The following is a 55,728-nucleotide window of genomic DNA, read 5'->3' on the forward strand; positions in this document are numbered from 1 at the left end:
CGCCAGCAACGGCAGTGATCGTGCAATTCTGCGAAGCGCCAGCATTCGGAGCAAAAGTGGCTACAGTCGGGGCCGCAGTACCCGAGTTGACCGCGTCCTCAAAATTCACCTTGAGCGCCGAAATTTCGGCTGCACCCGCCGTCATCTTCGCCCGCGCCTGATACTTCGAGTACGCCGGTATGGCAAACGTCGCCAGAATCCCGATGATCGCCACCACGATCAGCAGCTCGATAAGCGTAAAACCTTTCTGAGTATTCATAGACAAGCTCCATGCATGAGTCGAAATCTCATGATCTGAACTAGCCGCAGCACAGCCCATGCCAAGCCCTACGCCCCGTGTTGGCGGGGCGTGCGATGGACACAAAGCCGTTTCCTACCCCCAGGATCCGCACTATCTGACACTTTTTGTCACCTGAGCAGTGCTGGTTTGGTTCCTCAGCTTGACTAGGCTATAAGTCATGAACTGTCTGCGTCCGGTATCCCAATGAATGACATCGCCCTTAGTGGTCTGGCCAAGCAATTGGTCCTGGCCGAACTGCTCACTGACAAAAGCGCGCAACAGGCGTATCAGCAAGCCCAACACAATCGAATCCCCCTGGTCAGTTACCTGGTTCAGAACAAACTGGTGAAAAGCCGCCAGGTCGCCGAGATCGCGTCAGAACATTTCGGCATGGCACTGCTTGATCTCAACTGCCTGGACAAGGAAACCCAACCCAAGGGTCTGGTCAGCGAGAAACTGATCCGCCAACACCACGCCCTGCCCCTCTGGCGACGCGGCAACAAGTTGTTCGTGGGCGTTTCCGACCCGACCAATCAGCAAGCCATCAATGACATCCAGTTCAGCACCGGGCTGAATACCGAAGCCATCCTCGTGGAGGACGACAAGCTCAGCGACGCCATCGAAAAATTCTTCGATAGCCATAGCACCGGCCTGGAAGACATGGCCGATGTCGACCTTGATGGTGTGGACATCGAGTCGATCGATGACAACAAGCAGGATTCCATTGGCGGACAAGACGCCGACGACGCACCCGTGGTGCGCTTCGTCCACAAGATGTTGCTCGACGCGATCAAGAGCGGCTCTTCCGACCTGCATTTCGAGCCCTACGAAAAAACCTACCGCGTGCGGATGCGCACCGACGGCATGCTGCGTGAAGTCGCCAAGCCGCCGATTCAACTGGCCAACCGCATCGCCTCGCGACTGAAAGTCATGGCCAGTCTCGACATATCCGAGCGACGCAAACCACAGGACGGGCGGATCAAGATGCGCCTGTCCAAGAGCAAGTCCATCGACTTCCGGGTCAACACCCTGCCGACCCTGTGGGGCGAGAAAGTGGTGATCCGGATCCTCGACCCGTCCAGCGCACAAATGGGCATCGATGCCCTCGGTTACGAGCAGGACCAGAAAGACCTGTACATGGCCGCCCTCAAGCAGCCACAGGGGATGATTCTGGTGACAGGCCCCACCGGCTCGGGCAAGACCGTGTCGCTCTACACCGGTCTGAATATCCTCAACACCGTGGACATCAACATCTCCACCGCCGAAGACCCGGTAGAGATCAACATGGAAGGCATCAACCAGGTCAACGTCAATCCCAAGCAGGGACTGGGCTTTGCCCAGGCGCTGCGCTCGTTCCTGCGTCAGGACCCGGACGTAATCATGGTTGGCGAGATTCGTGACCTCGAAACCGCAGAAATAGCCATCAAGGCTGCCCAGACCGGGCACCTGGTGCTGTCGACCCTGCACACCAACAGCGCCGCCGAAACCCTGACACGCCTGCACAACATGGGCATCCAGGGGTTCAACATTGCTACCTCGGTCAGCCTGATCATCGCCCAGCGCCTGGCGCGCAAGCTATGCAGCCATTGCAAGAAACCCATCGAGATTCCCCGGGAGGCGCTGCTCAAGGAAGGCTTCCCCGAGGAACGGATCGGCTCATTCACGATCTATGAGCCAGTCGGTTGCGATCACTGCAACAACGGTTACAAAGGGCGAGTAGGGATTTATGAAGTGGTGAAGAATACCCCGGACCTGCAACGGCTGATCATGGCCGAAGGCAACTCACTGGAAATCGATATCCAGATGCGTAAGGACGGTTTCAATGACCTGCGGACGTCGGGCCTGCTCAAGGCCATGCAAGGTATCACCAGCCTTGAAGAAATCAACCGGGTCACCAAGGACTGAATATGGCGGTCAAAGCAGTAAAAATCAGCGTCTACACCTGGGAGGGTACAGACCGCAAAGGCACCAAAATAACGGGTGAATTGAGCGGTCAGAATCCGGCATTGATCAAGGCCCAATTGCGCAAGCAGGGCATCACCCCCGGCAAGGTACGCAAGAAGTCCACCTCGATTTTCAACATGGGCAAGCGCATCAAGGCCCAGGACATTGCCCTGTTCACCCGGCAGATGGCAACGATGATGAAGGCCGGAGTACCGCTGTTGCAGTCCTTCGACATCATCGGTGAGGGCTTTGATAACCCAGCCATGCGCACACTGATTGACGAGGTGAAACAGGAAGTCGCGGCGGGTAACAGCTTCGCCGCTTCCCTGCGCAAAAAGCCTCAGTATTTCGATGAGCTCTACTGCAACCTGGTCGATGCCGGCGAGCAGGCCGGTGCCCTCGATACCCTGCTGGAGAGAGTGGCGACCTATAAGGAAAAGAGCGAAAGCCTCAAGGCCAAGATCAAGAAAGCCATGACCTACCCGCTGGCGGTGGTGTTCGTTGCGATCATTGTGACCGGGATTCTGCTGGTCAAAGTGGTGCCGCAGTTCGAATCGGTGTTCAAAGGGTTTGGCGCCGAATTGCCAGCCTTCACGGTGATGGTCATCGGCCTCTCGCAATTCATGCAGGACTGGTGGTGGGCGATGCTCGGCGTGCTGATCGCGGCCATCTTCGGTGTGCGCCGCGCCTTTAAAACGTCGCAAGCCTTTCGCGACCGGATGGACACCTGGCTGCTGAAACTGCCGCTGATTGGCACGCTGATGTACAAGTCCGCCGTGGCCCGTTACGCCCGCACGCTGTCGACTACCTTTGCGGCAGGTGTGCCGCTGGTGGAAGCCCTGGATTCGGTGGCCGGCGCGACCGGCAACATCGTGTTCAAGCGTGCGGTGCTGCGCATCAAGCAGGACGTATCCACCGGCATGCAGCTGAATTTCTCCATGCGCACCTCCGGCATCTTTCCGAACATGGCGATCCAGATGACCGCCATTGGCGAAGAGTCCGGCGCGCTGGACGACATGCTCGACAAAGTCGCGAGCTTCTATGAGAACGAAGTGGACAACATGGTCGATAACCTCACCAGCCTGATGGAGCCGTTCATCATGGTGGTGCTGGGTGTTATCGTCGGTGGCCTGGTGGTTGCGATGTACCTGCCCATCTTCCAACTCGGCTCAGCGATCTGACATGCCCTTGAACGACACTCTGACCCTCTACCCGTTAGCCTTCGTAATCTCAGCCATGTTGGTCGGCCTGCTGATTGGCAGTTTTCTCAACGTGGTGGTCTGGCGCCTGCCAAAAATGCTTGACCGCGAATGGCGTGAGGAGGCTCGTGAAGTGTTGGGCTTGCCAGGCGAAACACCGCTGCCGACCTTCAACCTGATGCTGCCCCATTCCCAGTGCCCACATTGCGGCCATCGAATCCGCGCCTGGGAAAATATTCCGGTGCTCAGTTATCTGTTCTTACGGGGTCGATGCTCGAACTGCACGGCCGCCATCAGCAAACGTTACCCGCTGACTGAACTGGCCTGCGGCCTGCTCTCGGCGTTCATCGCCTGGCATTTCGGTTTCGGCTGGCAGGCCTGCATGGCGCTGCTCCTGAGCTGGGGGTTGCTGACGATGAGCCTGATCGACGCCGAGCACCAACTGCTGCCGGATGTGTTGGTGCTGCCGCTGATATGGCTGGGACTGATCGTCAACAGCTTCGGGCTCTTCGTGTCCCTGCATGATGCATTGTGGGGCGCGGTGGCCGGGTATATGGCGCTGTGGTCAGTGTTCTGGCTGTTCAAGCTGATCACCGGCAAGGACGGCATGGGCCACGGTGATTTCAAGCTGTTAGCGATGTTCGGCGCCTGGGGTGGCTGGCAGATCTTGCCGCTGACCATCCTGTTATCGTCGATGGTGGGCGCCGTTGTCGGCGTGATTTTGCTGCGTTTGCGCAACGCGAAAACCTCCACACCGATCCCCTTCGGACCCTTTCTGGCAATTGCCGGCTGGATTGCCTTGCTCTGGGGTGGTCAAATAACCGACTTCTATTGGCAGTTTGTCGGTTTGAAATGAATACCCCTGTGGAAAAACCCTGGATTCTCGGCCTGACCGGCGGCATCGGCAGCGGCAAAAGCGCGGCTGCCCAGCACTTCATCGACCTGGGCGTGCACGTAGTGGACGCCGATCATGCGGCGCGTTGGGTGGTCGAACCGGGTCGCCCGGCGCTGGCCAGGATCGCCGAACACTTCGGCCCCGGCGTATTGCAAGCCGACGGACAGCTGGATCGCGCGGCGTTGCGCAAACTGATCTTCGAAGTGCCAGAGGAACGCCGCTGGCTCGAAGCGCTACTGCATCCGCTGATCGCCAAGGAAATCGCCGATCATCTGGCCAAGGCACAATCGCCTTACGCGATTCTGGTTTCGCCGCTGCTGATCGAGTCCGGGCAGTACGCCATGACCCAACGGGTCCTGGTGATCGATGCCCCGGAACAACTACAGATCGAGCGCACCCTGCAGCGTGACCAGACCAGCGAGCAACAGGTCCAGGCGATCCTCAAGGCCCAGTCCAGCCGACAGGACCGCGTGAGCCACGCCGACGATGTGGTGGTCAATGACCGCGACCTCGCCTGGCTGCACAGCGAGGTCGAACGCCTGCATCACTTTTACCTTACTTTGCGTGGAGGCCAGTCATGAGCCAAACCCCAACCGTCGATTGCCCAACCTGCGGCGCCCCTGTTGAATGGAGCCCAGAAAACAAATTCCGGCCATTCTGTTCGGACCGTTGCAAGCTGATTGACCTGGGCGCCTGGGCCTCGGAAGAACACAAGATTCCGGTCAGCCCGGATGCCGAAGACGACCTGTTCAGCGAAGACTTCGAGCCGCGTCACTGATCTTCAAGGCCGCATAAAACCGTAGTCCTGGCTGTCATCGAGGTTTTCCGCAAGAAAACGCAACTCATCGGCCAGGTCTTCGGCACTGCGCACCGCCTTGCTCTGTTGCACCACTGCACTGAGCAAGGCGCGCAGGCTCAACCCCGGATCAAAACCCACTTCCTGCGCCCCATCCAGACTTTGACGCAACTCCTGCCTTGCCCATTCGTAGACACTCATTTCGATGCTCCTGAAGGTTTTCCAGAGCATGGATTCGTGAGCGATTTTTGCCTTTGATGTGGATCAAGATTTGGGATCGTCGTCTTTCCAGGGTGCCGAAAGGTAGCGCGTGCGATTGAACGTCTCCAGCCACTCGGGGCAAAACACCACCAGCGCGCTGACCACCATGCCGTTGATGAACGCTTCCGGGAAAATCAGCAGCCACAGATAACCGACAAAATCTTCCAGCCAATACGGCATGGCGAAACGTTCGTCGAACCACAGCAACCACAGCGCCAGCAGCAGGCACAGCAACGCCGACAGCGCCGCAGCAAAGAAACCGGAAACGAAGATATACACAAAGGGATTACGCGGTTGCGCTCGCTCCACCAGGATCGCGCAGCACTCGGTGACCAGCACCGGCAGCAGAATCAGCAGCGCGCCGTTGACCCCCATCGCCGCCAGATCCTGCCGCCCGAGCAGCACGAGTCCCGCTTGCGCGACCAACCCGCCGACAATCGCCAGCGGCCAGTCGAGTAACAGGGTCACGGCGGTCATGCCGATAAAGTGGTAGGACACGCCGGTGTCGAAATCTTGTCGCACCAGCCAGAGAATGAACAGCGCGAACACCGTACCGAACAACAGATGCTGGCGACGACTGTCGCTGAACAGTTCGACCCACGATGCTCGCGCAACGGCCCAGATCAGCACCGGCACATAGATCAACCACCCCGCCGTGAGGGTTTCAGGTGACAGCAACTCGGCGCCGATCATGGCTGGGCACACTCCCTTGTCTTGCCGAAAGAGAACAGGTTCTCAGTCTACACCGGGGTTTGGATGGGCTTCGACTTTGCTCCGGAGGGTCGTTTTACGATTGGGGGCATATCCGTTGCTGCGGTAGCGGCTGCTGGCGGTTTCGCTTTTACAGCGAGTCACTTTCGAAAAGCCTGCGCGGCCCGGCGGAAAGTAACCAAAGCGCTTTGCCCCTCCATTCGGTGCCTCGCCTAGGCTCGGCATGCCCTCACTCCGGTATTGCTCCAGGGGCCCGCCGCCATCGGCCATCCATGGCCGGGGGCGGCTACCGCGGCATCCTTGCCGCGGTGCCCCCTGCGCAACGCCTGCGTTCGGCCTCTGGGAAAGGGGCGGCAGATCTGAAGCCAAAGCAAAGCAACGGCAACGGCAAGATCAAAAGATCGCAGCCTCGCTTCGCTCGACAGCTCCTACAGGGAAATACGTTCACTTGAAGCCAGGTCGGCCGGCAGGCCGCCTCGCTTTTGCTTTTGCGGTGTGCGCTCCCTCGAGAGGCCGAGTGGAGGTTCTGCGCAGTGGGCAACCCGGCATGGATGCCGGGTTAGCCGCCCCCGGCCATGGATGGCCGATGGCGGCGGGCCCACGGAGCAGGACCGGAGCGAGGGCATGCCGAGCCTAGGCGAGGCACCGAACGAAAGGGGCAAGAGCCCTTGGTTACTTGGGGCTTTTCCAAGTGACTCGCTGTAAAAGCGAAACCGCCAGAAGCCGTAACCGCAGAAACGGATATGCCCCCCATTCAAAAACAGCGATTGTTACGTTCCCTGCAACGCTGAATCAAACCCAGCCCCCTTTATCACTCCCAGCCAAAGACTAAACTTCAACCATCAGAACCAACCCCGAGCCCACAAAAATGAAAACCCTGATCAGCCTGTTTCTGACCGTTGTCGCCACCTCGGCCATGGCCGCCGGCAACGAACCCGCCGCTACCTCGTACAACCCGACACAGCCGCTGGACATCGCCGAAGTGATTTCAGTGACAGACACCGCCACCGCCTGCGACGTCGTACCAGCGACCATGGTCTACATCGACCATCAAGGCCAGACCCATCGCGTGACGTATCAAGTCATGGGCAACTGCACCAGCAATCTGTGATTACCAACTCATAACAGCGTCCATGTGTAGCTGAGGATCAAGCGGTTCTCGTCGATATCACTGCGGTAGTTGGAGCGCGCCATCACGTTGCGCACACGGATCCCGAGGCCTTTGAGGCTGCCGCTCTGCAGCACATAGCCGAGATCGAGATCACGCTCGCGGTCCTTGCCCTCGAACCCTTTGCCGGTATCGACATTGTTGCCGGTGATGTAGCGCACGGTGCTGGTCAGCCCCGGCACGCCGAGGGCCGCGAAATCGTAGTCGTAACGCGCCTGCCAGGAGCGCTCATCGGTGAAGGCGAACTCGTAGGTCGGCACCTCGTTACCCAGTGGGCTGATGTTGGCAAACACTCGCGGGAAGGCGCTGTCGCCGAACATGCCCTGATAGCCGACATAGAACGTGTGGCCGCCACGCTTGGCTGACAGCAAGGAGAAAAACGCCTGGTTGTCGATGTTGCCCAGCAGTTTTTTGCCGTCTTCGCGCGAATCGTAATAACCAAGGTTGGCGTCCAGGATCCAGTTACCGAGTGGCTCGCTGTGCTTGAGGCCGAGAAAACGCTGGTTGTAGATATCTTCCAGTTGCCCGAACCAGGCGCTGACCGAGCTGCGTTTATCGTTGAAGGCATAATCGGCGCCGGCAAAGTTGAAGCCATCACTGCTGACCTGACGCTGCGGTACATGACCGAGCATGGCTTGCATCTTTTCGTCGCCGGCCTCGTTGCGCAGGCTGGTCGAATTCAAGTGGCCGCCCTGCACCGTCAGGCCATTGATCTCGTTCGAGCTGATGCTCGCACCCTGATAGCTGGGCGGCAGCAAACGGATATCGCTGAAGGCCAGCACCGGCAGGTTGGGTTGCAGTTCGCCCACCTTCAATTCGGTTTTGGAGAATCGCACCTTCAACGCGCCTTCCAGTCGGCTGTAATCATTCGCCGCGCGCCCGTCATCCTGCACCGGCAGCAAACCGGTATTGACCCGATCCGGGCTGCTGTCGAGTTTGAGGCCGAGCAGGCCAATGACATCCACCCCAAAACCGACGGGACCCTGGGTATAACCGGATTTGACGTTGAGGATGAAGCCCTGCGCCCACTCTTCGGCCTTCGATTGTTGGTTGGCCCCGACGATGTCGGAAAAGTCCCGGCTGAAATAGTAATTGCGTGCTTGCAAGGTGGCGGTGGTGTCTTCGATGAAGCCACTCTCGGCCGCCATCGCACCGGCGGAGAAACTCGAGACGACAGCCATGGACAACACTGAACCGGTTGTTGGAAGAATCTGTTTCATCGTTTTTTCTCTTATTTTTATTGATCGACAGGTTGAAGTGCTTCAGCCGCAGCGGATTCGCGACGGGGAACGGGACGACGGGCGTTTAACAACACGTGCGTGACCATGCCGAAAATCAGCCCCCAAAAGGCGGCGGACAAACCCAACAACGACATGCCCGACGCGGTGGTCAGAAAAGTCACCAACGCGGCTTCGCGATCACTCGGCACAGCCATTGCGCCGGCCAACGCCCCGGCAATCGCAGCGAACAGCGCCAGCCCGGCCAGGGCTGCGATCAGTTCTTTGGGGAACGCCGAAAACAGTGAAACCAGGGTGGCGCCGAAGATCCCCAGCACCAGGTAACACAGCCCGCCCACAACCCCGGCCACATAGCGTTTGCCGGGATTTTCATGGGCCTCGCGCCCGGTACAAATCGCCGCGGTGATGGCTGCCAGATTCAGCCCATGGCAACCGAACGGCGCCAACAGCGCCGTGCCCACCGCACTGCTGGCGATGATCGGGCCGGCCGGTGTTGGGTAACCGCTGGCGCGCAGTACCGCCATGCCGGGAACGAACTGCCCGGTCAGCGCCACCATCACCAGCGGCAAGGCGATATTCAGGGTCGCGCTCAGGCTGAACGCGGGCGTGATCCACACCGGCGTGGCCAAGCCGATCACCAACGCCTCGCTGTGCAAATCACCGGCGAGAAAAGCCATCGAGCAGCCCACCAGCAGCACCATCAACACCGCATACCGCGGCATCAGCCGTTTGCAGATCAGGTACGTGGCGAACATCGCCAGCACCAGCAGCGGCTTGCCCTGCAACGAGACGAATAATCCGGTGCCGAAGCTGAACAGAATCCCCGCCAGCATCGCTGCCGCAATCGCCGCGGGCAGTTTGCCGATGATCCGGTCAAACGCCCCCGAGACCCCGACCAGAAAGATAATCAGGCTGCTGATCAGATACGCGCCTACCGCTTCCGGCATTGAGATCCCCGGCAACAGCGCCACCAGCAACGCCGAACCCGGCGCCGACCACGCGATGATCACCGGGACGCGGTAACGCAGGCTCAGACCGATGCCAAGCACGGCGCTGCCGATGGAAATCGCCCAGATCCATGACGACAGCACCTCTCGCGAGAGGTGCGCGGTCTCGGCGGCCTGAAAGATGATCACCAACGGGCCTGCGTAGGAAATCACCGTGGCGATAAATCCGGCGACTGCCGCAGACAGGGAAAAGTCCCGGACTAACGCTCTCATGAAACGTCGCCAACAGACCCGTCGAGCGAACCATGGCGCAGGCCCGACAGCGCTTGTTTAGCACTGCGTCGACTGCTGATGGCGAACACGGTCATGGCGATCGCGGCCACCGCACCGGGCAAGGCAAAGGCCATGAAGTTCAGTTGCAGCGGCAGGCTGATCCCGAGCAAGGCACCGCCCAGCAGCGGTCCGACGATGGCACCGTTGCGCCCGATACCTGACGCCCAACCCAAACCGGTGGAGCGAATGGTCATGGAATAGAACTGCGCGGCGCAGGCGTACAACAGAATCTGCGAGCCAATGGTGGTGGCGCCGGCAATGGCGATCAGCAGGTACAACAGCGGCATCGGGCTGTTGAATCCCAGCAAGGTGATCGACACCGCAGCCACGGCGAAGAACACCGCCAACACCCGCGGCAGGTTGAGTTTGTCTCCCAGCACACCGCCGCCGACCGCGCCGAAAATGGCACCGAAGTTGAGCACCAGCAGGAACGACAGACTCGAGCCCAGGCTGTAACCGGCGTTGGCCATCAGTTTTGGCAGCCAGGAACTCAAGGCGTAGACCATCAGCAAGCAGCAGAAAAACGCCAGCCACAGCATCAGCGTGCGCAGCGCACGACCTTCGCGAAACAGTTGCAACACCGGGGTGCCGGTGCCCTTCACTTCGCTCATGTGCAGCTGATCGCTGGTTTGCGCGACGTAAGCCGGATCAATCCGTTCCAGAACGTTGCGCGCCTCTTCATTGCGTCCCTGACGCAGCATGAAACCCACCGACTCGGGCAGGAAGTACATGATCAACGGCAACAACAGCAACGGCAGCACCGCCACGTAAAACACCGATTGCCAGCCAAAACTTGGGATCAGCACGATACCGAGCCCCGCCGAGAGCATTCCGCCCACCGAGTAGCCGCTGAACATGATTGCCACCAGCGTGCTGCGGATTTTCTTCGGCGCGTACTCGTTCATCAGTGCCACGACGTTGGGCATCACCCCGCCAATGCCAAGCCCGGCAATGAACCGGCAGAGGCCAAACTCGGTGGGGTTGCGGGCAAATCCATTGAGCACGGTGAAACCGCTGAAGAGCATCACGCAGATCGTGATGGCTTTTTTGCGGCCGATCTTGTCCGACAGCGGGCCGAAGAACAGCGCGCCGAACATCATCCCGAACAGTGCATAACTGCCCAGTGCGCCCGCTTGCAGGGGACTGAGCCCCCACTCTTTCATCAGCATCGGCAACACCACGCCGTAGATCACCAAATCGTAACCGTCGAAGATGATGATCAGGGCACACCAGAACAGCACCATCCAGTGGAAGCGGTTGAATCGTGCGTTGTCGATAACCTCATGTACGTCGATCTTGCGCATGGCATTTTTCTCTTGTTGTTATTTTTAAGAGCGTCGGTAACACGGCTAACGTCCGTACAGCCGAGGGTAGAGGCGACAGGCACGGGGCAATATCCGCTTTGCGCAGATCGTTATCCGTTTTGTGCAATGCCCTGAACCGGGCGCGGGATGTGGGTTGTTGCGGGCATGGCGGGCCGCAGATCCTGTAGATCTGACCCGCTCCGATAAACTGTCTTCTTTGCGATCGCATTTGAACGCTAAGCTTGGGCTTATGGATGACTCAGATTATTTACGCCTGCTGACCATCGCGGCCGAGCAAGCCAACGCGTTCCTGTCCAATGCCCGCAAATGGGAGCGTGAGCGTTGGGTCTGTCAGCGCCTGCTGCAAGGCCTGAACATTCCCTATCGCGCCGACGAATTCGCCCCCGCCGGGGAGCCGCCGGACGTGCTGTTTCGTGACGCCAGTTTCGAAGTGTTTTTCGTGCTCGATGAAGGCCGACGCCTCAACGACGAATGGCGCGATGAGCTGCAACGCCGGCGCAGCGCGTTTTCCCTGAGTTCGCTGGTGCGCCGCGAGGCCAAGCCCCGGCGCATTCCGGCCAATGAATTTCTGCTGAGACTGGCGCCGACCTTGCGCAAAAAAGCCCACAACTACAAAGAGCGCGGCATGGACCTGGGCGAACTGGACATCATCGCCTTCGCCAGCCTCAAGCGCGAAGTGCTGGACCTCAACAGCCATTTCCCGCCGCCGACCGAATACCTGCGCCAGGGCTGGCGCTCGTTGTCGCTGGTCGGCCCGACCTTCGCCCGCGTGCTGTTCGCGCACCCGGATGCGCCGGATTTCCTGCGCAGCAACCTGGGCCGCAGCATTGTTTTCGACGTCGGGATCAGCCTGTGAGTCCATTGCAGGAGCTGATTGCCGAAGTGCCGCAAACGGGTCGCGTTCGCTGGATCGGCGTTCGGCCGCAATCACGTTCTCAGATGATCGAACTCGATGCCGTGGAGGCGCGGCTTGAAGCCGGTTTGACCGGTGATCACACGCGTCCCGGCGTACGCAATGCGCGGCAAGTAACGCTGATGCAATGGGAGCATCTGGCGGTGATCAACTCGCTGATGGGCCGGCCGGAAGATAAACCGGTGTTACCTAATGATTTGCGACGCAACATTGTCGTCAGCGGCATCAATCTCTTCAGTCTCAAGGGTCGGCGTTTCAGGATTGGCCAGGCGATTTTCGAAACCACCGGCTGGTGCCAACCCTGCGCCCGACTCGAGAATAACCTCGGCCCCGGGACCTTTCAGGCCGTTCGTGGACATGGCGGAATCACCGCCCGGGTGTTACAAAGTGGAATCATTCGCCTGGACGATACGGTGAGCGTCGAGCCCATCCCTGCCAGCGGCTATGCTCCGTTCAATGTGGGCTAAAACCTGCTGTAGCTTCTACACATTTAGCAACGTCTACCCCCTGACGAGGCCCAATATGACCAGCCGCCTGAACCCCGACGACCAAAAGCATGTCGAAGAGTACCTGCAACTGTCCCAGCACCAAGTCGAGCGCCGGCCTTTCCGGCCGTGGATGCTCCTGGTGGTGGTGTTGGCAGTGACCATTGGTTTAGGCCTGTTGAGCCGACTTATCAGTTACCTGACGCTATGAGCTGCCGAGGGTCTGTTGACGTTTGATGACGAACCGCGTTGCGTTCCAACGAGTGCGAGGCAAGGCGCGGGATGCCGCCAATGGTTGTTCCCTTGGCAAATCCCGCAACGCAGCCTCGCGCTCGTTGGAGCGCAACCCGAAGGGACGGACGCCCACGTGGCGCAGGGCAGCGTTGCTCGGAACTCATTTGGAACAACCAAACCACGTTCCTCGCGCCTTGCCCTGCACCACGTGGGCATCCGTCGCGGTCGTCATCAAACGTCAACAGACCCTCATGCTCGCTCGGGTAATTGCACCGATTTCTTTTAGCCTTGCGAGATATCCCCATGACTCATCGTATTGTCATCGTTGGCGGCGGCGCCGGCGGTCTGGAGTTGGCTACCCGTCTGGGTAAGACTCTGGGCAAGCGCGGCACGGCCAGTGTGATGCTGGTCGACGCGAACCTGACCCACATCTGGAAACCGCTGTTGCACGAAGTGGCGGCCGGGTCGCTGAACTCTTCCGAAGACGAACTCAACTATGTTGCCCAGGCCAAATGGAACCACTTCGAGTTCCAGCTGGGGCGCATGAGCGGGCTTGATCGCGCACAGAAGAAAATCCAGCTGGCCGCCACCTACGACGAAGCCGGCATTGAACTGGTCCCGGCGCGCGAAGTGGGTTACGACTCGCTGGTGATCTCGGTCGGCAGCACCACCAACGATTTCGGGACTCAGGGCGCGGCACAACACTGCCTGTTCCTCGACACCCGCAAACAGGCCGAGCGCTTCCACCAGCAATTGCTCAACCACTACCTGCGCGCCCATGCCGGGCAGACCGACAAGGTCGAGCAGATCAGCGTCGCCATCGTCGGTGCCGGTGCCACCGGGGTCGAACTGGCCGCCGAACTGCACAACGCCGCGCATGAATTGGCCGCCTATGGTCTTGACCGGATCAAACCGGAAAACATGCACATCACCTTGATCGAAGCCGGACCACGGGTGCTGCCCGCCTTGCCGGAACGTATCGGCGGGCCTGTGCATAAAACCCTGGAGAAACTCGGGGTCAACGTCATGACCAATGCCGCCGTCAGTGAAGTGACAGCCGACAGCCTGATTACCGCCGATGGCAAAGTCATCAACGCCAGCCTGAAAGTCTGGGCCGCCGGGATTCGCGCACCGGGCTTTCTCAAGGACATCGATGGCCTGGAGACCAACCGGATCAATCAGCTGCAAGTACTGCCAACCCTGCAAACCACCCGCGACGAAAACATCTTCGCCTTCGGTGACTGTGCGGCCTGCCCGCAGCCGGACACCGATCGCAATGTGCCGCCACGCGCCCAGGCTGCTCATCAGCAGGCTTCGTTGCTGGCCAAATCGCTGAAACTGCGTATCGAAGGCAAGCCTCTGCCTGCGTACAAATACACTGACTACGGCTCGCTGATCTCGCTGTCGCGTTTTTCGGCTGTGGGTAACTTGATGGGCAACCTCACCGGCAGCGTGATGCTTGAAGGCTGGCTGGCACGGATGTTTTACGTGTCGCTGTATCGCATGCACCAAATGGCGCTGTATGGCGCGTTTCGTACGGCGATGCTGATGTTGGGCAGCAAGATCGGGCGCGGGACTGAGCCGCGGCTGAAGCTGCACTGATACAAAAACCTGTGGGAGCGAGCTCGCTCGCGATGGCGGCTTAACATTCAACAGATGCGCTGAATGTCAGACCGCTATCGCGAGCAAGCTCGCTCCCACATTTGTTCTGCATCGATTCTTAGATCTGTGTCTCACTGTATCTCCCCCCGCCGTTTCACCCCTTCGCTTACAAACTCCCCCCTTGCGCGACACAGTAGCGATACACCACGCCCGCTAAATGGCCACACCCAAGCAAGGCTCCCCGCCAGCTACGGTTATCGCCGCACTTACGTGGCGTCCTTTATCGAACGGTTGTGTCGTGCAACCCAGGAGTATTGAAATGTCCCGTACCACCAAAAACACTATCGGTTTGCTCGGCGCTGTTTTGGCCGGTGGCATGATGTTGTCCGGCGCTGTGTTCGCCTCGCAACCTCTGACTCAGGGTTACCTGCTGGCCTCGGCCGAACAGGTGGTGAAGACCCCCGAAGGTAAATGTGGCGAAGGCAAGTGTGGCGATGCGTCGATGGCAAAAACCGACACGGATGGCGACGGCAAAGTCTCCCGTGCCGAGTTTCAGAAAGTCGCGCCGAAGTCCAATTTCGACAAGATCGACACCAACCATGACGGCTTCATCGACGAGCAAGAGGCTTATGACAACGTGAAAGCCAACTTCGAAGCCAATGGTAAGAAAATGCCAAAAGGCCTGTTCGAGCACTTGAAAGACCAAGACGGCGCCTAAGCTTCCGAGAACCAAGCCGCGCTTTTCCGTCGAGAAGCGCGGCTTTTTTGCGTCTGGAAAATTTAAAGCTGGAAGCGCCGCACCATGCCCTGCAAGGCATTGGCCAGTTGTGAAAGCTCATGACTGGACGCGCTGGTCTGATCCGCCCCGGCGGCAGATCGCACCGATAGATCACGAATATTCACCAGGTTGCGATCCACTTCCCGCGCCACCTGCGCCTGTTCTTCGGCAGCGCTGGCGATCACCAGATTGCGCTCGTGGATCTCCCCAAGGCAAAAATCCCGAGCAAAGCGACCAATACGGCAATCAGGGCAAACTCTCAATGACTTGGCGGATCTGTTCGCCAAACAAACCGCCGCCGAGAGCCAGAATTCGGCAGCGCATTACGAAACATCGCGAATGATCGTCAGCCTATTTATCGCGTTGACGGCGTTGACCACTGTCGGTGCTGATCGACATGAAAACCGTGGTCGATGGTTCCGGCAAGCGCCTCGTTATCGTCAAGTTATACGATGACTGAAGTATTCTTTTTAGAAGACAAAAAAAATCCCCGTATCTTTCGATACGAGGATTTTTAATATGGTCGGGGTAAGGGGATTCGAACTCCTGACATCCTGCTCCCAAAGCAGGCGCGCTACCGGACTGCGCTATACCCCGGTAATAAAAAGGCGACCTTTAAAAAGTCGCCTTTTTCGATCAGTGCTTTTGGCCTCTGATCTTAAGATCTGATCCCAGCGTGAACTGGTTTCAAAAATGGTGGGTCGTGTGGGATTCGAACCTACGACCAATTGGTTAAAAGCCAACTGCTCTACCAACTGAGCTAACGACCCAAAAATGGTCGGGGTAAGGGGATTCGAACTCCTGACATCCTGCTCCCAAAGCAGGCGCGCTACCGGACTGCGCTATACCCCGGCTTGAAATTGGCTCCGTGACCAGGACTCGAACCTGGGACCCAATGATTAACAGTCATTTGCTCTACCGACTGAGCTATCACGGAACTACGTATTTCAATTTACAACTGTGAAGCTTGCTTCGCCTCTTCGACCCGTTCGCATCGCTGCGTTCGTGTGTCTGAGGCGCGCTATTCTACAATCTTAAGCACCTCTGTCAACCCCCTAAATTGCTTTCAAGTTAATGATTTGCAACTTATTTCAGATTCCTGCTTGGGGAGCTGGAACCCTTCAGGGCGACTTACTGCGGGGCGCACTTTACAAGCCTTTTCCTTTCAGTTCAACAGCCTGGCGAAAAAAAGGCCTCGCAATGCGAGGCCTCTTCAATTTTGCTGCCGCCGTGGATCAGGCGAATACGATTTCGTCGTTCTCCACAACACCCTTGGCGGTATCGCCCGGCATGAAGCGACCGGACAGAATCAGCTGCGCCAACGGGTTCTCGATCCAGCGCTGGATGGCTCGTTTGAGCGGCCGTGCGCCGTAAACCGGGTCGTAGCCTACCGCGATCAGCTTATCCATGGCCTCAGGGCTGAGATCAAGCTTCAGCTCGCGCTCGGTCAGGCGACTGCGCAGGCGACCCAACTGGATCTCGGTAATGCCCGCGATCTGATCCCGAGCCAACGGTTCGAAGATCACCACTTCATCGACCCGGTTGATGAACTCCGGCCGGAAGTGCGTGGAAATCGCGTCCATCACCGCCGCACGCTGCGCCTCACGATCACCGACCAGTTCCTGGATCTGCACCGAGCCCAGGTTGGAGGTCATGACAATCACGGTATTTTTGAAATCCACCGTGCGGCCATGGCTGTCGGTCAGTCGGCCATCTTCCAGCACTTGCAGCAAGATGTTGAAGACGTCCGGGTGGGCCTTCTCGACCTCGTCCAGGAGGATCACCGAATAAGGCTTGCGACGCACCGCCTCGGTCAGGTAACCGCCCTCTTCATAGCCTACGTAGCCTGGTGGCGCACCGATCAGACGAGCCACGGAATGTTTCTCCATGAATTCGGACATGTCGATCCGCACCATCGCCTCTTCCGTATCAAAGAGGAACTCGGCCAGCGCCTTGCACAGCTCGGTTTTACCGACACCGGTCGGGCCGAGGAACATGAACGAGCCGCTCGGGCGATTCGGATCGGACAAACCGGCGCGGGACCGCCGCACGGCGTTGGAAACGGCAATCACCGCTTCGTCCTGGCCGATCACACGTTGGTGCAACAGGCTTTCCATCTTCATCAGCTTGTCGCGCTCGCCTTCGAGCATTTTCGACACCGGAATACCGGTCCACTTCGAAACGACTTCAGCGATCTCTTCTTCAGTCACCTTGCTGCGCAGCAACTGGTTTTCAGTTTTGCCGTGCTGGTCGACCATTTGCAGGCTGCGCTCCAGGTCCGGGATGATCCCGTACTGCAACTCGGCCATGCGGTTCAAGTCGCCTTTGCGGCGGGCAGCTTCCAGTTCCTGACGGGACTGTTCGATTTTCTGCTGGATCTGCGCAGAACCCTGGACTTCGGCTTTTTCCGCGTTCCAGATTTCCTCCAGGTCCGAGTACTCACGCTCGAGGCGGACGATTTCTTCCTGGAGTTTTTCCAGACGTTTTATCGCGGCTTCGTCGCTTTCTTTCTTCAGCGCCTGGGATTCCACCTTCAACTGAATCAGACGGCGCTCAAGACGATCCAGAACTTCCGGTTTGGAATCGATCTCCATGCGGATGCGGCTGGCCGCTTCGTCGATCAGGTCGATGGCCTTGTCCGGCAACTGACGATCGGTAATGTAGCGGTGACTGAGCTTGGCTGCGGCGATGATCGCGCCGTCGGTGATCGCCACCTTGTGGTGAACCTCGTAGCGCTCTTTCAGGCCACGCAGAATCGCGATGGTATCTTCTTCGCTCGGCTCGTCCACCAGCACTTTCTGGAAGCGCCGTTCGAGGGCCGCATCCTTCTCTATATATTGGCGGTACTCGTTGAGCGTAGTCGCGCCGACGCAGTGCAGCTCACCGCGCGCCAATGCCGGCTTGAGCATGTTGCCCGCGTCCATCGAGCCTTCGCCTTTACCGGCGCCGACCATGGTGTGCAGTTCGTCGATAAACAGAATGATCTGCCCTTCCTGCTTCGACAGTTCGTTGAGCAGGGATTTGAGGCGCTCTTCGAACTCGCCGCGGTACTTGGCACCGGCAATCAGCGACCCCATGTCCAAGGACAGCAGGCGCTTGCCTTTCAGTCCATCCGGGACTTCGCCGTTGATGATGCGCTGGGCCAGGCCTTCGGCGATGGCGGTTTTACCCACGCCAGGCTCACCGATCAGCACCGGGTTGTTCTTGGTGCGGCGTTGCAGGACCTGAATGGTCCGGCGAATTTCGTCGTCACGGCCGATCACCGGATCGAGCTTGCCTTCTTCGGCACGCTTGGTCAGGTCGACGGTGTATTTATCCAGCGCCTGGCGCGACTCTTCGTGGTTGGCGTCATTGACGGCCTCACCACCGCGCAGGTTGTTGATCGCGTTTTCCAGGGCTTTCTTGCTGACGCCCTGGCCGAGCAACAATTTGCCGAGCTTGCTGTTCTCGTCCATGGCGGCGAGCAACACCAGCTCGCTGGAGATGAACTGGTCGCCCTTCTGCTGGGCCAGACGATCGGCCTGGTTCAGCAGGCGTGCCAAATCCTGCGACATGTTCACGTCGCCGGTCGGGTTCTGGATTTTTGGTAGTTGGTCGAGCTCTTTGGTCAGCTCTTTACGCAGGCTGTTGACGTCAAAGCCAACCTGCATCAACAGGGGCTTGATCGAACCACCCTGCTGCTCAAGCATGGCTTGCATCAAGTGCGCCGGTTCAATGCCGGGATGGTCGAGACCGACGGCCAGGGATTGGGCGTCGGATAGAGCTAACTGCAATTTGCTGGTTAAACGATCTATTCGCATGGGTCACCTTCCTTTTGAGCAGGCCGGACCTATAAAACATCCTGAATGAAGAAACCTGCCAGATACCGTTATAGATGCGGTCGAATCTGGAAGATTCAAGCGTCAAACAGTTGATGCAGATCAGCGAAGTCTAACGCTCGAGCCAGACCAGGGAGGCAAACCGACCGGTGCGTGGACTGCGGCGGTAAGAAAAGAAGCGAGGATCGGTCACGGTGCAGAAACCGCCACCATAAACAGCGGTGACACCGCGAGCCGCCAGACGTAAGCGCGCCAGCTCGTAAATGTCAGCCATGAATTTGCCAGCATTTTGACTCGGCACAAAGGCTTTGGCGGCTTCGGGCAATTGCTCGACGAAGGTTTCGCGCACTTCAGGGCCGACTTCAAAGGCTTGCGGACCAATGGCCGGACCGAGCCAGACCAACACTTCTTCTGGCGGCACGGCCAGACTGTCGAGGGTTGCTTCCAGCACACCCGCCGCCAACCCGCGCCAACCGGCATGAGCCGCCGCGACGCGAGTACCTGCACGGTCGCAAAACAATGCGGGCAGGCAATCCGCGGTCATCGCCGTGCAGGCAATACCGGGCGTTGCCGTCCAGCTGGCATCGGCAGTGGCCGTAAGGCTTGGGTCCGCGTGGGCCACGGCAATGCCGTGAACCTGCTTTAACCAGGCCGGTTGAATAGAGAAATGATCGGTGAGGCGACGGCGGTTTTCGACAACAGCTTCGGGGCTGTCATCGACGTGATCGCCGAGGTTGAGGCTGTCGAACGGCGCCAGACTGACGCCGCCCGCACGGGTGGTAACGCAGGCTTTCACCCCGGCAGGCGCAGGCCAGTCGGGAATCAGCCAGTCACTCATCCGATGAACGCCTCGCGGTCTTGCTTGAGCAGCGTCAGCAACCAGACGAAATCGTCCGGCAGTGGCGATTCCCAGCTCATGCGTTTACCGGTGGTCGGGTGATCCAGCTCCAGGAACCGCGCATGCAGCGCCTGACGCGGGAACGCCTTCAACGATTCGATCATGGTCACACTGGCTGCCGGCGGAATACGGAAACGACCGCCGTAGGCAGGATCTCCGACCAACGGGAAGTTGATGTGAGCCATATGCACACGAATCTGGTGCGTACGACCGGTTTCCAGCTTCACCCGCACGTGAGTGTGGGAGCGGAAACGCTCGAGCACGCGGTAATGACTGACGGCTTGCTTGCCACCTTCCATCACGGCCATGCGCTGGCGTTGCTGACCATGACGACCGATCGGCGCGTTGATCTTGCCACCGGCCGTCACCACACCGATCACGATGCACTCGTAGATCCGGCTTACGCTGCGGCTCTGCAATTGCGTGACAAGCTGTGTCTGCGCCTGAATGGTCTTGGCCACCACCATCAGACCGGTGGTGTCCTTGTCCAGGCGATGCACGATACCGGCGCGGGGCACATTGATGATGTCCGGCACGTGGTGCAGCAAGGCGTTGAGCAAGGTGCCATCAGCGTGACCGGCAGCAGGATGCACCACCAGACCCGCGGGTTTGTTGATCACCAGGATGTCGTCATCTTCATAGACGATGTCCAGCTCGATGTCTTGAGCGATCCATTCGCCCTGAGCTTCCTGCTCGGCAGTGAGTTCAAGAATGGCACCACCATGAACGATGTCTCGCGGGCGGATAACCGCCCCATCCACAGTCAGGTGGCCGTCTTTGATCCAGGCGGAAAGGCGCGAGCGCGAGTGCTCAGCGAATAATTGTGCGGCGACTTGATCGAGGCGTTGGCCGCCCAATTCGGACGGCACCTCTGCGCGAAGTTCAATTTTATCGGACATGCTCAGACTAGGCGTCGGCACAGCCTTTGGTTTCGGCTGCGCGCTTGTGGTTAAATACGGCGTCTTTTGCCCCGAGGCTATTCAACGGGGCGCTCATCATAACAGGACGGCCCCGCCCAAGACAGCGGCCGTCATAGGGACGCAAGCCGCCATGCAAGTGAAACACCTGCTGCTGATCGCCATCCTCGCATTGACCGCTGCTTGCTCATCGAAGGAAGTCGTAGACGAAAACCTGAGCGAAGTCGAGCTGTACCAGCAGGCTCAGCACGATCTGGACAACAATAGCTACACCGCCGCCACAGCCAAGCTGAAGGCGCTGGAGTCGCGTTATCCGTTCGGTCGCTACGCCGATCAGGCTCAACTCGAGCTCATTTACGCCAACTACAAGAACACCGAGCCTGAAGCTGCGAAGTCCGCGGCCGAGCGCTTCATTCGCCTGCACCCGCAGCACCCGAACGTGGATTACGCGTATTACCTCAAGGGTCTGACTTCTTTCGACCAGGACGTCGGCCTGTTGTCGCGCTTCCTGCCGTTGGACATGACCAAGCGTGACCCGGGTGCCGCTCGCGACTCCTACAACGAGTTCGCCCAGCTGACCAGCCGCTTCCCGAACAGCCGCTACTCGCCGGACGCCAAGCAGCGCATGATCTACCTGCGCAACCTGCTGGCCGCCTACGAGATTCACGTTGCCGACTACTACCTGACCCGTCAGGCCTATGTCGCCGCCGCGAACCGTGGTCGCTACGTGGTGGAAAACTTCCAGGAAACCCCTTCGGTCGGTAACGGCCTGGCGGTGATGACAGAGGCCTACCAGCGTCTGCACCTGGACGACCTGGCCGCCACCAGCCTCGAAACCCTGAAGCTCAACTACCCGAACCATCCAAGCCTGGTCGACGGTCAGTTCCAGCCTTCGGTGGCCGAAGCCGACAACCGCTCGTGGTTGAGCAAGGCAACACTCGGCCTGATCGAATCCCGTCCACCGCTGCCGCCGGGCGAAACCCGCGCCAACCAAGACGTGCAGAAGCAGTTCCAGGACGCCAAGGACGCGATTCCGAACGATCTCAAGCCTAAAGATGAAAATGGCGACGTGATCGAAGAAGAGGAACACGAGTCCGAAGCCAATAACAGCGACCGCTCGTGGTTCAGCTACATGACCTTCGGCGTGTTTGACTGACACATCGGGTTGTACAAAAAGGAGCCTTTCGAGGCTCCTTTTTTATGGGCTCGATGATTACGCTGTGCGCTGGTCATGTCCTTGGCTAAACTGGCTCATCACTGGTCAAATAGCAGCTCATCATGCTTCGTTTACTGTTCTGGATCGCCCTGATTGCCGCTGCGGTATGGTTCTGGCGCAAGTTCAAGGGCCAGGCTTCCGTGCCCAAGTCCTCTGCCGAGCTGGAAGCGGCCCCCATGGTCCGCTGCGCCCATTGCGGCGTACACCTGCCACGCGACCGCGCGCTGAGCCTTCAACAACAGTGGTATTGCAGCCAGGCTCATCTTGAGCAAGGCCCGGGCTCCAGTGATCGCTGAGACCTCCAGTCCCGGCAGCAAACAGGCCCAGCGACTGCTGCGCCTCTATCACCTTTACCGTTTGAGCATCGGCATCACCTTGGTGCTGTTGATCTCCAGCGACATGGACAACCAGCTGCTGACGTCCGCCAATGACGACCTGCTGCGCAGTGGCAGCTGGTTTTACCTGGTGCTGAATATCCTGCTGGTGGTATTCCTCGGGAACACCCGGCGCCCGGCGCAACTGTTCAGCCTGGCGCTGACCGACGTCCTGCTGCTGTGCGGTCTGTTCTACGCCGCCGGCGGTGTGGCCAGTGCCATCGGCAACCTGCTGATCGTATCGATAGCCATCAGTAACACCTTGTTGCGAGGGCGCATCGGCCTGCTGATTGCCGCCGTTGGCGCGCTTGGCATCGTCGGGCTGAGCTTCCTCCTGAGCTTCAGCCATCCCGCCACCCCCAACGATTACCTGCAAGTAGGTACGCTCGGCGCCCTGTGTTTTGCTGCCGCATTGCTGGTGCAAGGGCTGATCCGACGCCTGGAGGTCAGCGAAACCCTCGCAGAACAACGGGCCAGCGAAGTCGTCGGCCTTGAAGCCCTCAACGCACTGATCCTGCAACGCATGCGTACCGGCATCCTGGTACTCGACGACAAACGGCGGGTTCAACTGGCCAACCACAGCGCCTTGAACCTGTTAGGCAGGGAAAATCTTGCAGGCCAGCTGATCGACGACTACTTACCCAGCCTGGTCGAACGCCTGCAATTGTGGCTCAACAATCCGACACTGCGCCCCCAGAGCCTGAAAGTCACCAGTAGTGGTCTGGAGCTGCAACCGAGCTTCATTGCCCTGAACCAAAGCCCCCACCACCAGACCCTGGTCTTTCTCGAAGACCTCGCGCAAATCGCTCAACAAGCCCAGCAATTGAAGCTCGCCGCCCTCGGTCGCCTGACCGCCGGTATCGCCCATGAAATCCGCAATCCACTGGGCGCCGTTAGTCATGCCGCGCAGCTATTGCAGGAATCAGAGGAACTGAATCGCGCGGATCGACGTCTGACACAGATTATTCAAGACCACTCTCAGCGAATGAATCGGGTAATCGAAAACGTCCTGCAACTGTCCCGCCGCCAGCAAACCGTAGCGCAACGGCTTGATCTGAAGCCGTGGCTGGAACAGTTCGTCAACGAAACCCGCGAGGGGGCGACCGAGCATCAGCAGATTCATCTGCGCATCGGCTCAGGAGACTTCAAAACCCTGATGGATCCAGACCAACTGACCCAGATTCTCGACAATCTGTTGCGTAACGCCTGGCGCCATAGCGCCTTGAATCACGACCTGGCACAGGCCTGGCTCGAGTTGTTCGTCGACCCGGACAGCCAGCTGCCGGTCCTCGATATCCTCGACGATGGCCCCGGCGTGGCACCGGAGCATCACGTGCACTTGTTCGAACCGTTCTTCACTACCAGCCCCCAAGGCACCGGCCTTGGGCTTTATCTGTCCCGTGAGCTGTGCGAAAGCAACCAGGCCCGCCTAGACTTCAAGCCACGCCAAGGCGGCGGCTGCTTTCGCATCACCTTTGCTCACGGACGGAAACAAAGTTGAACATGAGCCCACGGCAAAAAGTCCTGATCGTCGACGACGAACCGGATATCCGCGAACTCCTGGAAATCACCCTGGGACGGATGAAACTCGACACCTTCAGTGCCCGCAACCTCGGCGAAGCCCAGGCCCTGCTGTCGCGAGAGTCGTTCGATTTGTGCCTCACCGACATGCGCCTGCCGGACGGCACCGGCCTTGAGCTGGTGCAACACATCCAGCAACGCCACCCAAACGTACCGGTGGCAATGATCACCGCTTATGGCAGCCTGGAAACGGCGATCAACGCCCTCAAGGCCGGCGCCTTCGACTTCCTGACCAAACCGGTGGACCTCACTCGCCTGCGGGAACTGGTCAACAGCGCGCTTCGGTTGCCTGCGCCGGGCAGCCCCGGCATCGCCATCGATCGTCGGCTCCTGGGCGATTCACCGCCAATGCGCGCCTTGCGCAAACACATCGACAAACTGGCCCGCAGCCAGGCGCCGGTGTACATCAGCGGCGAATCCGGCAGCGGCAAGGAATTGGTCGCGCGACTGATCCATGAACAAGGCCCCCGCGCCAGCCAACCGTTTATCCCGGTCAATTGCGGGGCGATTCCGTCGGAATTGATGGAGAGCGAGTTTTTCGGTCATCGCAAAGGCAGCTTCAGCGGTGCCATCGAAGACAAACCCGGACTGTTCCAGGCGGCCCATGGCGGCACCCTGTTTCTCGACGAAGTAGCTGATTTGCCGCTGGCGATGCAGGTCAAACTGCTACGGGCAATACAAGAAAAAGCCGTTCGCGGTGTCGGCGAGCAACAGGAAACCGTGGTCGATGTGCGTATCCTTTGCGCCACCCACAAAGATCTCGACGCCGAAGTCGCCGCCGAACGCTTTCGCCAGGATTTGTACTACCGGTTGAACGTGATCGAACTACGGGTGCCGCCCTTGCGCGAACGCCGTGAAGACATCGAATCCCTCGCCAGCCACGTGCTCAAGCGCCTGGCCATCAGCACTGGCCAACCCGCTGCAAAACTCCACCCCCAAGCCCTCGACGCGCTGAAAAGCTATCGCTTCCCCGGCAATGTGCGGGAACTGGAGAACGTGCTCGAACGGGCTCACACGTTGTGCGAAAACAAACAAATTGAAGCCAGCGACCTGCGACTGGCCGAAGGCAACTGCAACCCGGAAGGCGGTGTGCCGGACCTGACGCAGATCGACAACCTGGAAGACTACCTGGAAAACGTCGAGCGCAACCTTATCCTCCAGGCCCTGGAAGAAACCCGCTGGAACCGCACGGCGGCGGCTCAGCGGTTGAATCTTTCATTCCGGTCGATGCGCTACAGGCTCAAGAAACTGGGACTCGATTGAGTCTCAGATCCGTCCAGCCGGTGCATACGGCGCCGGATCAATGATCGGCTCACGCCCCAGCATCACATCCGCAAACAACTGACACGACGCTGGCGCCAGTACCAAGCCATTACGGTAATGCCCGCAATTGAGCCAAAGCCCTTCGAACCCTGGCACCCGACCGATGTAGGGAATGCCTTCCGGTGAGCCCGGTCGCAACCCGGCCCAGTGGCCCACAACCTCGGCATCCGCCAGTGCAGGAATCAACTCCACCGCCGACGCCTTCAGGCTCTCCAGGGCAGATTCGGTCGGCGTCTTGTCGAAGCCTTCATGCTCCAGCGTACTGCCGATCAAAATGTGCCCGTCGCGCCGAGGAATCGCATAGCGCCCCTTGGCCAGAACCATGCTCGGCAGGAAGTCCGCCGCGCATTTGTAGAGAATCATCTGCCCTTTCACCGGCTCGACCGGCAGCTCCAGACCCAGGATTTTAAGTAAATCACCGCTCCAGGCACCCGCAGTCAGCACCACCTGATCGCCATGAATCGCTCCCGCCGAGGTCTGCACCCCGACCACCGTAGCGCCTTCACGGATAAACCCGCTGACTTCACACTGCTCATGAATCGTCACGTTCGGCAGCGCCAGCAACGCAGCCTTGAGGGACTTCACCAGCCGCGGATTACGCACATTGGCCACATCGGCCATGTAGATCGCCCGGGAAAAACCGCTCCCCAACACCGGCACCGCGTCGTGAGCCGCCGAGATATCCACCGCCCGCAACGGACGGTTTTCCCGCTCGGCCCAGGCCAGCGCCTCGGCCTCGTCATCCAGGTCCAGCCAGTACAACCCGGTGGTATGCACCTCGGGATCGACACCGGTAGCTGCAAACAGTCGCTCACCCAGCTGTGGATAAAAATCCTGGGACCAATGCGCCAATGCGGTGACCGTCGGGCTGTAGCGCCACGGGTAGAGCGGCGAAACGATGCCGCCACCCGCCCAGGACGACTCCTGACCGACTTTCGAACGATCCAGCAGCACAACGCTTTGCACTTCGGACGCGAGATTGAACGCTGTCAGCAGGCCAATCACGCCGCCGCCGACAATCACCACTTGCTGTTGCCTGGTCATGTTCTGATCCAACCGTTAAATAGACAGAGGGCACAAAAGGCACCCGAAAAAGGAACTCAGCGCCCCCAGCAATCCTTGGTGGTCAGTCCGGCCGTTGCGTTGACCATGCCTCTGACACCCGTGTTGGTAATGGTGAAATTACCGCACCTGTCAGCCGCCATGGCCTTGCCGACCTTGCGCTCCGCCGTCAGCAGGAAGGTCTGATCGGTCAGGGTCGGGGTGATGGTATAGAAGTCATTACCGGCGCTCAGGCCGGTGACATTGGTGTAGACATTATTCTTCGAATAGTAGCGTTCAAGGATCTGCGCTTGTTCGGAGAGCAGACCGGCGACTTCAGTGCGGCGGCCCTTATTCACATACTCGGTGAGGCTCGGGTAGCCAATGGTGATGACGATCCCGATGATCGCAATCACGATCATGATTTCGATCAGGGTGAAACCTCGGTTGGATCTGCGCATGCCTCAACTCTCACTTACTGTATTTGTCGCCACATGATGCGACGGCTGCCGCCGCTGCCGGGCTTTTCCACCAGGGAGCTGATGCCACCGCTGGAGTCGTTCACAATCTTGCGGGATGCATTGTTGACGATCGCGTTCAGCGTCGGAATACCGCCGGTGAAAATCACCCCGCTGGAAATCGAATCCTTGATGTCGACCAGCCCGTCGCCATTGCTGTCGAGCACCGCGTAATTGAGCATCTTACCGCTGAATGCATCCAGTTCGACCAGTTTGCCGGTACCGAAACTGGCGCATGGGTCGGTGGTGTCCACGCTGGCCGTGGTGAACACGATCCGGCCGGCCACCAGACTGGCCTGATTGATCACCCGCTCACCGGTTAACACGTTGTTGTACACCAGCGGCAGGTACCAGCCTTTTTTCGCCGGATAGGTCACGTCGTTCTGGCTGGTGGTGATGAATTGCCCACTGCTACCCGAGAACACGCCAGTTACCGACTGAGCCTGCAAACTGGACGTTGTGATTTGTCCGGAGCCACCTTGCGCATCCCACACGGCATAAAAAGCCTGAAGGTCTTTGTTGGTCTTGTCGGCAGTTTCATTGAATTTACCGGTACCGAAAAACACTTCCTTCCCTCCCAGCGCATTGTCCGCCAGCAATGGTTGCGCGGTAATTGGCTGGGTGATGCCACCTGCGGTGGTAAACAACGGTTGGCGGGAAAACGCCAGATCCCACGATTCCGGGGCGGTGGCGCTCAAATCAAACTTCCACAGCCTCCCCTTCAAGTCGCCGCCATAAGCGGCCTGCACCACATTCTGCGAGTTGACCCGAAGCTTTACCGACGACAGGCCGTTGGTAGTCTCCGCGCCGTCCACCACGATTTTCTTGATCAGCGTGCCGTCGCGAATGTCGACCACGTACAACGCTGCCACCCCGGAGTTGCTGCCATAACCGTTGGAGATGAATGCCGCCCATCGACCGTCGGCCAAGCGTGCCACTTCCGGGCGTGCGTAGGCATAACCCAGATCATTGAAAACGTTCGCCGTATTTGCTGTGGCCGGAGCGCTGATTTCCCACAACGCTTTCGTTACGTTACCAGCCGATGCGTCGAACAGTTGCAGCGCATAGAAGGTTCGCCCTCCTGCCCCTGTCCCGCCCAACGCAAGGGTTTTCCATGCACTGTTGAGCTGGGCATCGAACACGCCCACCTGGCCGTCCACCAGAAACTTGTGGCTCACCCCGTTTATGTAAGTGGGGTCGGCGATGTAACGCAGTGACGGCAACACACTGGACGGCATAAAAGCGTAACGCCGTGTGCCGTTGGCCGTGTTGATGACGTTTACAAAGCCGTCGTTGGCGTTCACCACGAGGCTGGCGTTCATGCTTGCCGCTTTGGTTGCCAGATAAGTGCTGTAAGTGGTGTCGCCTGACAGATCGGACGCGGTTTTATCCGTGGGCGATGCCAGGGCCAACGGCGAATTGATGATGTCGCCAAGCAGCACACTGCGCACTTTCAGGCCGGCCTTGTTGGTGCCCTTGCTCCACTCCACCAGATCGCTGCCGGTGATGCCGATGGGCAAACTCTGGCTGAGGGATGTTTGCTGAGCAGGGGAAAAACTGGCGTAGGCCAGCGTCACAGCCGCATTGGTCTGTGTGTTCCAGGATTGATAGGTCGGCGCCGTGGCACCAGGCACGATGGCAGTATCGGTTGTCCACAACACCGAGGCGGTGTTGACCGTGCCAGCGGAGGTAAATCCGTAGGACTTGATCGTGCCGCGCCAATCCTTGGGATCGTAACTGGTCTGAAAGTAATTCGAACCGCTGGCCAGAGTGGTCCCGCTGGTGACGCCACTGCCTCCGGAGCCGGCCTTGGACGTGATGTCGCTCAGGGCGGACGAGAGTGCACTGTTGAGGCCTACATTGTCGGTCGCCTGGTAATACTTGCCCTGCCCGTAAGTCGCCGCGTCCGACAACATCGGGTTCGCAGTGGCGAAGCCGACGGTGTAGGTGTTCATGTTCTGCTTTGGAAAATCCGCTGCGTCCCAGTTTTTGTTCGCAGAATCGGTGCCGGTCGTGCGCATGTCGATGTCGAAGGCGAACTTGGCGATGTCATCCAGATAAAGTGTGTCGCCCTCATCGTCACCGCCGGGGCCATCGTTGTTTATTCCATCCCAATTGGGCAGTCGGATACCACCCAAGGTATCGGTGGTCGGGAAGGTCCGGTCAAAGGTGGGCAAGCCGTCGGTAATCACCACACCATAGTTTTTCTGGCAGCGGTACTGGATCGGACTGGTGTAGGTGGCGGGCGCCGAGTTGTAGAACGGCGCCATGCCGCGCATGTACCGGGTCACTTCGTAATAGGTTTCCGCCAGCGGCGTGTTGGCGACCGCACTCAAGCCGTTGATCGAGGTAATCAGGGCGTTGTAGTTGGCCTGGTCCGCCAGATCGCTAATGGAACGGGCGATGTAGCCACCATTGCCGGCGTTGTTGCTGTTGACCGGGTTGAACGTCGCCAGGCCAATACGCAGTCCGCGGTTAGTGGTCACCAGATCGGTGGCCGCCTTGCGCGCAACGTTCATCCGGTAATCGTTGGGGATTGAACCGGTTGTGAAATCGCGGTTGTTACCGTTAGCCAGCCCCACCAGGTACGAAATGTAATCCGCAGAATATCGGGTATTTTCGCCGCCCACCGGATCGGGCAGTTTGAGGCACTGGGGCGCGAGGCTGTTGTTGTAGAACGCGTAATAACCGTTGGAGCAGCCGGACGTCGGCAAGCTGGAGAGGAAGACCGTGTCTCCGGTGATGCTGGAGAACCCCAGACACAACCCCAGCAGCGCATTACATTGTCGGGCCGGTGTTCGGTTCACTGCCGGATCGAATCCCGCCGCGTAGATGATGCTGTTCATGCTGCCCGAATCGTCGATCAACAACATCACGTTCGGCGCGACGGCTGCAGCGCTCAACAGCGGCGAATCCGAGGGGGTGAACGCATAAGCCGGCGCTGAGAGATATAAACCCAACAACACGCCGCAAACCAGGCGCCACAGCCCGGCGTGCCGTTCAGTACTTCGCATAGATACTCTCCACCACACTGCGCGAGTTGCCCGCGATGCCGACTGCGGTCACCCGGTACAGCGTTGTCGAGGTGTTGCTTGGCACATTCACGGCGGTCAGGGTGGTGCCGATATTCTGCACCCCGTAAAAACCGCTGCCGGAGGCTATCCAGGTCACCCCCGAGGTGGAATTGAAGCCAGCGCCGATGATGGTCGACGACTCGGCCGGTGGTGCACATTGGGTGGTGCCGCTGCAGACCGGCAACGAATAGGTCTCCAGTTGCACCGCGCTTTCACCCACGCGCAACGCCGATTCGGCGCCCTGGAACGACTGATTGCGCAAGGTCACGCTGGCCGCCATTTTTTCCTGCAGGGTTGCGTTTTGCATCGATGAAATACCGATCAGTGTCAGCAACAGAAGAAACACCAGGCTAACCAGCAGCGCCATGCCACGCTGGGCGTGAGGGGTCACGGGAGAAATACTCATCGGCCCTCCCCTCATGGCAAGCGGTTGCGCAGAGCGGCAACCACGTTGAAGGTTTGATTGCGTACCCGGTTGTTCGGGTCGGTGAGGGTCAATGTCAGGCGAACACTGCGAATGCGCGCCGAATCAGAGGGGTTGCTGCTGTAACTGGAGGCGGCCACATCAGTAGCGGAACTGGCGAGGCCGAAGCTCACGTTGAAGGCACTGACGTTGTTCACCAGCACCGCCTGAGCCGGCGTGCCGGTGCCGACACCCATCAGCAGTTGATTGTTGCTGAAGCTGTAGATCAAGCGCCGGATCGGAAACGCAAGCTCGCCCGACGCCGGAACTCGGGTGCCCGTGTAGGCCGTTGCATTGTTCCGACAATCGGAAACTACCGTCCAGGTCGGTACCCCGCCACCGCCGCCGACATCCGCAGTCACCAGGGTCAGTTTGAGGTTGGCGTTGTCCCAACTGATGGGCGTTGTCAGGCTGGCATTGAAGTCACCTGCCGAGCTTGAATCGGTAACCGCCCCCAGACATCCGAACATGCCGACCATGCGGATTTCCTGAATCATCTTGCTCAGCACGAACCGCGCATCTTCCTGCATGGCGGCAGCGGTGTTCTGGCTGACATAGGTGTTCTTGGCCGCGATGAAAATCTGCGCCACGCCCAGGACCACGACCAAACTCAATGCCAGGGCGATCAGCAACTCGATCAGGCCGAAACCTCTATTGGACCGGTTCATGGCGTCGGCACCGGATCGAGGGTGGCACGACTTGTCAGGACGAAACTGCGCCGCGAATTGGCTACATTCGCAGCCCGCGAGTCATCCCAGGTGATGGTGATGGTGTACACCCGCTGATTGAGCGTAACGCTGCCGGTGGCAGTGGCGCCGCCGAAATTGACAATGTTGGTGGTGAAGTCGTAGAGGTCCTGATCCCGGGCGACGCTCAGGTTGCCTGAGGTCGGAGGCGTGACGGTGTAGTCGGCACCGGAGTTGGCGCGAATGCGGTCCATCATGTCGTAGGCGATAAAACTGGCCTGGCTGGTCATCCGCGCGCTGTCAGTGTACTTCAGCGCATTAAGCTGAATCGCTGCCGCCCCCAACAGCCCCACGCTCAGAATCAACAACGCAACCAAGACTTCGATCAGCGTCATGCCCTCCTGTGCACGCTTGCTCCATCCCCTCATCCGCAATTTCCACCCAATAGAATTCGTCCGTTCAAACACACATTCAGCGTTCTGCTTTCCGCCCCCCGTACGTAGCTGATCACCACCGCCGTGGACGGTGCCGACAACCCGCCAAGGTTGTTGAAATCGATGGCGGTCACTCCTGAGGTTAGCGTCAGAGTCGCGCCGCTGCTCATCGCTGGAACAACCCGCAATACATTGGCCGGAGTGCCAGTACCGTCAAAGACCGTTAATTCTCCGCTCCAGACGCTGCCGCCGGCCGTCGGGCGCAGCCGGGTGGTGACACCACGGTCGATAGCCTCCAGTCGTGCGAAATTGAGTCCGCGTTGCAGATCGCCAATTTCAGTGTCGGCCCTGGTGATTTGCACCGAACGGGTAAACGCCGGCACAGCCAGCGTGATCAGGATCAGAAACACCGCGAGCGCGATCAGCAACTCGATCAGCGTGAAACCTTTTGTACGATGATCCATCGGTGCCCTCCGTTGCCGTCGGCTATACCTGCTTCTACACGCTAGAACATTCGACCGGCAGATGTTCGGTTGTTTTGCCATTACTCGCGCAGGGATCGCGCGGGCCGCAGCACTCCAGGGAGGGAGATGACATGCATCAGCGAGGTTTCAGCCTGATCGAACTGCTCATGGGACTGACAATTGTCGGGATTGTTCTGCTGTTGGTCAGTCCGGCGTTTGCTGCACTGACTGAATCGAACCATCGCGAGCAGGTGGCAGAGTCGCTTATCAGCGGTATACGCAACGCCAGAACCGTTGCCATCACACGCAACAAGAGCGTCGTGATTCACGCCATCAACGGTGACTGGAGTCAGGGCTGGCGGATCATTCTGGATATCAGTGGTAAAGGGGCGGAAGACAACAGCAATCCGCTGCTGATTGAGCGCGCGAGTGGCACTCAGGTGCCGATTGTCGGCAATTGGCCGGTCAGGCGATACATACGTTTCAACAGTATTGGCGAGCCACAGATGCCCGGGCGGGCCTTTCAAGCGGGGACACTGCACATTTGCGCAGCACGCGAACCGGTCACTCAGCTCCAGGTGGTGCTGGCCGCGACCGGCCGCGTCAGCCTGCGCAGCCATAAGGCTGAGCAGGCGCTGTGCCCAGGGGGCAAAAGCGTTAAAGCAGGGAGCGGACACGCAACTCTTTAGGCATGGAGAAGGTGATGTTCTCCTCGCGACCGGCCAGTTCATCGGCGCCGGTAGCACCCCACGCCTGCAACTGCTGGATCACGCCACGCACCAGCACTTCCGGTGCGGAGGCGCCAGCGGTGATGCCGATTCGCTCGACACCGTCGAACCAGCTCTTTTGCAGGTCTTCGGCACCGTCGATCAGGTAGGCCGGGGTGGCCATGCGCTCGGCCAGTTCACGCAAGCGATTGGAGTTGGAGCTGTTCGGGCTGCCGACCACCAGTACCACGTCGCACTCGTCGGCCAGTTGCTTGACCGCATCCTGACGGTTTTGCGTGGCGTAGCAGATGTCGTCCTTGCGCGGACCACCGATCGCCGGGAAGCGTGTACGCAGGGCGTCGATGACGCGGCTGGTATCGTCCATGGACAGGGTGGTCTGGGTCACGAACGCCAGTTTTTCAGGGTTGTTCACCTGCAAGGCTGCGACGTCTTTCTCGTCTTCAACCAGATAGATCGCGCCACCATTGCTGCCATCGTACTGGCCCATGGTGCCTTCGACTTCCGGGTGACCGGCGTGGCCGATGAGGATGCATTCACGGCCGTCGCGGCTGTAGCGTGCCACTTCGATGTGCACCTTGGTCACCAGGGGACAGGTGGCGTCGAACACCTTCAGGCCACGACCGGCAGCTTCGGTGCGCACGGCTTGGGAAACACCGTGGGCACTGAAGATCACGATAACGTCGTCCGGCACCTGATCCAGCTCTTCGACGAAAATCGCCCCGCGAGCGCGCAGATCTTCGACGACGAATTTGTTGTGGACCACTTCGTGGCGCACGTAGATCGGCGGCCCGAAGACTTCCAGGGCGCGGTTGACGATTTCGATCGCACGGTCCACACCGGCGCAGAAGCCACGGGGGTTGGCGAGTTTGATTTGCATGCTGTGCCTCGTGTCTTGCGCGCGAAAACAATGAAAAACGACTGTGGGAGCGAGCTTGCTCGCGATGGCGGAGTATCAGTCGACATCAATGTTGAATGTCAGGCCCTCATCGCGAGCAAGCTCGCTCCCACATTTTTGACCGAGTTCGGTCAGTTACAGCGATTTGACGTTGATGATCTCGACGTCAAAGGTCAATGTCTTGCCGGCCAGCGGGTGGTTGAAGTCGATGGTCACTTGCTCGTCATCGAATGTCTTCACCACACCTGGCAACTCAGTATTGGCCGCATCGTTAAAGATCACCAGCAAGCCAGGCGACAGTTCCATGTCCTTGAACTGCGAGCGCGGGATGATCTGTACGTTCTGCGGGTTGGGTTGGCCAAAAGCGTTTTCCGGCTGAATCGTCAGCGTACGCTTGTCGCCAGCCTTGAAGCCGAACAGCGCTGCTTCGAACCCTGGCAACAGGTTGCCATCACCGACCTTGAAGGTCGCCGGGGCTTTGTCGAAGGTGCTGTCGACGGTGTCGCCGTTCTCCAGGCGCAGTGCAAAGTGCAAGGTGACTTCCGTGTTCTGGCGGATGCGTTGCTCAGCCAATACCTGTTCAGTCATGAACGGCTTCTCCGGTTTTCTTACTTTTGAACATGTCCAGCGCAAGCATTACGGCACCGACAGTGATTGCACTGTCGGCAAAGTTGAACGCCGGGAAATACCAGCGGTTCTGCCAATGCACCAGAATGAAATCGATCACATGGCCCAGAGCAATGCGGTCATACAGATTACCCAGCGCGCCACCCAGTACCAGCGCCAAAGCGACGGCCAGCCAGGTTTCGTTGCGCCCCAGACGCTTGAGCCACACTACCAGCACCGCACTGACCACGACCGCGATCAGGGCAAACAACCAGCGCTGCCAGCCGGAGCTGTCGGCCAGGAAGCTGAATGCTGCGCCCGTGTTGTAGGCCAGGGTCCAGCTGAACAAATCGGGGATCACCACGATTTGCTGGAACATCTCGAGCTTGCCTTCGAAGTAGAACTTGCTGGCCTGGTCGATGACCAGGACCAGCAAACTCAACCAGAGCCAGCTCAGCCGTCCGAAACGGCCAGCCGCATTAGGCATAGTGACGAACCTCGCCAGCGCCGCTGATGTTGTCGACGCAACGACCGCAGATTTCCGGATGCTCCGGGTTCACGCCGACGTCTTCACGGCAGTGCCAGCAACGGGCGCACTTGGCGTGGCTCGACTTGACCACTTGCAGTTTCAAACCGGTGACTTCGGTGACCACGGCATCGGCCGGCGCCTGAACGAATGGTGCAACGGTAGCGGTCGAGGTGATCAACACGAAGCGCAGTTCGTTGCTCAGCTTGGCCAGGTCGGCGCTCAGCGCCTCTTCGGCGAACAGCGTCACTTCGGCTTGCAGGTTGCCACCGACGGCCTTGGCCGCGCGCTGGATTTCCATTTCCTTGTTGACCGCGACCTTCACCGCCATGATCCGCTCCCAGTAGGCGCGGTCCAGCTCGACGTTTTCCGGCAGCTCGGTCAGACCTTCGTACCAGGTGTTGAGCATTACCGATTCGTTACGCTCGCCCGGCAGGTATTCCCACAGTTCGTCAGCGGTGAATGCCAGGATCGGGGCGATCCAGCGCACCAGCGCTTCGGAGATGTGGTACAGCGCGGTTTGCGCCGAACGGCGGGCCTTGCTGTTGGCGCCAGTGGTGTACTGACGGTCCTTGATGATGTCGAGGTAGAAACCGCCCAACTCCTGCACGCAGAAGTTGTGGATCTTGGAGTAGACGTTCCAGAAGCGGTATTCACCATAGTGCTCTTGCAGCTCGCGTTGCAGCAGCAGGGTGCGGTCCACAGCCCAACGGTCCAGCGCCAGCATTTCTTCGGCCGGCAGGATGTCGGTGGCCGGGTTGAAGCCGGTCAGGTTGGAGAGCAGGAAGCGTGCGGTGTTACGGATCCGTCGGTAAGCGTCCGCACTGCGCTGCAGGATCTGCTCGGAAACCGCCATTTCACCCGAGTAATCGGTGGAAGCAACCCACAGACGCATGATGTCGGCGCCCAGCGTGTCGTTGACCTTTTGCGGCGCGATCACGTTGCCCAGGGACTTGGACATCTTGCGGCCGGACTCGTCGACGGTGAAGCCGTGGGTCAGCAGCTCGCGGTACGGTGCGTGGTTGTCGATGGCGCAACCGGTCAGCAACGACGAGTGGAACCAGCCACGGTGTTGGTCCGAACCTTCCAGGTACAGGTCGGCACGTGGACCGGTCTCGTGGCCCATCGGGTGCGAACCGCGCAGAACGTGCCAGTGCGTGGTGCCCGAATCGAACCAGACATCGAGGGTGTCGCTGATCTTGTCGTATTGCGGCGCTTCGTCACCGAGCAACTCGGCGGCGTCCATCTTGAACCAGGCTTCGATGCCTTCGACTTCGACGCGTTTGGCGACTTCTTCCATCAGTTCGGCGGTACGTGGGTGCAGCTCGCCGCTTTCCTTGTCCAGGAAGAACGGGATCGGCACGCCCCAGTTGCGCTGACGGGAGATGCACCAGTCCGGACGGTTGGCAATCATCGAGTGCAGGCGCGCCTGGCCCCAGGCCGGAACGAACTTGGTCTCTTCGATGGCTTTGATCGCCCGCTTGCGCAGGGTGTCGCCGGTCACAGGTTCTTTGTCCATGCCGATGAACCACTGCGCGGTGGCGCGGTAGATCAGCGGGGTCTTGTGACGCCAGCAGTGCATGTAGCTGTGTTCGATGATGCTGGTGTGCAGCAGCGCACCGACTTCGGTCAACTTGTCGACGATGGCCGGGTTGGCCTTCCAGATGAACTGGCCGCCGAAGAACTCCAGCGACGTTGCGTAAACGCCGTTGCTCTGTACCGGGTTGAGGATGTCGTCGTTGACCATGCCGTACTTCTTGCAGGTCACGAAGTCGTCCACGCCGTAGGCTGGCGAGGAGTGAACCACACCGGTGCCAGCGCCCAGTTCAACGTACTCGGCCAGGTAAACCGGCGACAGACGGTCGTAGAACGGGTGGCGGAAGTTGATCAGTTCCAGCTCTTTACCGGTGGTGGTCGCGATGACCGAGCCTTCCAGGCTGTAACGGGCAAGGCACGACTCGACCAGCTCTTCAGCCAGCACCAGCAGTTTGTCGCCAACGTCGACCAGGGCGTAGTTGAATTCCGGGTGAACGTTCAACGCCTGGTTGGCCGGGATGGTCCACGGGGTAGTGGTCCAGATCACGATCGAGGCAGGTTTACCCAGCGACGGCAGACCGAAAGCGGTAGCCAGCTTGGCTTCGTCGGCAATCGGGAAAGCCACGTCAATGGTCGAGGACTTTTTGTTCTCGTACTCGACTTCCGCTTCAGCCAGGGCCGAACCGCAGTCGAAGCACCAGTTCACAGGCTTCAGGCCCTTGAACACGAAACCGCCCTTGACGATTTCAGCCAGGGCGCGGATTTCACCGGCCTCGTTTTTGAAATCCATGGTTTTGTACGGGTTGGCGAAATCGCCCAACACGCCCAGACGGATGAATTCGGACTTCTGGCCTTCGATCTGCTCGGTGGCGTAGGCACGGCACAGTTCGCGGGTCTTGTCCGCGCCCAGGTTTTTACCGTGGGTCACTTCGACTTTGTGCTCGATCGGCAGACCGTGGCAGTCCCAGCCCGGAACATAAGGCGCGTCGAAACCCGACAGGGTTTTCGAACGGATGATCATGTCCTTGAGAATCTTGTTCAGCGCATGACCGATGTGAATCGTGCCGTTGGCGTACGGAGGACCGTCGTGAAGTACGAACTTCGGACGATCCTTGCCAATCTCGCGCAACTTACCGTACAGGCCAATGCTGTCCCAGCGCTGCAGAATCTGCGGTTCGCGCTGAGGCAGGCCGGCCTTCATTGGGAAGGCGGTGTCCGGAAGGTTTAGCGTGGCTTTATAGTCGGTCATTTAAGGCTCTTCATTAGCGATTGGCGCTAGGTGCGACAGGGCACGGGCGGCGGCAACATCCGCATTGATCGCCGTCTTAAGCGCCTCCAGAGAGGCGAAACGCTGCTCTTCACGCAGCTTGTGGTGGAAAACCACCGTCAAACGCCGGTCATACAGATCGCCGGCAAAATCTAAAAGATGCACTTCAAGGTGGGCTTTGCCATCACCTTGAACGGTTGGCCGCACGCCAATGTTGGCGACGCCTGGCCAGGTCTTGCTGTCGATGTCGACGTTGACCAGGTAAACCCCGGTCAGCGGCACGCGACGACGCTTGAGTTGTATGTTGGCCGTGGGCGTACCCAACTGGCGCGCCAGCTTCTGGCCATGCAGGACCCGCCCGGCAATCCGGAACGGACGACCGAGCAGTCGTTCGGCCAGTACAAAATCGGCAGCGGCCAATGCATTGCGGACCTGGGTGCTGCTGACGCGAATACCGTCCAGCTCGACGGTTTGCGCCGCTTCGACGGTAAAGCCTTGCAGGACGCCGGCCTGTTGCAGGAAATCGAAATCCCCTACCCGGTCACAGCCGAAACGGAAGTCGTCACCGACCTCAAGATGTTGTACACCGAGGCCGTCCACCAGAATGGTGTCGACAAATTCGGCGGCGCTGAGCTTGCTCAGGCGGTGGTTGAAGGCCAGGCACAGGACCCGGTCGACACCTTCCTCGGCCAACAGCTGCAGTTTGTCCCGCAGCCGGGCCAGACGGGCCGGCGCCGTATCAGGGGCGAAGAACTCTCGCGGCTGCGGCTCAAAAATCACCACGCAGCTGGGCACGCCCAACTCGAGCGCACGCTCACGGAGCCTCGCCAGGATAGCCTGGTGGCCACGGTGAACACCGTCAAAGTTGCCAATAGTGGCGACACAGCCCCGATGCTGGGGGCGCAAGTTGTGGAGGCCTCGAACCAGCTGCATAACGCGCTTCTTGCTCATAAAGTGGTCGATTATAACCACACCCGGCGGCCGACGACAGGCAACACCGTAACCCAAAGTGATCGAGCCGACAAAACCGCCGGCTCGCCCGTGTTTATAGAGGTCGTGACCTCAGCTCAGCGCTTTGCGATTGAAGTCGCGCAAACGGAAGCCCATCAACAGCAACATGCCGAAATAAGCCACCACACCAGCAACGACCAATGCGCCCAGACGCAGGAACCTCTCCAGCATATGCCCCTGATCCCAGGCTGGCATGAAATGCATTCCGACCAGTAACACAGCAGACATCACCAACACTGCAATCACTAGCTTGAAACCGAACTTCGCCCAACCCGGTTGCGGCTCATACATCTGCTGCTTGCGCAGTTGATAGAACAGCAACCCGGCGTTAATGCACGCGCCGATGCTGATGGCCAGCGCCAGGCCGGCGTGGGCCAGCGGGCCGATCAACACCAGGTTGAACAATTGGGTAACGATCAGGGTAAAAATCGCGATTTTCACCGGCGTGCGGATGTTTTGTTGCGCATAAAATCCCGGCGCCAGCACTTTGATCACGATAATCCCGAGCAAACCGACCGAATATGCGATCAGCGCCCGTTGAGTCATGGTGGCGTCAAACGCGCTGAACTGGCCGTACTGGAATAAAGAAACCGTCAGCGGCTCGGCGAGAATCCCCAGTGCCAGGGAGCACGGCAACACCAGCATGAAGCACAGGCGCAGACCCCAATCGAGGATTCGCGAGTATTCCTGGCGATCCTTGCTGGCGTAGGTCTTGGCCAGGGTCGGCAGGAGAATCGTGCCCAGCGCCACACCCAGAACACCGGACGGCAACTCCATCAAACGGTCGGCGTAGTACATCCAGGACACGGAACCGGCGACCAGGAACGAGGCGAAAATGGTATTGATGATCAGCGAAATCTGGCTCACGGACACACCGAGAATCGCCGGCAGCATTTGTTTCATGACTCGCCAGACGCCGCTGTCCCGCAGGTTCAGTCGTGGCAACACCAGCAGGCCGATCTTTTTCAGGTGCGGCAGCTGATAGAGCAATTGCGCCAGACCACCCACCAGTACTGCCCAGCCCAGCGCCATGACCGGCGGATCGAAGTACGGCGTCAGGAACACCGAAAAGATGATCATGCTGACGTTGAGCAGGGTCGGCACGAAGGCCGGCACCGAGAAGCGGTTATAGGTATTGAGGATCGCCCCGGCCAATGAAGACAGGGAGATCAGCAATATATAAGGAAAGGTCACCCGCAACAGACTGGCCGTCAGCTCGAATTTTTCCGGTGTATCGGTGAAACCCGGCGCGGTCGCCCAGATGACCCACGGCGCAGCGATCATGCCCAACGCGGTGACTAATGCCAGTACCAGCGTCAGCAGGCCCGAGACGTAGGCAATGAAGGTTCGCGTCGCCTCCTCGCCCTTCTGGCTTTTATATTCAGCAAGAATCGGCACAAACGCCTGGGAAAAAGCTCCCTCGGCGAAGATCCGCCGCAGCAAATTGGGCAATTTGAAAGCGATAAAGAAGGCGTCAGTCGCCATCCCGGCGCCAAATGTACGCGCAATGAGAGTGTCACGAACGAACCCCAGAATCCGGGAAAGCATCGTGATAGAGCTGACGGCGGCCAACGATTTGAGCAGATTCATTGAAAGAGTTTGTGCCTGTCGATAAACAGCAGGCGAACAAAGCGCCTACTTATGCGATACTCCGCGCCGCAGCAGCACAGAGCCAAAGCTCGCGAGTTTACAGGTCAAGCGCCGGAAATAAATATCCCGCCTCTTTATACCTACCACTTAGCGGAACGTCTCAACCGCCCTTGACAAGACATCAACTCATCGGCATGATTCGCGGCCTATTTTGTTTGCTATTTCCTAAAAAGTCTTTCGAGGAGCTCGACGGTGGCCAACACACCTTCCGCCAAAAAACGTGCAAAACAGGCTGAGAAGCGTCGCAGCCACAACGCCAGCCTGCGTTCCATGGTTCGTACCTACATCAAGAATGTAGTTAAGGCCATCGACGCAAAAGACGCTGAAAAAGCTCAAGCTGCTTACGTTCTGGCCGTGCCAGTTATCGACCGTATGGCCGATAAAGGCATCATCCACAAGAACAAGGCTGCTCGTCATAAGAGCCGCCTGAACGGTCACGTCAAGGCTCTGAACCTTGCTGTTGCCGCATAAGCGATAAGCTTGTTAAAAAACCGACCTCCGGGTCGGTTTTTTATTGCCTGCGATTTAGTAAACCCAGCGCAAAAAAAATGGGAAGGGGCAGCCCCTTCCCATACTTTTGATCTTCTTTGGATTACTGCGCCTGCGCCCACGGCAAAATCGGAATCGCCGTCACCGCATTCTGCGGACTACCTTCGATCACACGATCGCTATAGACCAGGTACACCAGCGTATTGCGCTTCTTGTCGAGGAATCGCACCACCTGCATGGTCTTGAACACCAGCGACGTGCGCTCCTTGAACACCTCGTCACCATCCTTCAGCTCACCTTTGAAGCTGATCGGCCCGACCTGACGACAAGCGATAGACGCTTCCGCGCGATCTTCAGCCAACCCCAAACTACCCTTCACACCACCCGTCTTGGCCCGCGACAGGTAGCAGGTCACGCCCTCAACCTTTGGATCATCAAACGCTTCGACGACGATGCGGTCGTTCGGACCGACAAATTTGAACACCGTCGACACCTGACCAATCTCCTCGGCCGAGGCCAGCAGAGGCATCGCCAACAGCAGACCCAACAATCCTTTTGCCACGCGCATTCAGGTATTCCTTCAGACCAGGATCAGGTTATCGCGATGAACCAGTTCCGGCTCCGCCATGTAACCCAACAGACCGACAATCGCCTCAGACGACTGACCGATGATTTTTTGTGCTTCCAGCGCGCTGTAGTTGGCCAGGCCCCGGGCGATTTCGCGACCATCCGGCGCCACGCAAACCACCATCTCGCCACGACGGAAGCTGCCCTGGACCAGCTTGACACCCACAGGCAGCAAACTTTTGTTGCCTTTGGACAACGCCGTCACCGCACCGGCATCCAGCACGAGCGTGCCGCGGGTTTGCAGGTGCCCGGCCAGCCATTGCTTGCGCGCCGCCAGCAGGCCGCGCTCAGGCGACAGCAAGGTGCCGATGCGCTCGCCCGCCTTGAGGCGATCCAGTACGCGCTCAATACGCCCGCCAACGATAATGGTATGCGCACCGGAACGAGCCGCCAGCCGTGCAGCACGCAATTTGGTCTGCATGCCGCCACGACCCAGCGCACCACCCGTACCGCCCGCCACCGCATCCAGCGCCGGATCATCGGCGCGCGCTTCGTAAATCAGGCTGGCGTCAGGGTTGTTGCGCGGATCGGCGTCGAACATGCCATCGCGATCAGTGAGGATCACCAGCAAGTCAGCTTCGACCAGGTTGGCTACCAGCGCCGCGAGCGTGTCGTTGTCGCCGAAACGTATTTCATCAGTGACCACGGTGTCGTTTTCGTTAATCACCGGAATAACTTTCAGCTCGACCAGCGCGCGCAAGGTGCTGCGGGCATTCAGATAGCGCTTGCGGTCGGACAAGTCGTCGTGGGTCAGGAGAATCTGCGCGGTATGCCGGCCATGCTCGGCAAAGCTCGACTCCCAGGCCTGCACCAACCCCATCTGACCGATGGCAGCGGCGGCCTGCAACTCGTGCATCGCACTGGGTCGCACGGTCCAGCCCAAGCGGCTCATGCCGGCCGCCACCGCCCCGGAGGACACCAGCACCAGCTCGACGCCAGCCTCATGCAAAGCCACCATCTGCTCGACCCAAACACCCATTGCCGCGCGATCCAGGCCCTTGCCGTCCGCTGTCAGCAAAGCGCTGCCGATCTTCACGACCCAACGCTGCGCACCTGTCACCTTGCTCCGCATCATCTTCAACCTTAGCTTGAGGACAGCGCGACCTGGCACTGCCCGTAACGTTATTCGTGGTTATTCGTGACCAACTATCGATTTCCAGATACTAAAACGCCGCTCTAGTGAGCGGCGTTTAAGTTTATCGCAACGAATCAGTCACGCACGTAAATGATTTCCGGACCGTCTTCGTCATCCACATCTTCTTCGTCCCAATCATCGTCGCCGATGTCGTGGACCGACTTCACGCCGCTACGGCGCAGGGCACGCTGGTCATCCAGGGCCTGCAGCTGAGCACGGGCTTCGTCTTCGATGCGCTGATCGAGATCGGCCAATTCTTCTTTGTAAACCGGGTCGTTAGCCAGGCGATCAGCACGATCTTCCATGTAACGCATGATGTCGTGGCAAAGACGCTCGGTGCCCAGCTTGGAGATGGCCGAGATCACGTAGACCGGACCGGTCCACTCCAGGCGATCGACGATTTCCTTGACGCGAGCATCGTGCTCTTCTTCGAGGATCTGGTCGCACTTGTTCAGCACCAACCAACGATCACGCTCAGCCAGAGACGGGCTGAACTTGGTCAACTCGCTGACGATCACTTCAGCAGCATCCGGCGCGCTGGCGTCATCGAGCGGAGCCATGTCCACGAGGTGCAGCAGCAGACGCGTACGCGACAAGTGCTTGAGGAAGCGAATCCCCAGGCCTGCGCCATCGGAAGCACCTTCGATCAGACCCGGAATGTCCGCAACCACGAAGCTTTTCCAGCGATCGACACTGACCACGCCCAAGTTCGGCACCAACGTGGTGAACGGGTAGTCGGCGACTTTCGGCTTGGCGGCCGAAACAGAACGAATGAAGGTACTTTTGCCAGCGTTCGGCAAGCCCAGCAGACCGACGTCAGCCAACACCTTCATTTCCAGCTTCAGATCACGCGCCTCACCCGGCTTACCCGGAGTGGTCTGACGCGGAGCACGGTTGGTACTGGACTTGAATCGGGTGTTACCCAGACCGTGCCAGCCGCCGTGAGCCACCAGCAGCTTCTGACCAGCCTTGGTCAGGTCGCCGATCACTTCCTGAGTAGCGGAGTCAATGACGGTAGTGCCGACCGGAACACGCAGTACCAGCTCTTCACCTTTCTTACCGGTGCAGTCGGTGCTGCCGCCGTTGGAACCACGCTCGGCATCAAAGTGCCGGGTGTAACGGTAGTCCACCAGGGTGTTGAGGTTTTCGTCGGCGATCATGTAGACCGAGCCGCCATCACCACCGTCACCGCCGTTCGGACCACCGTTTTCAATGAATTTCTCGCGACGGAAGCTCATGCAACCGTTGCCGCCGTCGCCAGCCTTTACTCGAATCGATACTTCATCAACAAACTTCATAACAAAACGCCTCTCGTCATACGGACGAGCCGAAAAACACTAAGACATAAGACTCTTGCAAAAATGAGCGCAGCGACCTCAATCAACGACCGCAAATCCAGCGCTGGAGCCCATCACAAACAGCTTTGCAAGAGACTCACCCCACAAACGAAAAAGCCCCGTCGCGAGACAGGGCTTTTCCAGCAACTACGTAATTATGCCGCGACGACTTCAGTCTTCGGGACAATGCTCACGTAACGGCGGTTGAAAGCGCCTTTTACTTCAAACTTGATCACGCCGTCGATTTTAGCGAACAGAGTGTGATCTTTACCCATGCCAACACCGTAACCGGCGTGGAATTGGGTGCCGCGCTGACGCACGATGATGTTGCCCGGAATGATAACCTGGCCGCCATACATCTTCACGCCAAGGCGTTTGGCTTCTGAGTCGCGACCGTTACGGGTACTACCACCAGCTTTTTTGTGTGCCATGAGTCAATTCTCCTAGTGAGGAATTAGGCTGAAATTAAGCCTGAATACCGGTGATTTTGATCTCGGTGTACCACTGGCGGTGGCCCATACGCTTCATGTGGTGCTTACGACGACGGAACTTGATGATGCGGACTTTATCGTGACGACCTTGGGAGATCACTTCAGCCACAACGGTAGCGCCAGCAACAACTGGAGCGCCGATGTTCACGTCATCGCCATTGGCGACCAACAGAACGCGATCAAAAGTAACGGATTCGCCGGTAGCGATTTCCAGTTTTTCGATCTTCAGGTATTCACCTGGGGCGACCTTGTATTGCTTGCCACCAGTAACAATTACTGCGTACGACATGGTATTTCTCCGATAATCCTGCTCACCCAGCTCTTTATAAGAAGAGGTATTGGCTGGCATGGCTGCATAAGGCTGGAAGGCCTGTTTGCAATTGCGTAAGGCAGGTGCTGCCCAGGAAGTTCAGGGTGCGCGATTGTACGCAAGCTGCCGGGGCGATGCAAGAGGCCGTCCATCGTACCTTGACACCCGCCGACGTGGGTCCTAGCATGCCGCGCAACCCTTCTGGAGCAACTGTCGCTGATGCAACCCCAAGCTTTCTACCGCGCGGTGGCGGACGATTTTAGCGCCGTCGACGGCATCATCAAGAAGCAGCTGACTTCCCGAGTGCCGCTGGTATCGAAAATCGGCGATTACATTACCTCGGCTGGCGGTAAACGCCTGCGCCCTCTATTAGTGTTGCTGTGTGGCAAGGCTCTGGGTCGCGAAGGCGATGACCTGCGCCTGCTGGCCGCGACCATCGAGTTCCTGCACACCGCGACCCTGCTGCATGACGACGTGGTCGACATGTCCGGCATGCGCCGTGGCCGCTCGACCGCCAACGCCATGTGGGGCAACGCGCCTAGCGTGCTGGTGGGCGACTTCCTGTATTCGCGGTCCTTCGAAATGATGGTCGAACTGGGCTCCATGCCAGTGATGAAAATCCTTTCGCAAGCCACGCGCATCATCGCCGAAGGCGAAGTGTTGCAGCTGTCCAAGGTTCGTGACGCCAGCACCACCGAAGAGACCTACATGGAAGTCATCCGCGGCAAGACCGCGATGCTCTTTGAGGCCTCGACACACAGTGCTGCAGCGCTCTGCGAAGCGACATCGGAACAGGCCGAGGCCCTGCGTACGTTTGGCGATCACCTGGGTGTGGCGTTCCAACTGGTCGACGACTTGCTGGACTACAAAGGCGACGCCGAAACCCTGGGCAAGAACGTCGGTGACGATCTGGCTGAAGGCAAGCCGACCCTGCCGCTGATCTACACCATGCGCGAAGGCACGCCGGAGCAGGCTGCTCTGGTGCGCAAGGCGATCCAGAAAGGCGGCATCGAAGACCTGGAAAGCATCCGCGAAGCCGTGGAAGCCTCAGGCTCGCTGGATTACACCGCCCAATTGGCCCGTGACTACGTGGCCCGCGCGATCAAGTGCCTCGACGCGCTACCTGCCAGCGAATACCGCGATGCTCTGGTCGAATTGAGCGAATTTGCGGTCGCCCGTACGCACTGATATTCAAAGCAAGATCAAAAGATCGCAGCCTTCGGCAGCTCCTACAGTGGGCTGCGATCTTTGCTCCGACCCTCTTCCGCCTAAAACCCTATACAATGTGCGCTTTTTAGCGATCCTGAATCCAAGGAGCTTTAGTGAGCACGTTGCCACCCTGCCCAAAATGCAATTCCGAATACACCTACGAAGACGGCGCCCAGTTGATCTGCCCTGAGTGCGCCCACGAGTGGTCCGCCAGCGGTGAAACCGAAGCAGTGTCCGATGACACCGTGAAAAAGGATTCGGTCGGCAATGTCCTGCAGGACGGCGACACCATCACCGTGATCAAGGACCTCAAGGTCAAAGGCACGTCGCTGGTGGTCAAGGTCGGCACCAAGGTCAAGAACATCCGCCTGTGCGATGGCGATCACGACATCGACTGCAAGATCGACGGCATCGGCCCGATGAAGCTCAAATCCGAGTTCGTCAGAAAAGTCTGAGCCTGCTGTATTCCATCCCGCGTCCTGCGTGGGATGGTGCTTCACCCTCCCCCGCTTCGCCCAACAATCCCTCGCAATAGCCAAACGCCAGCCGTTTTTGACCTTACGCAACCTTTACCCTTAAAAAAACACAAACCGCCAATAGGTCCTTGCTATTTGATAAATAAGAATTATTCTCATTGAAGCCCATCAATGGAGATGAGACCCATGACTTATTTGATCGACGCCTGGCTGGACCGCCCACACCCTTACCTCAGGATCCTGCATCGGGAAACCGGGGAAGTCTGTGCGGTACTTGAAGAAGAAGCCTTGAACGAGCTGAAGGATCAGGGTGATCTAGACGTCAACGGCTTGAGTTCCAGCGAGCCGGTGGTGCTCAAGGAACTGGTGCGCAATCTGTTTCTGTTCTGCTATGCCCGGGCATTGCGCCCGACAAGCGAACTGCACCACAAGATCGAGGTATGAGAAACGCTGAAAAACCCTGTAGGGGCAGAGCGCCTACAGGGTTACGGTCTTACAGAACGTCGAGCAGTTCGACGTCGAATACCAGTACGCTGTGCGGCGGAATGCTGCCAACGCCTTGAGCGCCGTAAGCCAGTTCGCTCGGCACGTACAGACGCCATTTGCTGCCGGCGTTCATCAGTTGCAGGGCTTCGGTCCAGCCAGCGATCACGCCGCCAACCGGGAATTCTGCAGGCTGACCACGATCGTAGGAGCTGTCGAACACAGTGCCGTCGATCAGAGTGCCGTGGTAGTGAGTGCGCACTTGATCTTCACGGGTTGGCTTGGCGCCTTCACCTTGAGTCAGTACTTCAAATTGCAGGCCGGAAGCCAGGGTGGTGATGCCGTCACGCTTGGCGTTTTCAGCCAGGAAGGCCAGGCCTTCGCCAGCAGCGGCTTCAGCTTTGGCAGCTGCTTCAGCTTGCATGATTTCGCGAATGACCTTGAAGCTCGCGGACATTTCTTCCTGGCCCACACGGCTTTCCTTGCCGGCGAAAGCGTCGGTCAGGCCTGCCAGGATCGCGTCCAGGCTAACGCCCGGTGGCGGGTTGTCGCGCAGTTGGTCGCCCAGCTGACGGCCAATACCGTAGCTGACGCGGGTTTCGTCGGTGGACAGATTTACTTCGGACATGACACTGCTCCGCTGTGCGGACGGCCCTGGAACTTGCCGTGCGTACACAGCGCGTCCCGGAACGCCCGGAACCAAAAGGGCCAGCAGACTAGCACAGATGCCATTGCGTTGATGAGAGGCGTCAGTGCTGCCATGCAATCGGTACCTTCAGGCTCCCCTCGGAACTGGCACCGAGTCCACACATCTCGTCATGAACCGAAACGTGTACAAGGTTGAACGGCAAGCTGGGAAAGGCATGAAGCACTTCACGCGCATGCTCGACCGAACGCAGGTGAAACATCTGGCCGTGGTTATCACTCAGCGGATACGCCGCGCCATGCATCCGCGCTTCCAACAGGTAAATCCCGCCTTCCATCGAGATCAGGTTGAGCTCATCAACCTTCCCGGCGATGGCATAAGCATTCAACTCTTTCAGGTCCATAAACGCACCTCACGCGATGGCGAGCCAAGATCTTTACAGGCATAGGCCTCGGCGCATCAAAGTACAAGCCACAAACGACACCGCCCGTCTGTTTCGCAACAGACGGGCGGTTGGGTATAGCGATAAAAAGTGATCAGTGCTTGGTCAGCTTATCCAGATAACCCATGGCAAACGCCGAAATCACGAAGGTCATGTGGATGATCACGTACCACTTCAAGTGCTCGGGATCGAGGTTCTGGGCGTCCATGAAAACCCGCAGCAGGTGAATGGACGAAATCGCCACGATGGAGGCTGCCACTTTCATCTTCAGCGAAGAAGAATCCATGGTGCCCAGCCAGTTGAGTTTCTCCTTGCTTTCGTCGATGTCCAGCTGGGAAACAAAGTTCTCGTAACCGGAAATCATCACCATCACCAGCAAACCGCCCACCAGCGCCATGTCGATCAGCGACAGCAGCACCAGAATCAGTTCCGACTCGACCATCGAGAACACGTTAGGGATGACGTGGAAGACTTCCTGGAAGAATTTCAGCGCCAGTGCCAGCAGCCCGAGGGACAGTCCGAAGTAGATCGGCGCCAGCAGCCAACGCGAGGCGTACATTGCATTTTCGATAAAGCGTTCCATTAAATCTCACACAAGGCCTGGAAATGGCCGCGAGTATATCAGCCACCTGTTACACCCAGAAACCATTGGGAAATCCGCAACCTGCGCGTGTGTGACAAGGTTTTTCTGCTAGTGTCCAAAGCATTGACAGCTCAGCGACATCGGACAGGAAGACGGGAAATGGATGTGCGATTGCCTTTAACGAGCGCCGGAATTTGCCTGGCTTTGCTGATGAGCGCCTGCTCTCCCAGCGATGAGAAGCGCCAGGTCAGCCTCGAGGAAAAGACTGCGCAGTTCGAGAAGTCTCTGGATGCGATTCAGGACCCAAAACTCAAGGAAGCCGTGGCTGAACTCGGCGGCTCACTGTTGTTGCTCGAGCGTGCGCAACTCAAGCTCGACAGCAAACCGGTGGAAACCGAATATGGCGAAGACGCCCTCGCCGTCCTCAAGCACTATCCGACGCCCCAGGCCTTGGTCGACACGTACATCAACGGCCTGTTCGTGCTGCACAAAGACTCCAGTTCCGACTACCTGACCGATCTGCAACCGGTGTTCCCCTTCAACTTCAACATTCCGGTCGCGTTTCTCTTTCCCCATAGCCTTGAATGGCAATCGGTGACTTTGAGCAACAAACGCGTCATCCCGTTTCAGCCGGAATGGTCAGAAACCGATCCTGGAATTCAACTGAGCCCATCGAGCTCAAACCTGACCAACCCCGACGACCTGACGGTGACCTACCCCTTCATCGATGGCCTGGATGTCGAAAACAAAAGCCAGCCACAACCGGTGAGCCTGCAAGGCAAAGTGGAAGTCATCGCGCCGCGCCGGCTCTACAGCTTCGACCTGACGAAAAAGGACGCTGGCCAGACTCGCACCAACGACAACCTCAGCGTCACCCTGCTGAGCCTTGCCAACAACTACGCCGAAATCGAATTCAACAACAGCGCACCATTGGCCCCCGAGCTCAGCGAAACCCCGCTGAACCCGCTGATCGTCCAGGCCAAGGACAGCACCGGGCAATTTCTCGCGCGCTCAGGCTCGATCAACGAAACCGCCGCACAAATAGCCTTCTATCAAAAGCAACTGGCGAAAATGCAACAGCAGAAAGCCTGGAGCGAGAGCTTCGAGAAACAGATCGATGAAGAGCAGCGCACCTTTGAGAAGCAACAGAGCCACCACTATTCCAAGGTGTACTTCAACGGACCGATCGAAACGCTTGAGGTCAGCGTACTGGACTTTTCAACCGCCACGGTGACCCGCAAGGACCTGAACCTGCCGGTACTTCGCTTCGACCCACACACCACGCAAAAGACCATCCAGCCACTGACGCTGCCGGTGGTGGTGTACGACGACCAGGCCCCGATCTGGCTCAAGGGCGCCACACTTGGCGAGGAACAACTGAAAAAGAGCGTCAGCATCAGTCAGTCGGTCGAAGACCCCAGTGCCGCGCGTATCGAGTTCGATCACCCCAAAAGCTTCAATGATGAGCTGCTCGGCACCTCCTTCAACCCCGGCGAAAGCCCGGTCAGTTTCTTTACCGAGGACGGTAACGGCAAACGCGATGAGCCGATCGAATTGCCGCCTGAGGCTTACCAGGTCGATCCCCTGCGCGGCACCATCACCTACGACTTGAACCTGTTTCCAGAAACCCCGGCTTACGCGGTGGGCTCCATGCCGCTGTTTCTCGCCACCGTCGAAAAGAAAACCATCGACGCCCACCAGTTGCCCAAAGGGCTGGTGCTCAAAGGCAATGCGTTGGTGGTTGATCTGAAGCAGTTTCCCGCCCAGGACTGGCGTTTCTTCGCCAAGGACGACAGCGGCAATTATCTGAAGGAGATTCTGGCGGTCAGCCACGATGCGAGCGCAGAAGGCCCGGCATTATTGGGGGTGCATTATTTCTACGGGCAGCCTGCCCGTCTGGAAACCTATCAACGAACCGATCTCTCCACCGTGCAATATGGCTTCGAGGTCAAACTCGACAAGGCGGATACGTCCAACCTTGCTCAATAGCCCGTTCAGTGCTCGGGCCGAAACTCGAAACCTCCAGGGTTGCGGCAGCGGCCACCATTGATTTCCCGCAGCTGAGCTTGCAGGTGCAGGCACCAGATTTGCGGATCATCGGCCAGCTCATAGCCGTGCAGGGTGAGACTTTCAACAATGGTGTCGAGGATCGACTCAGCCACAAAGGGGCCATGAAACGGGCCCTGGGCTTTGATGGCAGAAGGTTGTTCACCTTCCATTCCGGCGGCGAAGAGTAAGGTCCACATGCCCGTATCCCCCGCCAATGGGCGGATGGCACACTCGATACGGGTCACAAGGCCCAGGCATTGACGGGTGAGGCAGAGGTTGCGCGACATGGCAGCGACCCTCGGTAGATCCGGTATTCAGCCCCCACAGGAGGACTGTCTCGATCCAGTGATTACTGTCGATATCCTTGACCTGAGAATAGAGGAAAAGTCTGACTAGCACGTCAAGTGAGACCGAAAGGCGCCGAATGGTCATTGTGTGAATATTGACGCCAGACTGATGGCACATTTGAACCGGATGTCGATTTCGACAATACACAAAACCTGTAGAAGCCGAGCTTGCTCGCGATGAGGCACTGACATTCAACATCACTGATGGCTGACAGTCCGCTATCGCGAGCAAGCTCGGCTCCTACAGGGGGTTTCCATCAGGCGGGCTTGGTTTCCACCAAGGCTTCCTGCGCCATCTCTTTCTCAGCTTCCTTGAGGTCTTCTTCGCTGATCATTTCTGCGATGACCCGCAAGCGTTCCACCACCCGCGCGTTAACGCTGCCTTCAGGGAACTGGCCATCGGCGTCCGGCGCACCGGCCGGCTCGCCGACCAACAGGCTCAAGGCTTCATCAGCCTGGCGCACGGCGTAGACGTGGAACTGCCCCGCGCGCACCGCCGTCAGCACTTTTTCGTCGAGCATCAGCGTGGCAACGTTGGCGTGGGGAATGATTGCTCCCTGCTCACCGGTCAGCCCGCGGGCTTCGCAGAGCCGGAAGAAGCCTTCGATCTTCTCGTTGACCCCGCCCACCGCCTGCACTTCACCGAACTGGTTGATCGAACCGGTGATCGCAAAACACTGCTTGAGCGGGGTTTTCGACAGAGCGGAAATCAAGGTGCAAGCCTCGCCCAGCGATGCACTATCACCATCGACGTAACCGTAGGACTGCTCCAGGGCGATACTCGCGGAAATCGCCAGCGGGAATTCCTGGGCGTATCGGCTGCCCAGATACCCCGTGAGGATCATCACGCCTTTGGAGTGAATGGGCTGACCGAGGTTGACCTCACGCTCGATGTCGACGATGCCGCTACCGCCCGGATAGACCGTAGCGGAAATCCGCGCCGGCACACCGAACGCCGAATCGCCGACCTCCAGCACTGTCAGCCCGTTGCATTTGCCCACCGCTGCGCCGTCCGTGTCGATCAGGATGATCCCGGCCAGCATGTCATCGAGAATCCGTGCCGAGACGCGCCCGGTACGCGTGGCCTTGGCCTTGAGCGCACGTTCGATATGCCCGGCGTCGGTCATTTCGTCACTGGCCAGTTGGCGAATGAAATCCGCCTCGCTGACCAGTTGGAACAGATCACCGATCCGCGCCGACAAACGCCCCTGGTGCTCAGCCAGGCGAGCACTGTAAGTCGCCAGGCGCGCCACCGCGTCAGCGGTCAGCGGCGCCATGCCTTCTTCCGAGGTACGGGTCTTGAGCAACTGGGCAAACTGCTCCAGGCTTTCATCGACCATCGGGATGTCTTCGTCGAAGTCCACCAGGACGCGGAACATCTCCTGGAAGTCCGGATCGAGGTCCTGCAGCGTGTAGTACAGCTGCCGGGCGCCGATGATGACGACTTTGACCTGCAACGGAATATGTTGCGGTGTCAGGGTCACGGTGGCGAAACGGCCCATCTCGCCCAGCGGCGATTCCATTTTCAATTTGCGCGATTGCAGCGCGCGTTTGAGCGCATCCCACACGAACGGCTCGCTGAGCATTTTTTCTGCTTCAAGAATCAGGAAGCCGCCGTTGGCGCGGTGCAGTGCACCCGGACGCAACTGTCGATACGTGGTGTAGAGCGCGCCCTGATCGGTGGTGTACTCGATGCGGCCGAACAGGTTTTCGTAAGTCGGGTGCGGCTCAAAAACCACTGGCGCACCGCCGCTGTGCGGATGACCGACCACCAGGCTTGGTGCGTATTGCTCTTCCAGCAGCTTGCGGGCGATGGCGTCCGTCTTGCTGTCGTCCACCAGTTGCTCGACCACAGTCTTGAGCAGATACACCTGCATCGCTTGCAGGTAACCGCAAACGCCGGCGTTTTCCGCGTACTTTTCCGACAGCGGCGCGAGCAAGGGTTGCAAGGCCAGGGTGATGGTTTCTTCGTTGAGCTGACGCAGTAGATTGCTCGACTCACGCTTCCACTGCGGCAAGCTGGCGAGTTCTTCGTTCAGCCGCTCTTCCAGCCACGAAATATCCTCGTGAAAACGCTCGCGATCGACTTCCGGCAACTGGGCAAATTCGGCCTCATCCACAGCCTTGCCTTCGCTCATCGGCGTGAAGGCGATATTGGTGCTGTCGCGGTACAGCGCAACGTCCTTCTCCAGCGCCAGACGCTCGATCACATCCAGCGCGCGGTCATAGCGTTGATTGAAGGCGCGGTCGATGGCGCTTTTCTTCTGCTGGTAGGACGGGTGCTCGAACACGGCCGGAAAAGTCGCCAGCAGGTTGTCGATCAAGCCGTTGATGTCATCGATAAAGGCGCCAGCGGTACCCGATGGCAATTCCAGGGCACGAGGTTCGCGAGGATCATCGAAATTGTTGACGTAGACCCAGTCCGCCGGGGTCTGCAGGCGCTTGCCTTCGGCTTTCAGGTAGCGTTTGACGAACGAAAACCGGCCGGTGCCGGGCTCGCCCATGACGAATACGTTGTAACCGGGGCGTGGCATGGCCACACCGAACTGCAAGGCTTCGACCGCACGTTCCTGGCCAAGCACACCGCGGAAGGGCTCCAAATCATTGGTGGTAGAGAAGCTGAACTGTTCAGCGGAAAACGGACGGGTCAGCGCTTCGGGCGCTAGACGCAAGCTGGCAGCAACAGGATCAGGCATCGGGCTTCCTTACATCAGGCGGGGCAGATAGCGGCATTCTGGCGCTGCCCATACCTCACTTGCAAGGCGCGCCTCTAGCCAAAGCATAGACAAAGCCGTATCACCAAGCGGACCGGGTCTAAATCAATGTTTTCAGCGAATGTTATGCAAAAAATAACGGAACCTCCGGAACGTGCCTAAACTCCAAACTGCGCGGCTGGAACAATAACCGGCCCACTGGCGCCAGATCGGGCCAGACCCCTTGTCCATTGGTATGCACATAAAGAGAACAAAGCTATGAAACGGATTCTTCTTGGTACTCTCTTCACCGTTGTATCCCTCAATGCCATGGCTCAGGCGCCAGGCGGCCCGGATTGCGGGTGGGGCAACATGCTGTTCGAAGGTCAGCGTGGCACCCCGGCTCACTTCCTGGCATCCACCACCAACGGCACTTCCGGCAACGCAACTTTCGGTATGACCTCGGGTACCAACGGTTGCTCGACCAATGCGTCGCTGACCTATGGCGGCAAATCCTGGATTGCCATGAATGGCATGATGAACGAGCTGTCTGAAGACATGGCTAAAGGTCAGGGCGAAGCCCTGACCACTTACGCTGTGGTACTGGGCGTGGCGCCGGAAGACCGTGCGCATTTCGCCGCCGTCACTCATGAGCACTTCCAGCAGATCTTCAGCAAGGCTGACGTAACTGCTGACGACGTGCATACCAACACCCTGGCCGTTCTGAAGAGCGATCCGCGTCTGGCCAAGTACGCCACTCAAGCTTAAGCTCGACCCGCCCGCTCCTTTCGGGGAGCGGGTTTTATTTTTTGAACCTGGCCCTTTCTGGGTCTTTGTTTCTTTCGAATTAAGTTGCCCACTATGCTCAAACGCCTTGCCTGGCTGGCGCTCTGTGTCTGCGCCCCGCTGTCTGCCACGCCCAAAATCGACAATCAACGTTTGCAGCAATTGGCCAATGACCCCTTCTGGATTTCCCTGGGCCACTACGAAACCGCCAAACTCGGCGGCTGGCGCAGCTATGTCAGCGACAAGAAATTCTTCCTCGCCGCCGATGGCAATGAGCATCCCGACCGTGAACTGGCGGCGACCGTGCAAGCGCTGTACGCCCCGGCCAGTGCTGGTGAAAAACATGCGCAATGCGTCTACCCCGCCCGCACCCGCTGGCTGAAGACGCAGCTCAACCTGAGCGATCTCCCGACACTTGACTGCACTGAATTCAAGCAATGGTTCAAGGATGTTTCGCCCCACAGTGCGGTGATGATTTTCCCGGCGGCGTATCTGAACAGTCCGTCATCGATGTTCGGCCACACGTTGCTGCGCATCGACCAGGCCAATGTGCAGAGCGATCAAACCGCCCTGCTCAGTTATGCGATCAACTTCGGCGCCTACATCGAAGGCTCGGACAACAGCATCCTGTATGCCTGGAAAGGCTTGATGGGCGGCTATCCCGGTCTGTTTGCGCTGGTGCCGTATCAGGAAAAACTCTCGGAATACCGCAGCCTCGAGAATCGCGATCTGTGGGAATACCGCCTGAACCTGACCCAGGCAGAAACCGAGCGCATGGTCGAGCACGTCTGGGAGCTCAAGCAGATCCAGTTCGACTATTTTTTCTTCGACGAAAACTGCTCTTATCGTCTGCTGGAATTGCTGCAAGTCGCCCGCCCGAGCCTGCGATTGACCGAACAGTTCCCGCTGACCGCGATTCCTACCGACACCGTCAAAGCGGTAAAAGAAGCCGGGCTGGTGGAATCCATTCAGTATCGACCGTCCCGCGAACGTGAACTGCTGAGCCGCGCCGAGCCGTTGACCAATGAAGAACAGGAGTGGGTGCTGAAAGTCAGCGCCGACCAAAAGCAGTTGCAAGAACCGGCGTTCAACGCTCAACCCAAGGATCGTCAGGCGCTGATCATCGACGCGGCCTATCGCCTGGAGCGCTACCGCGCCAACGGCCAGGAACGTGATCCGCAACGGGCGCAGCGCAGTTTCGAATTGCTGCGGGCGATCAACCAGAATCCGGCACCGGAACTGGACATCCCGCAACCCGGGCTGCCTGAGGATGGCCATGAATCGCGCACCTGGCAGGCCGGCATCGGCACTCGGGGCGACAAGGCCTTTGGCGAGTATGGCTTGCGCATGGCGTATCACGACCTCAACGACAACGCCGAGAGCTTCCCCCTCGGCGCGCAGATTGAAATCCTGCAAATGAAACTGCGCCAGTACGAAGGCAATCACTGGCAATTGCAGCAATTTGACCTGGCGACCATCCGCTCCCTGAC

At 58.8% G+C, this 55,728-nt stretch carries 55 protein-coding genes, 4 tRNA genes and 1 pseudogene (2 of these 60 cut by a window edge); 23 read left to right on the forward strand and 37 right to left on the reverse strand.

Annotated elements, in window-relative coordinates:
• Positions 1–259: the 5' portion of a pilin gene (locus ACMXYI_RS02440; protein ID WP_415771466.1), read on the reverse strand. 146 nt of this gene lie to the left of the window's left edge; only the first 259 of its 405 coding nucleotides appear in the window; it begins with the start codon at positions 257–259; its stop codon lies off the left edge, out of view.
• A 225-nt stretch (positions 260–484) separates the two neighbouring features.
• Here ACMXYI_RS02440 and pilB point away from each other — a divergent pair, with 225 nt between their 5' ends.
• From pilB to yacG, 5 genes are read left to right on the forward strand one after another with little or no spacing between them, the layout of a single operon-like run.
• A complete protein-coding gene (gene pilB / locus ACMXYI_RS02445; protein WP_415771468.1) occupies positions 485–2,185 on the forward strand; it encodes a type IV-A pilus assembly ATPase PilB in 1,701 nt (566 codons plus the stop codon).
• Between the two features lie 2 nt (positions 2,186–2,187).
• On the forward strand, positions 2,188–3,405 hold the full coding sequence (locus tag ACMXYI_RS02450; protein WP_415771470.1) for a type II secretion system F family protein: 1,218 nt from the start codon (positions 2,188–2,190) through the stop codon (positions 3,403–3,405).
• A gap of 1 nt (position 3,406) precedes the next feature.
• Positions 3,407–4,279 (forward strand): prepilin peptidase, encoded by an 873-nt coding sequence (locus tag ACMXYI_RS02455; protein ID WP_415771472.1) that lies wholly within the window; start codon positions 3,407–3,409, stop codon positions 4,277–4,279.
• Complete coding sequence (gene coaE, locus ACMXYI_RS02460; RefSeq protein ID WP_309674604.1) at positions 4,276–4,899, forward strand: dephospho-CoA kinase; 624 nt, start codon at positions 4,276–4,278, stop codon at positions 4,897–4,899. Before ACMXYI_RS02455 ends, coaE begins: the two co-directional genes overlap by 4 nt.
• On the forward strand, positions 4,896–5,096 hold the full coding sequence (yacG, locus tag ACMXYI_RS02465; RefSeq protein WP_140681081.1) for a DNA gyrase inhibitor YacG: 201 nt from the start codon (positions 4,896–4,898) through the stop codon (positions 5,094–5,096). Before coaE ends, yacG begins: the two co-directional genes overlap by 4 nt.
• A 3-nt stretch (positions 5,097–5,099) precedes the next feature.
• Here yacG and ACMXYI_RS02470 read toward each other — a convergent pair whose 3' ends face one another.
• Complete coding sequence (locus tag ACMXYI_RS02470; protein WP_033054332.1) at positions 5,100–5,315, reverse strand: hypothetical protein; 216 nt, start codon at positions 5,313–5,315, stop codon at positions 5,100–5,102.
• Positions 5,316–5,378: 63 nt separating this feature from the next.
• On the reverse strand, positions 5,379–6,068 hold the full coding sequence (locus ACMXYI_RS02475; protein ID WP_415771473.1) for an energy-coupling factor ABC transporter permease: 690 nt from the start codon (positions 6,066–6,068) through the stop codon (positions 5,379–5,381).
• An 886-nt stretch (positions 6,069–6,954) separates the two neighbouring features.
• Between ACMXYI_RS02475 and ACMXYI_RS02480 the strand changes: the two genes are divergently transcribed.
• On the forward strand, positions 6,955–7,197 hold the full coding sequence (locus ACMXYI_RS02480; RefSeq protein ID WP_415771474.1) for a DUF2790 domain-containing protein: 243 nt from the start codon (positions 6,955–6,957) through the stop codon (positions 7,195–7,197).
• Between the two features lie 8 nt (positions 7,198–7,205).
• Here ACMXYI_RS02480 and ACMXYI_RS02485 read toward each other — a convergent pair whose 3' ends face one another.
• From ACMXYI_RS02485 to ACMXYI_RS02495, 3 genes are read right to left on the reverse strand one after another with little or no spacing between them, the layout of a single operon-like run.
• The gene (locus ACMXYI_RS02485) at positions 7,206–8,474 is read right to left on the reverse strand and encodes an OprD family porin (protein WP_415771476.1); all 1,269 of its coding nucleotides are present in this window, start codon (positions 8,472–8,474) and stop codon (positions 7,206–7,208) included.
• 17 nt (positions 8,475–8,491) lie between these two features.
• On the reverse strand, positions 8,492–9,712 hold the full coding sequence (locus tag ACMXYI_RS02490; RefSeq protein WP_415771478.1) for a benzoate/H(+) symporter BenE family transporter: 1,221 nt from the start codon (positions 9,710–9,712) through the stop codon (positions 8,492–8,494).
• Positions 9,709–11,076, reverse strand: coding sequence for an aromatic acid/H+ symport family MFS transporter (locus tag ACMXYI_RS02495; RefSeq protein WP_415771480.1), 1,368 nt, complete (start codon positions 11,074–11,076; stop codon positions 9,709–9,711). The genes ACMXYI_RS02490 and ACMXYI_RS02495 overlap by 4 nt, the downstream gene beginning before the upstream one ends.
• 250 nt (positions 11,077–11,326) lie before the next feature.
• Between ACMXYI_RS02495 and ACMXYI_RS02500 the strand changes: the two genes are divergently transcribed.
• The 5 genes from ACMXYI_RS02500 (at position 11,327) to ACMXYI_RS02520 (ending at position 15,049) form a co-directional block, all read left to right on the forward strand.
• Positions 11,327–11,953, forward strand: a complete 627-nt coding sequence (locus ACMXYI_RS02500; protein ID WP_008154887.1) for a DUF1780 domain-containing protein — start codon at positions 11,327–11,329, stop codon at positions 11,951–11,953.
• Positions 11,950–12,477: an MOSC domain-containing protein gene (locus ACMXYI_RS02505; protein WP_415771482.1), complete on the forward strand. Its 528-nt coding sequence runs from the start codon at positions 11,950–11,952 to the stop codon at positions 12,475–12,477. Before ACMXYI_RS02500 ends, ACMXYI_RS02505 begins: the two co-directional genes overlap by 4 nt.
• A 55-nt stretch (positions 12,478–12,532) precedes the next feature.
• A complete protein-coding gene (locus ACMXYI_RS02510) occupies positions 12,533–12,706 on the forward strand; it encodes a DUF3094 domain-containing protein (protein ID WP_008154890.1) in 174 nt (57 codons plus the stop codon).
• 326 nt (positions 12,707–13,032) lie between these two features.
• Positions 13,033–14,331 (forward strand): NAD(P)/FAD-dependent oxidoreductase, encoded by a 1,299-nt coding sequence (locus ACMXYI_RS02515; RefSeq protein WP_415771484.1) that lies wholly within the window; start codon positions 13,033–13,035, stop codon positions 14,329–14,331.
• A 319-nt stretch (positions 14,332–14,650) separates the two neighbouring features.
• Complete coding sequence (locus ACMXYI_RS02520) at positions 14,651–15,049, forward strand: HvfA family oxazolone/thioamide-modified RiPP metallophore (protein ID WP_415765579.1); 399 nt, start codon at positions 14,651–14,653, stop codon at positions 15,047–15,049.
• A 62-nt stretch (positions 15,050–15,111) separates the two neighbouring features.
• Here the strand turns inward: ACMXYI_RS02520 and ACMXYI_RS02525 are convergent.
• The 8 genes and pseudogenes from ACMXYI_RS02525 to rluD form a co-directional block, all read right to left on the reverse strand.
• Positions 15,112–15,315: pseudogene (locus ACMXYI_RS02525) on the reverse strand (methyl-accepting chemotaxis protein); the annotation flags it as partial.
• Positions 15,316–15,629: 314 nt separating this feature from the next.
• A tRNA-Pro gene (locus tag ACMXYI_RS02530) sits at positions 15,630–15,706 on the reverse strand.
• A gap of 97 nt (positions 15,707–15,803) precedes the next feature.
• A tRNA-Lys gene (locus ACMXYI_RS02535) sits at positions 15,804–15,879 on the reverse strand.
• A 5-nt stretch (positions 15,880–15,884) separates the two neighbouring features.
• A tRNA-Pro gene (locus tag ACMXYI_RS02540) sits at positions 15,885–15,961 on the reverse strand.
• A 9-nt stretch (positions 15,962–15,970) separates the two neighbouring features.
• Positions 15,971–16,046, reverse strand: a tRNA-Asn gene (locus ACMXYI_RS02545).
• Positions 16,047–16,344: 298 nt separating this feature from the next.
• Complete coding sequence (gene clpB / locus ACMXYI_RS02550) at positions 16,345–18,909, reverse strand: ATP-dependent chaperone ClpB (protein ID WP_415771486.1); 2,565 nt, start codon at positions 18,907–18,909, stop codon at positions 16,345–16,347.
• Between the two features lie 130 nt (positions 18,910–19,039).
• The gene (gene pgeF, locus ACMXYI_RS02555) at positions 19,040–19,765 is read right to left on the reverse strand and encodes a peptidoglycan editing factor PgeF (RefSeq protein WP_415771488.1); all 726 of its coding nucleotides are present in this window, start codon (positions 19,763–19,765) and stop codon (positions 19,040–19,042) included.
• Complete coding sequence (gene rluD, locus ACMXYI_RS02560; RefSeq protein ID WP_415771489.1) at positions 19,762–20,724, reverse strand: 23S rRNA pseudouridine(1911/1915/1917) synthase RluD; 963 nt, start codon at positions 20,722–20,724, stop codon at positions 19,762–19,764. The genes pgeF and rluD overlap by 4 nt, the downstream gene beginning before the upstream one ends.
• Before the next feature lie 151 nt (positions 20,725–20,875).
• Between rluD and ACMXYI_RS02565 the strand changes: the two genes are divergently transcribed.
• The 4 genes from ACMXYI_RS02565 to ACMXYI_RS02580 all read left to right on the forward strand — a co-directional run bounded on the left by ACMXYI_RS02565 (position 20,876) and on the right by ACMXYI_RS02580 (position 25,176).
• Complete coding sequence (locus ACMXYI_RS02565; protein WP_415771490.1) at positions 20,876–21,898, forward strand: outer membrane protein assembly factor BamD; 1,023 nt, start codon at positions 20,876–20,878, stop codon at positions 21,896–21,898.
• Between the two features lie 122 nt (positions 21,899–22,020).
• Positions 22,021–22,254: a PP0621 family protein gene (locus ACMXYI_RS02570; protein ID WP_008154904.1), complete on the forward strand. Its 234-nt coding sequence runs from the start codon at positions 22,021–22,023 to the stop codon at positions 22,252–22,254.
• On the forward strand, positions 22,244–23,833 hold the full coding sequence (locus ACMXYI_RS02575; RefSeq protein WP_415771491.1) for a sensor histidine kinase: 1,590 nt from the start codon (positions 22,244–22,246) through the stop codon (positions 23,831–23,833). Before ACMXYI_RS02570 ends, ACMXYI_RS02575 begins: the two co-directional genes overlap by 11 nt.
• Positions 23,834–23,835: 2 nt before the next feature.
• Positions 23,836–25,176 (forward strand): sigma-54-dependent transcriptional regulator, encoded by a 1,341-nt coding sequence (locus ACMXYI_RS02580; protein ID WP_415771493.1) that lies wholly within the window; start codon positions 23,836–23,838, stop codon positions 25,174–25,176.
• A 3-nt stretch (positions 25,177–25,179) separates the two neighbouring features.
• Here the strand turns inward: ACMXYI_RS02580 and thiO are convergent, their stop codons facing one another.
• The 7 genes from thiO to ACMXYI_RS02615 are packed head-to-tail and all read right to left on the reverse strand — an operon-like array spanning position 25,180 to position 31,916.
• The gene (gene thiO, locus ACMXYI_RS02585; RefSeq protein ID WP_415771495.1) at positions 25,180–26,280 is read right to left on the reverse strand and encodes a glycine oxidase ThiO; all 1,101 of its coding nucleotides are present in this window, start codon (positions 26,278–26,280) and stop codon (positions 25,180–25,182) included.
• Between the two features lie 56 nt (positions 26,281–26,336).
• Positions 26,337–26,738 (reverse strand): type IV pilin protein, encoded by a 402-nt coding sequence (locus ACMXYI_RS02590; protein ID WP_415771497.1) that lies wholly within the window; start codon positions 26,736–26,738, stop codon positions 26,337–26,339.
• A gap of 14 nt (positions 26,739–26,752) precedes the next feature.
• Positions 26,753–29,809, reverse strand: coding sequence for a pilus assembly protein (locus ACMXYI_RS02595; RefSeq protein ID WP_415771499.1), 3,057 nt, complete (start codon positions 29,807–29,809; stop codon positions 26,753–26,755).
• Positions 29,796–30,275: a pilus assembly PilX family protein gene (locus ACMXYI_RS02600; protein ID WP_415771501.1), complete on the reverse strand. Its 480-nt coding sequence runs from the start codon at positions 30,273–30,275 to the stop codon at positions 29,796–29,798. The genes ACMXYI_RS02595 and ACMXYI_RS02600 overlap by 14 nt, the downstream gene beginning before the upstream one ends.
• Positions 30,276–30,286: 11 nt before the next feature.
• Positions 30,287–31,000 (reverse strand): PilW family protein, encoded by a 714-nt coding sequence (locus tag ACMXYI_RS02605; protein ID WP_415771503.1) that lies wholly within the window; start codon positions 30,998–31,000, stop codon positions 30,287–30,289.
• Complete coding sequence (pilV, locus tag ACMXYI_RS02610; protein ID WP_415771505.1) at positions 30,997–31,446, reverse strand: type IV pilus modification protein PilV; 450 nt, start codon at positions 31,444–31,446, stop codon at positions 30,997–30,999. Before pilV ends, ACMXYI_RS02605 begins: the two co-directional genes overlap by 4 nt.
• Positions 31,443–31,916, reverse strand: a complete 474-nt coding sequence (locus ACMXYI_RS02615) for a GspH/FimT family pseudopilin (protein WP_415771507.1) — start codon at positions 31,914–31,916, stop codon at positions 31,443–31,445. Before ACMXYI_RS02615 ends, pilV begins: the two co-directional genes overlap by 4 nt.
• A gap of 131 nt (positions 31,917–32,047) precedes the next feature.
• On the opposite strand from ACMXYI_RS02615, the gene ACMXYI_RS02620 reads away from it, so the two are divergent.
• On the forward strand, positions 32,048–32,605 hold the full coding sequence (locus ACMXYI_RS02620; protein ID WP_415773850.1) for a GspH/FimT family pseudopilin: 558 nt from the start codon (positions 32,048–32,050) through the stop codon (positions 32,603–32,605).
• Here the strand turns inward: ACMXYI_RS02620 and ispH are convergent.
• The 6 genes from ispH to murJ all read right to left on the reverse strand — a co-directional run bounded on the left by ispH (position 32,574) and on the right by murJ (position 40,075).
• A complete protein-coding gene (ispH, locus tag ACMXYI_RS02625) occupies positions 32,574–33,521 on the reverse strand; it encodes a 4-hydroxy-3-methylbut-2-enyl diphosphate reductase (RefSeq protein WP_033054296.1) in 948 nt (315 codons plus the stop codon). The genes ACMXYI_RS02620 and ispH overlap by 32 nt on opposite strands.
• A 153-nt stretch (positions 33,522–33,674) precedes the next feature.
• On the reverse strand, positions 33,675–34,112 hold the full coding sequence (fkpB, locus tag ACMXYI_RS02630; protein ID WP_177327872.1) for an FKBP-type peptidyl-prolyl cis-trans isomerase: 438 nt from the start codon (positions 34,110–34,112) through the stop codon (positions 33,675–33,677).
• Between the two features lie 7 nt (positions 34,113–34,119).
• Positions 34,120–34,632 (reverse strand): signal peptidase II, encoded by a 513-nt coding sequence (lspA, locus tag ACMXYI_RS02635; protein WP_129441088.1) that lies wholly within the window; start codon positions 34,630–34,632, stop codon positions 34,120–34,122.
• Entirely contained in the window at positions 34,625–37,456 is a 2,832-nt protein-coding gene (ileS, locus tag ACMXYI_RS02640; RefSeq protein ID WP_415771509.1) for an isoleucine--tRNA ligase, read from the reverse strand. The genes lspA and ileS overlap by 8 nt, the downstream gene beginning before the upstream one ends.
• On the reverse strand, positions 37,457–38,407 hold the full coding sequence (gene ribF / locus ACMXYI_RS02645; RefSeq protein ID WP_415771511.1) for a bifunctional riboflavin kinase/FAD synthetase: 951 nt from the start codon (positions 38,405–38,407) through the stop codon (positions 37,457–37,459). It abuts the gene before it with no gap.
• A 129-nt stretch (positions 38,408–38,536) separates the two neighbouring features.
• Complete coding sequence (gene murJ, locus ACMXYI_RS02650) at positions 38,537–40,075, reverse strand: murein biosynthesis integral membrane protein MurJ (protein WP_415771512.1); 1,539 nt, start codon at positions 40,073–40,075, stop codon at positions 38,537–38,539.
• Between the two features lie 252 nt (positions 40,076–40,327).
• Here murJ and rpsT point away from each other — a divergent pair, with 252 nt between their 5' ends.
• Positions 40,328–40,606 (forward strand): 30S ribosomal protein S20, encoded by a 279-nt coding sequence (gene rpsT / locus ACMXYI_RS02655; RefSeq protein WP_008154937.1) that lies wholly within the window; start codon positions 40,328–40,330, stop codon positions 40,604–40,606.
• Between the two features lie 121 nt (positions 40,607–40,727).
• Here the strand turns inward: rpsT and ACMXYI_RS02660 are convergent, their stop codons facing one another.
• The 5 genes from ACMXYI_RS02660 to rplU form a co-directional block, all read right to left on the reverse strand.
• Positions 40,728–41,192, reverse strand: a complete 465-nt coding sequence (locus ACMXYI_RS02660) for a CreA family protein (protein WP_309676989.1) — start codon at positions 41,190–41,192, stop codon at positions 40,728–40,730.
• 12 nt (positions 41,193–41,204) lie between these two features.
• Positions 41,205–42,323, reverse strand: coding sequence for a glutamate 5-kinase (gene proB / locus ACMXYI_RS02665; RefSeq protein WP_415773851.1), 1,119 nt, complete (start codon positions 42,321–42,323; stop codon positions 41,205–41,207).
• Positions 42,324–42,460: 137 nt separating this feature from the next.
• Positions 42,461–43,684 (reverse strand): Obg family GTPase CgtA, encoded by a 1,224-nt coding sequence (cgtA, locus tag ACMXYI_RS02670; RefSeq protein WP_415771514.1) that lies wholly within the window; start codon positions 43,682–43,684, stop codon positions 42,461–42,463.
• Between the two features lie 194 nt (positions 43,685–43,878).
• Positions 43,879–44,154, reverse strand: coding sequence for a 50S ribosomal protein L27 (gene rpmA, locus ACMXYI_RS02675; protein WP_003215862.1), 276 nt, complete (start codon positions 44,152–44,154; stop codon positions 43,879–43,881).
• 34 nt (positions 44,155–44,188) lie between these two features.
• Complete coding sequence (gene rplU / locus ACMXYI_RS02680) at positions 44,189–44,503, reverse strand: 50S ribosomal protein L21 (protein WP_003176051.1); 315 nt, start codon at positions 44,501–44,503, stop codon at positions 44,189–44,191.
• A 240-nt stretch (positions 44,504–44,743) separates the two neighbouring features.
• Between rplU and ACMXYI_RS02685 the strand changes: the two genes are divergently transcribed.
• The 3 genes from ACMXYI_RS02685 to ACMXYI_RS02695 all read left to right on the forward strand — a co-directional run bounded on the left by ACMXYI_RS02685 (position 44,744) and on the right by ACMXYI_RS02695 (position 46,653).
• Complete coding sequence (locus ACMXYI_RS02685; RefSeq protein WP_123367773.1) at positions 44,744–45,712, forward strand: polyprenyl synthetase family protein; 969 nt, start codon at positions 44,744–44,746, stop codon at positions 45,710–45,712.
• Positions 45,713–45,846: 134 nt separating this feature from the next.
• A complete protein-coding gene (locus ACMXYI_RS02690; RefSeq protein ID WP_008052060.1) occupies positions 45,847–46,188 on the forward strand; it encodes a zinc ribbon domain-containing protein YjdM in 342 nt (113 codons plus the stop codon).
• Between the two features lie 207 nt (positions 46,189–46,395).
• Positions 46,396–46,653 carry a PA4570 family protein gene (locus ACMXYI_RS02695; protein ID WP_415771517.1) on the forward strand — a complete coding sequence of 86 codons (258 nt, stop codon included), beginning with the start codon at positions 46,396–46,398 and terminating at the stop codon, positions 46,651–46,653.
• Between the two features lie 49 nt (positions 46,654–46,702).
• Here the strand turns inward: ACMXYI_RS02695 and ACMXYI_RS02700 are convergent, their stop codons facing one another.
• From ACMXYI_RS02700 to ACMXYI_RS02710, 3 genes are all read right to left on the reverse strand, one after another.
• The gene (locus tag ACMXYI_RS02700; RefSeq protein ID WP_046048787.1) at positions 46,703–47,320 is read right to left on the reverse strand and encodes an FKBP-type peptidyl-prolyl cis-trans isomerase; all 618 of its coding nucleotides are present in this window, start codon (positions 47,318–47,320) and stop codon (positions 46,703–46,705) included.
• A gap of 121 nt (positions 47,321–47,441) precedes the next feature.
• The gene (locus tag ACMXYI_RS02705; protein ID WP_056742834.1) at positions 47,442–47,741 is read right to left on the reverse strand and encodes a DUF6482 family protein; all 300 of its coding nucleotides are present in this window, start codon (positions 47,739–47,741) and stop codon (positions 47,442–47,444) included.
• Between the two features lie 133 nt (positions 47,742–47,874).
• A complete protein-coding gene (locus ACMXYI_RS02710) occupies positions 47,875–48,363 on the reverse strand; it encodes a TIGR00645 family protein (RefSeq protein ID WP_347804760.1) in 489 nt (162 codons plus the stop codon).
• Between the two features lie 159 nt (positions 48,364–48,522).
• Here ACMXYI_RS02710 and ACMXYI_RS02715 point away from each other — a divergent pair, with 159 nt between their 5' ends.
• The gene (locus ACMXYI_RS02715; RefSeq protein ID WP_415771518.1) at positions 48,523–50,352 is read left to right on the forward strand and encodes a hypothetical protein; all 1,830 of its coding nucleotides are present in this window, start codon (positions 48,523–48,525) and stop codon (positions 50,350–50,352) included.
• Positions 50,353–50,357: 5 nt separating this feature from the next.
• Here the strand turns inward: ACMXYI_RS02715 and ACMXYI_RS02720 are convergent, their stop codons facing one another.
• Both ACMXYI_RS02720 and ACMXYI_RS02725 read right to left on the reverse strand, forming a co-directional pair.
• Positions 50,358–50,699 carry a hypothetical protein gene (locus tag ACMXYI_RS02720; RefSeq protein ID WP_129441074.1) on the reverse strand — a complete coding sequence of 114 codons (342 nt, stop codon included), beginning with the start codon at positions 50,697–50,699 and terminating at the stop codon, positions 50,358–50,360.
• Positions 50,700–51,016: 317 nt separating this feature from the next.
• Entirely contained in the window at positions 51,017–53,455 is a 2,439-nt protein-coding gene (locus tag ACMXYI_RS02725; protein WP_415771519.1) for a Lon protease family protein, read from the reverse strand.
• 276 nt (positions 53,456–53,731) lie between these two features.
• On the opposite strand from ACMXYI_RS02725, the gene ACMXYI_RS02730 reads away from it, so the two are divergent.
• Positions 53,732–54,220, forward strand: coding sequence for a DUF3015 domain-containing protein (locus ACMXYI_RS02730; RefSeq protein ID WP_218537511.1), 489 nt, complete (start codon positions 53,732–53,734; stop codon positions 54,218–54,220).
• A 93-nt stretch (positions 54,221–54,313) separates the two neighbouring features.
• Positions 54,314–55,728 carry the 5' portion of an Lnb N-terminal periplasmic domain-containing protein gene (locus ACMXYI_RS02735; protein ID WP_415771520.1) on the forward strand. The gene runs 439 nt beyond the window's last position, so 1,415 of the gene's 1,854 nt are visible here — the first part of the coding sequence; it begins with the start codon at positions 54,314–54,316; its stop codon lies off the right edge, out of view.

Origin of the sequence: Pseudomonas lyxosi, from assembly GCF_047758685.1 — a bacterium.
Lineage (GTDB): Bacteria > Pseudomonadota > Gammaproteobacteria > Pseudomonadales > Pseudomonadaceae > Aquipseudomonas > Aquipseudomonas lyxosi.

Bases quoted from the DNA above. Each gene is read 5' to 3' on its own strand.
- ACMXYI_RS02700 (WP_046048787.1), bottom strand. From the start codon at position 47,320: ATGTCCGAAGTAAATCTGTCCACCGACGAAACCCGCGTCAGCTACGGT.
- ACMXYI_RS02580 (WP_415771493.1), top strand. From the start codon at position 23,836: ATGAGCCCACGGCAAAAAGTCCTGATCGTCGACGACGAACCGGATATC.
- ACMXYI_RS02685 (WP_123367773.1), top strand. From the start codon at position 44,744: ATGCAACCCCAAGCTTTCTACCGCGCGGTGGCGGACGATTTTAGCGCC.
- ACMXYI_RS02515 (WP_415771484.1), top strand. From the start codon at position 13,033: ATGACTCATCGTATTGTCATCGTTGGCGGCGGCGCCGGCGGTCTGGAG.
- ACMXYI_RS02620 (WP_415773850.1), top strand. From the start codon at position 32,048: ATGCATCAGCGAGGTTTCAGCCTGATCGAACTGCTCATGGGACTGACA.
- ACMXYI_RS02475 (WP_415771473.1), bottom strand. From the start codon at position 6,068: ATGATCGGCGCCGAGTTGCTGTCACCTGAAACCCTCACGGCGGGGTGG.
- pilB (WP_415771468.1), top strand. From the start codon at position 485: ATGAATGACATCGCCCTTAGTGGTCTGGCCAAGCAATTGGTCCTGGCC.
- ACMXYI_RS02495 (WP_415771480.1), bottom strand. From the start codon at position 11,076: ATGCGCAAGATCGACGTACATGAGGTTATCGACAACGCACGATTCAAC.
- ACMXYI_RS02710 (WP_347804760.1), bottom strand. From the start codon at position 48,363: ATGGAACGCTTTATCGAAAATGCAATGTACGCCTCGCGTTGGCTGCTG.
- ACMXYI_RS02605 (WP_415771503.1), bottom strand. From the start codon at position 31,000: ATGAACCGGTCCAATAGAGGTTTCGGCCTGATCGAGTTGCTGATCGCC.
- ACMXYI_RS02615 (WP_415771507.1), bottom strand. From the start codon at position 31,916: ATGGATCATCGTACAAAAGGTTTCACGCTGATCGAGTTGCTGATCGCG.
- ACMXYI_RS02590 (WP_415771497.1), bottom strand. From the start codon at position 26,738: ATGCGCAGATCCAACCGAGGTTTCACCCTGATCGAAATCATGATCGTG.
- yacG (WP_140681081.1), top strand. From the start codon at position 4,896: ATGAGCCAAACCCCAACCGTCGATTGCCCAACCTGCGGCGCCCCTGTT.
- ribF (WP_415771511.1), bottom strand. From the start codon at position 38,407: ATGCAGCTGGTTCGAGGCCTCCACAACTTGCGCCCCCAGCATCGGGGC.
- pgeF (WP_415771488.1), bottom strand. From the start codon at position 19,765: ATGAGTGACTGGCTGATTCCCGACTGGCCTGCGCCTGCCGGGGTGAAA.
- ACMXYI_RS02510 (WP_008154890.1), top strand. From the start codon at position 12,533: ATGACCAGCCGCCTGAACCCCGACGACCAAAAGCATGTCGAAGAGTAC.
- ACMXYI_RS02730 (WP_218537511.1), top strand. From the start codon at position 53,732: ATGAAACGGATTCTTCTTGGTACTCTCTTCACCGTTGTATCCCTCAAT.
- rpmA (WP_003215862.1), bottom strand. From the start codon at position 44,154: ATGGCACACAAAAAAGCTGGTGGTAGTACCCGTAACGGTCGCGACTCA.
- ACMXYI_RS02470 (WP_033054332.1), bottom strand. From the start codon at position 5,315: ATGAGTGTCTACGAATGGGCAAGGCAGGAGTTGCGTCAAAGTCTGGAT.
- proB (WP_415773851.1), bottom strand. From the start codon at position 42,323: ATGCGGAGCAAGGTGACAGGTGCGCAGCGTTGGGTCGTGAAGATCGGC.
- rluD (WP_415771489.1), bottom strand. From the start codon at position 20,724: ATGTCCGATAAAATTGAACTTCGCGCAGAGGTGCCGTCCGAATTGGGC.
- ACMXYI_RS02520 (WP_415765579.1), top strand. From the start codon at position 14,651: ATGTCCCGTACCACCAAAAACACTATCGGTTTGCTCGGCGCTGTTTTG.
- clpB (WP_415771486.1), bottom strand. From the start codon at position 18,909: ATGCGAATAGATCGTTTAACCAGCAAATTGCAGTTAGCTCTATCCGAC.
- rplU (WP_003176051.1), bottom strand. From the start codon at position 44,503: ATGTCGTACGCAGTAATTGTTACTGGTGGCAAGCAATACAAGGTCGCC.
- ACMXYI_RS02725 (WP_415771519.1), bottom strand. From the start codon at position 53,455: ATGCCTGATCCTGTTGCTGCCAGCTTGCGTCTAGCGCCCGAAGCGCTG.
- murJ (WP_415771512.1), bottom strand. From the start codon at position 40,075: ATGAATCTGCTCAAATCGTTGGCCGCCGTCAGCTCTATCACGATGCTT.
- ACMXYI_RS02715 (WP_415771518.1), top strand. From the start codon at position 48,523: ATGGATGTGCGATTGCCTTTAACGAGCGCCGGAATTTGCCTGGCTTTG.
- ACMXYI_RS02455 (WP_415771472.1), top strand. From the start codon at position 3,407: ATGCCCTTGAACGACACTCTGACCCTCTACCCGTTAGCCTTCGTAATC.
- ACMXYI_RS02660 (WP_309676989.1), bottom strand. From the start codon at position 41,192: ATGCGCGTGGCAAAAGGATTGTTGGGTCTGCTGTTGGCGATGCCTCTG.
- ACMXYI_RS02480 (WP_415771474.1), top strand. From the start codon at position 6,955: ATGAAAACCCTGATCAGCCTGTTTCTGACCGTTGTCGCCACCTCGGCC.
- ACMXYI_RS02500 (WP_008154887.1), top strand. From the start codon at position 11,327: ATGGATGACTCAGATTATTTACGCCTGCTGACCATCGCGGCCGAGCAA.
- ACMXYI_RS02450 (WP_415771470.1), top strand. From the start codon at position 2,188: ATGGCGGTCAAAGCAGTAAAAATCAGCGTCTACACCTGGGAGGGTACA.
- ACMXYI_RS02485 (WP_415771476.1), bottom strand. From the start codon at position 8,474: ATGAAACAGATTCTTCCAACAACCGGTTCAGTGTTGTCCATGGCTGTC.
- ispH (WP_033054296.1), bottom strand. From the start codon at position 33,521: ATGCAAATCAAACTCGCCAACCCCCGTGGCTTCTGCGCCGGTGTGGAC.
- pilV (WP_415771505.1), bottom strand. From the start codon at position 31,446: ATGAGGGGATGGAGCAAGCGTGCACAGGAGGGCATGACGCTGATCGAA.
- ACMXYI_RS02600 (WP_415771501.1), bottom strand. From the start codon at position 30,275: ATGAGTATTTCTCCCGTGACCCCTCACGCCCAGCGTGGCATGGCGCTG.
- ACMXYI_RS02570 (WP_008154904.1), top strand. From the start codon at position 22,021: ATGCTTCGTTTACTGTTCTGGATCGCCCTGATTGCCGCTGCGGTATGG.
- ACMXYI_RS02565 (WP_415771490.1), top strand. From the start codon at position 20,876: ATGCAAGTGAAACACCTGCTGCTGATCGCCATCCTCGCATTGACCGCT.
- ACMXYI_RS02490 (WP_415771478.1), bottom strand. From the start codon at position 9,712: ATGAGAGCGTTAGTCCGGGACTTTTCCCTGTCTGCGGCAGTCGCCGGA.
- cgtA (WP_415771514.1), bottom strand. From the start codon at position 43,684: ATGAAGTTTGTTGATGAAGTATCGATTCGAGTAAAGGCTGGCGACGGC.
- ACMXYI_RS02705 (WP_056742834.1), bottom strand. From the start codon at position 47,741: ATGGACCTGAAAGAGTTGAATGCTTATGCCATCGCCGGGAAGGTTGAT.
- ileS (WP_415771509.1), bottom strand. From the start codon at position 37,456: ATGACCGACTATAAAGCCACGCTAAACCTTCCGGACACCGCCTTCCCA.
- thiO (WP_415771495.1), bottom strand. From the start codon at position 26,280: ATGACCAGGCAACAGCAAGTGGTGATTGTCGGCGGCGGCGTGATTGGC.
- lspA (WP_129441088.1), bottom strand. From the start codon at position 34,632: ATGCCTAATGCGGCTGGCCGTTTCGGACGGCTGAGCTGGCTCTGGTTG.
- ACMXYI_RS02595 (WP_415771499.1), bottom strand. From the start codon at position 29,809: ATGCGAAGTACTGAACGGCACGCCGGGCTGTGGCGCCTGGTTTGCGGC.
- ACMXYI_RS02695 (WP_415771517.1), top strand. From the start codon at position 46,396: ATGACTTATTTGATCGACGCCTGGCTGGACCGCCCACACCCTTACCTC.
- ACMXYI_RS02720 (WP_129441074.1), bottom strand. From the start codon at position 50,699: ATGTCGCGCAACCTCTGCCTCACCCGTCAATGCCTGGGCCTTGTGACC.
- coaE (WP_309674604.1), top strand. From the start codon at position 4,276: ATGAATACCCCTGTGGAAAAACCCTGGATTCTCGGCCTGACCGGCGGC.